The 57671-nt window shown below is 64.1% G+C and carries 44 protein-coding genes (2 of these 44 only partly in view); 19 read left to right on the top strand and 25 right to left on the bottom strand.

Annotated elements, in window-relative coordinates:
- Positions 1-485 carry the final stretch of a sugar porter family MFS transporter gene (locus BMY29_RS18990; RefSeq protein ID WP_049989907.1) on the top strand. It extends 976 nt beyond the left edge of the window, so the window shows 485 of its 1461 coding nt (coding positions 977-1461); its start codon lies off the left edge, out of view; its stop codon occupies positions 483-485.
- 608 nt (positions 486-1093) lie between these two features.
- Here the strand turns inward: BMY29_RS18990 and BMY29_RS18995 are convergent.
- Entirely contained in the window at positions 1094-1861 is a 768-nt protein-coding gene (locus BMY29_RS18995) for an IclR family transcriptional regulator (protein WP_049989988.1), read from the bottom strand.
- A gap of 168 nt (positions 1862-2029) precedes the next feature.
- Positions 2030-3100, bottom strand: coding sequence for an alcohol dehydrogenase catalytic domain-containing protein (locus tag BMY29_RS19000; RefSeq protein WP_049989908.1), 1071 nt, complete (start codon positions 3098-3100; stop codon positions 2030-2032).
- A 251-nt stretch (positions 3101-3351) separates the two neighbouring features.
- Between BMY29_RS19000 and BMY29_RS19005 the strand changes: the two genes are divergently transcribed.
- Positions 3352-4848, top strand: a complete 1497-nt coding sequence (locus BMY29_RS19005; protein ID WP_049989909.1) for a CoA-acylating methylmalonate-semialdehyde dehydrogenase — start codon at positions 3352-3354, stop codon at positions 4846-4848.
- Between the two features lie 129 nt (positions 4849-4977).
- On the opposite strand, the gene BMY29_RS19010 is transcribed toward BMY29_RS19005, so the two are convergent.
- Positions 4978-5784 (bottom strand): HpcH/HpaI aldolase family protein, encoded by an 807-nt coding sequence (locus tag BMY29_RS19010; protein WP_049989910.1) that lies wholly within the window; start codon positions 5782-5784, stop codon positions 4978-4980.
- A 375-nt stretch (positions 5785-6159) separates the two neighbouring features.
- On the opposite strand from BMY29_RS19010, the gene BMY29_RS19015 reads away from it, so the two are divergent.
- The 5 genes from BMY29_RS19015 to BMY29_RS19035 all read left to right on the top strand — a co-directional run bounded on the left by BMY29_RS19015 (position 6160) and on the right by BMY29_RS19035 (position 12865).
- On the top strand, positions 6160-7395 hold the full coding sequence (locus tag BMY29_RS19015) for a mandelate racemase/muconate lactonizing enzyme family protein (RefSeq protein WP_049989911.1): 1236 nt from the start codon (positions 6160-6162) through the stop codon (positions 7393-7395).
- A 132-nt stretch (positions 7396-7527) separates the two neighbouring features.
- Complete coding sequence (locus BMY29_RS19020; RefSeq protein WP_049989912.1) at positions 7528-8547, top strand: LLM class flavin-dependent oxidoreductase; 1020 nt, start codon at positions 7528-7530, stop codon at positions 8545-8547.
- A gap of 225 nt (positions 8548-8772) precedes the next feature.
- Positions 8773-10515, top strand: a complete 1743-nt coding sequence (locus BMY29_RS19025; RefSeq protein WP_049989913.1) for a thiamine pyrophosphate-binding protein — start codon at positions 8773-8775, stop codon at positions 10513-10515.
- 214 nt (positions 10516-10729) lie between these two features.
- Positions 10730-11884 (top strand): scyllo-inosose 3-dehydrogenase, encoded by a 1155-nt coding sequence (gene iolM, locus BMY29_RS19030; protein WP_049989914.1) that lies wholly within the window; start codon positions 10730-10732, stop codon positions 11882-11884.
- Between the two features lie 177 nt (positions 11885-12061).
- A complete protein-coding gene (locus tag BMY29_RS19035) occupies positions 12062-12865 on the top strand; it encodes a sugar phosphate isomerase/epimerase family protein (RefSeq protein ID WP_049989915.1) in 804 nt (267 codons plus the stop codon).
- Between the two features lie 136 nt (positions 12866-13001).
- Here BMY29_RS19035 and BMY29_RS19040 read toward each other — a convergent pair whose 3' ends face one another.
- Positions 13002-14111: a Gfo/Idh/MocA family protein gene (locus tag BMY29_RS19040; protein ID WP_049989916.1), complete on the bottom strand. Its 1110-nt coding sequence runs from the start codon at positions 14109-14111 to the stop codon at positions 13002-13004.
- Positions 14108-14287, bottom strand: coding sequence for a hypothetical protein (locus BMY29_RS20745; RefSeq protein ID WP_143067744.1), 180 nt, complete (start codon positions 14285-14287; stop codon positions 14108-14110). The genes BMY29_RS19040 and BMY29_RS20745 overlap by 4 nt, the downstream gene beginning before the upstream one ends.
- A 157-nt stretch (positions 14288-14444) precedes the next feature.
- Here BMY29_RS20745 and BMY29_RS19045 point away from each other — a divergent pair, with 157 nt between their 5' ends.
- Positions 14445-15530 carry a Gfo/Idh/MocA family protein gene (locus tag BMY29_RS19045; protein ID WP_049989917.1) on the top strand — a complete coding sequence of 362 codons (1086 nt, stop codon included), beginning with the start codon at positions 14445-14447 and terminating at the stop codon, positions 15528-15530.
- A gap of 172 nt (positions 15531-15702) precedes the next feature.
- On the opposite strand, the gene BMY29_RS19050 is transcribed toward BMY29_RS19045, so the two are convergent.
- Positions 15703-16512: an aldo/keto reductase gene (locus BMY29_RS19050; protein WP_049989918.1), complete on the bottom strand. Its 810-nt coding sequence runs from the start codon at positions 16510-16512 to the stop codon at positions 15703-15705.
- 1007 nt (positions 16513-17519) lie between these two features.
- Here BMY29_RS19050 and BMY29_RS19055 point away from each other — a divergent pair.
- The gene (locus BMY29_RS19055) at positions 17520-18599 is read left to right on the top strand and encodes a Gfo/Idh/MocA family protein (protein ID WP_049989919.1); all 1080 of its coding nucleotides are present in this window, start codon (positions 17520-17522) and stop codon (positions 18597-18599) included.
- 105 nt (positions 18600-18704) lie between these two features.
- Here the strand turns inward: BMY29_RS19055 and BMY29_RS19060 are convergent, their stop codons facing one another.
- Positions 18705-19502, bottom strand: coding sequence for an HpcH/HpaI aldolase family protein (locus tag BMY29_RS19060; RefSeq protein WP_049989920.1), 798 nt, complete (start codon positions 19500-19502; stop codon positions 18705-18707).
- A 415-nt stretch (positions 19503-19917) separates the two neighbouring features.
- Here BMY29_RS19060 and BMY29_RS19065 point away from each other — a divergent pair, with 415 nt between their 5' ends.
- The 4 genes from BMY29_RS19065 (at position 19918) to BMY29_RS19080 (ending at position 24420) form a co-directional block, all read left to right on the top strand.
- Positions 19918-21285, top strand: a complete 1368-nt coding sequence (locus BMY29_RS19065; RefSeq protein ID WP_049989921.1) for an extracellular solute-binding protein — start codon at positions 19918-19920, stop codon at positions 21283-21285.
- Positions 21286-21307: 22 nt separating this feature from the next.
- Complete coding sequence (locus BMY29_RS19070) at positions 21308-22252, top strand: carbohydrate ABC transporter permease (RefSeq protein WP_049989922.1); 945 nt, start codon at positions 21308-21310, stop codon at positions 22250-22252.
- Between the two features lie 2 nt (positions 22253-22254).
- Positions 22255-23175 carry a carbohydrate ABC transporter permease gene (locus BMY29_RS19075; RefSeq protein WP_049989923.1) on the top strand — a complete coding sequence of 307 codons (921 nt, stop codon included), beginning with the start codon at positions 22255-22257 and terminating at the stop codon, positions 23173-23175.
- Between the two features lie 81 nt (positions 23176-23256).
- Complete coding sequence (locus BMY29_RS19080; RefSeq protein ID WP_049989924.1) at positions 23257-24420, top strand: ABC transporter ATP-binding protein; 1164 nt, start codon at positions 23257-23259, stop codon at positions 24418-24420.
- Positions 24421-24501: 81 nt separating this feature from the next.
- On the opposite strand, the gene BMY29_RS19085 is transcribed toward BMY29_RS19080, so the two are convergent.
- The 7 genes from BMY29_RS19085 to BMY29_RS19115 form a co-directional block, all read right to left on the bottom strand.
- Positions 24502-25320: a sugar phosphate isomerase/epimerase family protein gene (locus BMY29_RS19085; RefSeq protein ID WP_049989925.1), complete on the bottom strand. Its 819-nt coding sequence runs from the start codon at positions 25318-25320 to the stop codon at positions 24502-24504.
- 907 nt (positions 25321-26227) lie between these two features.
- Entirely contained in the window at positions 26228-27076 is an 849-nt protein-coding gene (locus BMY29_RS19090) for a fumarylacetoacetate hydrolase family protein (protein WP_049989926.1), read from the bottom strand.
- Between the two features lie 45 nt (positions 27077-27121).
- Positions 27122-27880: an IclR family transcriptional regulator gene (locus tag BMY29_RS19095; protein ID WP_049989927.1), complete on the bottom strand. Its 759-nt coding sequence runs from the start codon at positions 27878-27880 to the stop codon at positions 27122-27124.
- Between the two features lie 196 nt (positions 27881-28076).
- Positions 28077-28385 (bottom strand): MarR family transcriptional regulator, encoded by a 309-nt coding sequence (locus tag BMY29_RS19100; RefSeq protein WP_074854862.1) that lies wholly within the window; start codon positions 28383-28385, stop codon positions 28077-28079.
- Between the two features lie 202 nt (positions 28386-28587).
- Entirely contained in the window at positions 28588-31695 is a 3108-nt protein-coding gene (locus BMY29_RS19105; RefSeq protein ID WP_049989928.1) for an alpha-L-rhamnosidase, read from the bottom strand.
- 289 nt (positions 31696-31984) lie between these two features.
- Positions 31985-33016, bottom strand: a complete 1032-nt coding sequence (locus BMY29_RS19110; RefSeq protein ID WP_049989929.1) for an LLM class flavin-dependent oxidoreductase — start codon at positions 33014-33016, stop codon at positions 31985-31987.
- Between the two features lie 2 nt (positions 33017-33018).
- Positions 33019-34224, bottom strand: coding sequence for an enolase C-terminal domain-like protein (locus BMY29_RS19115; protein WP_049989930.1), 1206 nt, complete (start codon positions 34222-34224; stop codon positions 33019-33021).
- Between the two features lie 332 nt (positions 34225-34556).
- Between BMY29_RS19115 and BMY29_RS19120 the strand changes: the two genes are divergently transcribed.
- Together BMY29_RS19120 and BMY29_RS19125 are read left to right on the top strand one after the other, a co-directional pair.
- Positions 34557-36416 (top strand): BNR repeat-containing protein, encoded by a 1860-nt coding sequence (locus BMY29_RS19120; RefSeq protein ID WP_049989931.1) that lies wholly within the window; start codon positions 34557-34559, stop codon positions 36414-36416.
- Positions 36409-36807, top strand: a complete 399-nt coding sequence (locus BMY29_RS19125; protein ID WP_143067745.1) for a hypothetical protein — start codon at positions 36409-36411, stop codon at positions 36805-36807. Before BMY29_RS19120 ends, BMY29_RS19125 begins: the two co-directional genes overlap by 8 nt.
- Positions 36808-36960: 153 nt before the next feature.
- Here the strand turns inward: BMY29_RS19125 and rhcE are convergent, their stop codons facing one another.
- The 6 genes from rhcE to BMY29_RS19155 form a co-directional block, all read right to left on the bottom strand.
- Complete coding sequence (gene rhcE, locus BMY29_RS19130) at positions 36961-37992, bottom strand: 2-keto-3-deoxy-L-rhamnonate dehydrogenase (RefSeq protein ID WP_049989933.1); 1032 nt, start codon at positions 37990-37992, stop codon at positions 36961-36963.
- A gap of 313 nt (positions 37993-38305) precedes the next feature.
- A complete protein-coding gene (locus BMY29_RS19135; protein WP_049989934.1) occupies positions 38306-39319 on the bottom strand; it encodes a hypothetical protein in 1014 nt (337 codons plus the stop codon).
- A gap of 243 nt (positions 39320-39562) precedes the next feature.
- Complete coding sequence (locus BMY29_RS19140) at positions 39563-40735, bottom strand: ABC transporter ATP-binding protein (RefSeq protein WP_049989935.1); 1173 nt, start codon at positions 40733-40735, stop codon at positions 39563-39565.
- A 61-nt stretch (positions 40736-40796) separates the two neighbouring features.
- Positions 40797-41768 carry a carbohydrate ABC transporter permease gene (locus tag BMY29_RS19145; RefSeq protein ID WP_049989936.1) on the bottom strand — a complete coding sequence of 324 codons (972 nt, stop codon included), beginning with the start codon at positions 41766-41768 and terminating at the stop codon, positions 40797-40799.
- Positions 41768-42694, bottom strand: coding sequence for a carbohydrate ABC transporter permease (locus tag BMY29_RS19150; protein ID WP_049989937.1), 927 nt, complete (start codon positions 42692-42694; stop codon positions 41768-41770). Before BMY29_RS19150 ends, BMY29_RS19145 begins: the two co-directional genes overlap by 1 nt.
- A 22-nt stretch (positions 42695-42716) precedes the next feature.
- Entirely contained in the window at positions 42717-44045 is a 1329-nt protein-coding gene (locus BMY29_RS19155; RefSeq protein WP_049989938.1) for an ABC transporter substrate-binding protein, read from the bottom strand.
- Between the two features lie 264 nt (positions 44046-44309).
- Between BMY29_RS19155 and BMY29_RS19160 the strand changes: the two genes are divergently transcribed.
- Positions 44310-44843: an LUD domain-containing protein gene (locus BMY29_RS19160; protein ID WP_049989939.1), complete on the top strand. Its 534-nt coding sequence runs from the start codon at positions 44310-44312 to the stop codon at positions 44841-44843.
- A gap of 2 nt (positions 44844-44845) precedes the next feature.
- A complete protein-coding gene (locus BMY29_RS19165; protein WP_049989940.1) occupies positions 44846-47026 on the top strand; it encodes an LUD domain-containing protein in 2181 nt (726 codons plus the stop codon).
- An 84-nt stretch (positions 47027-47110) separates the two neighbouring features.
- On the opposite strand, the gene BMY29_RS19170 is transcribed toward BMY29_RS19165, so the two are convergent.
- Positions 47111-48436, bottom strand: coding sequence for a GntP family permease (locus tag BMY29_RS19170; RefSeq protein ID WP_049989941.1), 1326 nt, complete (start codon positions 48434-48436; stop codon positions 47111-47113).
- Between the two features lie 132 nt (positions 48437-48568).
- On the bottom strand, positions 48569-49438 hold the full coding sequence (gene rhcC / locus BMY29_RS19175; RefSeq protein WP_049989942.1) for an L-rhamnono-1,4-lactonase: 870 nt from the start codon (positions 49436-49438) through the stop codon (positions 48569-48571).
- A gap of 78 nt (positions 49439-49516) precedes the next feature.
- Here rhcC and BMY29_RS19180 point away from each other — a divergent pair, with 78 nt between their 5' ends.
- Positions 49517-49819 carry an L-rhamnose mutarotase gene (locus BMY29_RS19180; RefSeq protein WP_049989943.1) on the top strand — a complete coding sequence of 101 codons (303 nt, stop codon included), beginning with the start codon at positions 49517-49519 and terminating at the stop codon, positions 49817-49819.
- Between the two features lie 1584 nt (positions 49820-51403).
- Here BMY29_RS19180 and BMY29_RS19185 read toward each other — a convergent pair.
- The 3 genes from BMY29_RS19185 to BMY29_RS19195 form a co-directional block, all read right to left on the bottom strand.
- Positions 51404-53311, bottom strand: a complete 1908-nt coding sequence (locus BMY29_RS19185) for a DUF8034 domain-containing protein (protein ID WP_049989944.1) — start codon at positions 53309-53311, stop codon at positions 51404-51406.
- Between the two features lie 264 nt (positions 53312-53575).
- Positions 53576-55681 (bottom strand): pectate lyase, encoded by a 2106-nt coding sequence (locus BMY29_RS19190; protein WP_049989945.1) that lies wholly within the window; start codon positions 55679-55681, stop codon positions 53576-53578.
- Between the two features lie 210 nt (positions 55682-55891).
- Positions 55892-56686 carry an IclR family transcriptional regulator gene (locus BMY29_RS19195; RefSeq protein ID WP_049989946.1) on the bottom strand — a complete coding sequence of 265 codons (795 nt, stop codon included), beginning with the start codon at positions 56684-56686 and terminating at the stop codon, positions 55892-55894.
- Between the two features lie 462 nt (positions 56687-57148).
- On the opposite strand from BMY29_RS19195, the gene BMY29_RS19200 reads away from it, so the two are divergent.
- Positions 57149-57671, top strand: the 5' portion of a protein-coding gene (locus BMY29_RS19200) for a pectate lyase (protein WP_049989947.1). The gene runs 1055 nt beyond the window's last position; 523 of the gene's 1578 nt are visible here — the first part of the coding sequence; the start codon lies at positions 57149-57151; its stop codon lies beyond the right edge, outside the window.

Here is a 57671-nt window from a genome sequence, read left to right on the forward strand (position 1 = left end):
TCGACCGCGTCGGCCGCCGCCCGCTGTTGCTCGTCGGCCTGGTCGGAATGTTCGTGACGCTGGCCGTCCTCGGCGGCGCTTACTACCTCCCCGGGATGTCGGGACTGATCGGCCCGATCGCGGTCGCGAGCCTGATGCTGTTCGTCGCCGGCCACGCTCTCAGCCTCGGGCCGGTGTTCTGGCTGCTCATCTCCGAGATCTACCCGCTCAACGTCCGCGGTGCGGCGATGGGCGTCGTCACGCTCGTCCTTTGGCTCTCGAACTTCCTCGTCGCGCAGCTCTTTCCCTCGCTGTTCGAAATCGGTCCCACGGTCGCCTTCTGGTCGTTCGCCGGGGTGACGGCCGCGGCGTTCGCGTTCGCGTACGTCTTCGTACCGGAAACGAAGGGACGGAGCTTAGAGGAGATCGAGGCCGATCTGCGCGAGACGGCGGTGACCGGCGACGAGCTGTCGATCGCCGACCGCGCCGATCGAGCGGACGACTAACCGCTCCTCGCGAACACAGCCGGGCCACACCGGCTCCCGAACTCGAACGAGGAGAACGACGGCTTCGCGGTCTCTCGACTGCTGTCTTAGAACGATTGTCGCCCGTCCCCGTCGATCGAGTATTCCGGTCCCCATTGCAGTGAGTAGCCACACACTGGTCGTCCGAAGCGCCGCAACGGACGACGGTTTCGCGTCGGCAGCCAGTCTCGCGCCCGCGGTTCAAAATCGCCGCCGCTCGCCGCGAACGACGAGGCGTTTGCGACCGTCAAACGTCGTCGCTCCGACTCCGATTCGCGCTCGGACGACCAGGCGGCGATCGAAAACGGCGCACCCAAATTACAACCATATGAATGTAAATCATCTTGTGAGGATTGAATACGATCACAATCCTGCAAAATATTGCGATGGAAACTCCTTTGAGGAGGACGTCAGCGGACGGCTGCGATTCGCCGGCAATCGGGCTGATCGAGCGATCGAATCAACGCGGACGGTCTCGCCGATTTCGCCGCCTCGTCCGTGGAACCGACTCTACTCGTCTCGAGCGGTCGCATTCCTATTGTCGGACCGGCGCCGCCGAACGCCGTTTGAAGCTCGCAAACGGACTGAGATCAGGAGAACTTCGCATTGATCTCGATGACGTTCGCGGAACGGGTGACCATGTCCGGAAGCTCCTCGCGGTACCGATCACCGGTCATCCGGCGCGAGGGGCCGGAGATGCTCACCGCGCCGAGGACCTCGTCCTCGCCGGCCATCACCGGCGCAGCGACACACCGCAGCCCCTCGATCTTCTCCTCGTCGTCGAACGCGTAGCCGCGCTCGCGGATCGTCTCGAGGTCGTCGAAGAGGTCGTCTCGGGTGGTGATTGTCTGCGCCGTATAGGCCGGTAACCCGTGCCGATCGACGATCTCCTCGATGCGATCGCGCGGGTAGTGGGCCAGGATCGCCTTTCCGAGCGAGATACAGTGGAGGTACTCCCGCTTCCCGACCGTCGAGGCCGTCTGGACGGCTCGATCGCCGCCCTGTTTGTAGAGGTACACCGCTCGGCCGTGTTCCTCCGTTGCGAACTGCACGAGCTCGTCACACGTCGCGGCCAGGTCGTCTAGTTCGTCGGTCACGACGTCGTAGATTCCCAGCCGATCTTTTACCCTCTCGCCGAGTTCGAGGTACCGGAGACCGAGCCGGTACTCCTCGTCGTCCTTAATGACGTGTTCGTCCTCGAGCAGCGTCGCCAGGTGGCAGTGGACCGTCCCCTTCGACCGGCCGAGTTCGTTCGCGATCTCGGTAACGCGAGCGCGCTCGTGTTCGTGCAGGTAATCGATGATCTCGAGCGTAATGCCCACCGCCTGAATCGTCCGCGGCTTCGTCGTTTCCGCCATGAGTGAGATGAGCATATGCAAGCACTAAATTGTTCGTGTGTTTCAAACGGTTTTTGTCCGGATGCAAGAACTATTCGAGGGCCACGGGTACCGGACGAGTTCGATAACACTGCCGTCACTGACGCCCGTTCTCGGGCGCCTGCCCGGCGGTTGTCGTCGCGAGATCGCCTATAGATCGAACGAGACGACCGACTTCAACGTCTCGGGCGAGTTGGCGAACGCCGCTTCGATCTCGTCGAGCCCGTAGATCCCGGTTACGAGGTCGTCCAATACTGATTTCGGCACGTCGCCGAGCCATTCGGCTGCCGCCTCGAAGTGGGATCGGCGAGAGTTGACGACGCCGAGCAACGCCTTGTTGGTGACGACGAGTTCGGAGTGGAACGCGCCGCAATCGACGGCGAACGAGTCGGACTCCTCGGGGATGCCCTGCACGGTCGCGACGCCGTTCGGGGCCAGCGCACGAACTGCGTCGACGGCGTGTTTCGGGTACCCGGTCGTCTCGAAGACGTAATCGGCCGGCGCATGCGTATCGGCGAAGTCGGCGACCGGCGTCTCGCGCGAGTCGACGTACGTGGCGCCGACCGCTTCGATGAAATCGATCGTCGGATCGGGGCGATCACGCCTCCCGAGGCAGTACGTCCGGGCGAACTCGTCGCCCGTCGCTAAGCGAGCGAGCGCGAGCAGTCCGAGGTTCCCGTTTCCCAGTACGAACGCGCGCTCGGGTCGCCAGGCGAACGCCGAGCGCGCCGCGAACGCCTGCTCGAGCGATTTTTCGAGCAGGCTCGCCGGTTCGACGAAGAACCCGTATTCGGCGCGAGAGTCGGGAACGGAGGCGAGGTGCTCCGGGTTAGCCGTGAAGTACTCCGCCATGTAGCCGTGGGCCCCCGTGATCCCGCACTCGTGGAACGTCCCCGGTGGCGCCACGTCGAGTTCGCCGTTCTCGGCGAACCGCGACCCCGCATCGACCGGCCGGCGAACCAACGGAGCGACGACCTCACCTTCCGCCAGGCCGGTTCCGTTCGCGTCCGCGACCACGCCGACCGCCTCGTGTCCCAGAACGAGATGGTCCGCACCGGCCGGAACGTCGCCGCCGATCTCGCCGGCCACGATCCGTCTGTCCGAACCGTCGATGCCTACCGCTAGCGTCCGAATCAGCGCTTCACCGTCGTCGGGAGACGGTCTCTCCGTCTCGATGACGCGCAGTTCCGGTCCGTCCGGAACGAGTGCTACGGCTTGCATGTACACTCGACGGTGTCTGACGACTACTATAAATCTGCTCCCGCTCCCGACCGACGACGCTGGTCGAACAGTTCGGTCGCCGCCCATCCAAGGGCCGGAGTCGGTCACGGGCTCTTCGGTACCATCGCGTCGGGAGTAGTGGGCGACGGTGACGTTTGCACGTTTCAAACAGGGCCTTCGAACCCGCACCGGCGACCGCCAACTGCAAGGAGCATAACGTATTTGTGCACGTACCACAACCACTAATCCGTATGTCCGAGCAGCAAGAGCAAGCCGTTTCACCAGCCGTTCGTAGCCGCGTCGACAACTACGTCGGCGGTCAGTGGACGACACCGGCCGCCGAGACGACCCAGTCCGTCGTCGACCCCGCGACCGGAGACGACCTGGCGACGGTCGAATTTTCGTCAGCCGAGACCGTCGACCAGGCCGTCCGGACCGCGAACGACGCGTTCGAAGACTGGCGCCAGACGCCCGTCGTCGAGCGGGTCCAGTACCTGTTCGACCTGAAGACCGAGCTCGAGGACCGGATCGACGAGATCGCGACCGCGCTCTCCCGCGAGCACGGGAAGACCGTCGCGGAGGCCCGCGGAGAGATCCGTCGCGGCATCGAGAACGTCGAGGTCGCCTGCGGGATGCCCAACATGATGCGCGAGGGCAGCGGCAACGTCGAGGACGTCGCCTCGGGAATGGACGAGTACGCCGTCCGGCAGCCGCTGGGCGTCTTCACCGCCATCACGCCGTTCAACTTCCCCGCGATGATCCCGCTGTGGTTCCTCCCGTACGCGGTCGCGACCGGAAACACGTTCATCCTCAAGCCCAGCGAGAAGGTGCCGCTGAGCTCGCAACTGATCTTCGAGGCCGTCGACGCAGTCGACTTCCCGGACGGCGTCGTCAACCTGGTCAACGGCGGCGCTGAAACCGTCAACGCGCTACTCGAACACGACGATATCGAGGGCGTCTCGTTCGTCGGAAGCTCTCCCGTCGCCAAGCACGTCTACGAGACCGCGGCCCAACACGGCAAGCGCGTCCAGGCCCAGGGCGGCGCGAAGAACTACGCCGTCGTCACCGACCAGGCCTCCCTCGAGGACGCGATTCCGAACATCATCGGCTCCGTCTACGGCAACGCCGGCCAGCGGTGTCTCGCCAACGACGTCGTCGTCGGCGTCGGCGACGTCTACGACGACCTCCGCGAGCAGTTGATCGACGCCGCCGAGGACCTGACCGTCGGCGTGGGGGTCGAGGAAGAGACCGACGTCGGGCCGCTGATCACCGACGAGTCGCGCGAGCGCGTCCTCGACCTGATCGAGAACGCCCTCGACGAGGGTGCCGAACTCGTCCTCGACGGCCGGGACTTCGAACATCCCGAGGGCCTGGCCGGCAGTTTCCTCGGGCCGACGCTGCTCGAGGGCGTGACCGCCGATATGGAAATCGCCCAGGAGGAAATCTTCGGGCCGGTGCTCTGTCTCGCCGAGGTCGATGCTCTCGACGAAGCGATCGAGATGGTCAACGCGACCAAGTACGGCAACGCCTCCTCGATCTACACCGAATCGGGCAGCGAGGCCCGCCGGTACAAGTACGCGGTCGACGCCGGGAACATCGGGATCAACGTCGGCGTCTGCGCGCCGATGGGCTTTTTCCACTTCGGCGGCCGGAAGGCCTCGTTCTTCGGCGACCTCCACGCCCAGGGCGAGGACGCGGTCAACTTCTACACCGAGAAAACGATCCAGATCGAACGCTGGTACAGCTAACGCGGCGGACGGCTCCCGGATCGGACGACCGCCGGAGACAAACGGGGAATCGCGTCGGTCGATCGCGCTGCTCTCGATTTTTAGAAGTCGAGTCGGTACCGCCGGTACCGGTAGCGTCGTCGGAGCCGCTTACTCGTCATTCGTCGCTGGCATCGATCCGGCGTGTCGCGCAACCGCGTCTTCGTACCGTTCCTTCGCGGCGCGACTCGAGTCCGCCAGGTAGGCGGTGTCCTTCCCGACGATGAGGAAGTCGAACCCGGCTTCGACGCGGTCCTCGATCAGGTCCTGGGACGCCGTGAACGTTCCGACGGGAGTTCCGTGTCGGTCCCCGGCTCGAACGACGCGATCGATCGCGTCCTGCAGTTCCGGCGCGTCCCACTGGCCGAAGACGCCGAGCACGCCCGAGAGGTCCGCCGGCCCGACGAACAGCGCGTCGATGCCGTCGACCGCGGCGATCTCGTCGACGCTCTCGAGGCCGGCGCGGCTCTCGATCTGGGCGATCGTCACGATCGACCCGTTCGCGTCGGCGACGTACTCGACGAAGTCCATTCCGTACTCCGCGGCGCGGCCGCTCGCGATGCCGCGGATTCCCTCGGGCGGATAGCGAACGGCATCGACGAGTTGCTCGGCCTCGTCGGCCGACTCGATCATCGGGACCATCACGCCGGCGACGCCGATGTCGAGGACGCGTTTGATCCGACTCGGATCGTTTCGCGGCACTCTGATTATCGCCTCGGTCGGTGCCTCCTTCGCGTCGATCGCACGGGAGATGTGCTCGACGGTTTCGAGGCTCATCGTCGTGTGTTCGGTGTCGACGAGCACGAAATCGAACTCGAGGGCGGAACTCACCTCGGCGACGGCCGGATGGCCGATCGAGAGCCAGTTCCCGACCGGATACTCCCCCGCCTCGAGCGTCCGTTTGAAGTGACGGCTCATCGGTCTTCGGTGCGGTGGTCGCGGTAGCGGTTCGGTTCGAGACGTCCCGCGTCGGGACGTCCGCTCCGGCTGCGTGTCGATCGAGGACCGATCGCGGAAGCGATCGGCCTATCGGGTCCAGTTGCTACGGTCGCTGACATGGACGTATCCCGTCATCCCGCTCCGAGAGCTATAAAAATTCGGGTTAGTCGAACTCCGTCCGTCGCGAGAACGTTCCCGGGCCGAATCGTCACCACCGGAAACTATAACACCTATCTTCACAATCGATTTGATGATGCAAGCCGTGATCACCTGTCGCGGAGCGTGGGAACAACGCTCGTACCGCGAACGCGACGGCGCAGTACCGACTCGCAGCCACACAGCCTGACTCAAACCATGTACGACGACTTCGCATCCACGCTCGCGGCGACGATGTGGGCGGACTTCGACGAACAACCGGACCGGGACGGCCCGACGGCCGAGATAACCGACGTCAACTCGATCGTCATCGACGGCAACTTCCCGTGGACGATCGTCACCCTCGAGACCGATCAGGGAGTGACCGGGATCGGCGAGGCCTACCCCTCGCCTGGCGTCCACGAAATTATCACCGACTACCTCCGACCCGTCCTCGTCGGCGAGAACCCGCTGGACGTCGAACGACTGTACTACCTCATGCGCGAGAGCCTCTCGGGACGGGGCTCGCAGTGGGGGGTCGGCACCATCGCGATCAGCGGCATCGAGATCGCGCTCTGGGACGCCGCCGGGAAGATCCTCGACCAGCCCGTCTACCAGCTGCTGGGCGGAAAGCTGCGCGATCAGGTTCGCGTCTACGCCGACTGCCACGCCGGGGAAGCGATGGTCTCCTCGGCCGCGGAGGGCCAGGAAACGGCGACCTACGAACCCGAGGCGTACGCGAAGGCCGCGCGCATGGCCGTCGATGACGGGTTCGACGTGATCAAGTTCGACCTCGACGTCCCCTCCGGGCGGGAGATCGACACCCTCTCGCGGCACTTCGACCCGCCGGAGATCGAACACAAGCGCTCGGTCGTCGAGGCGGTCACCGACGAGATCGGCGACGAGGCCGAGGTCGCGGTCGACCTTCACTGGAACTTCAGCCCCGAGACGGCCGAACGGCTCTGTCAGGCGATCGAACCGTACGATCTCGCCTGGATCGAGGATCCCCTCCCGCCCGAGAACACCGACGCGATGCGCGAACTCAAGCGTCGCGTCGACGTGACGCTGCTGACCGGCGAGAACCGCTACGGCCGCCACGGCTTCCGTGACCTCGTCGAGACCCAGGCGGTCGACTTCCTCGCGCCCGACGTCCCCAAGACCGGCGGGATCGCCGAGACGAAGAAGATCGCCGACCTGGCCGAGGGCTACTACCAGGCGCTCGTTCCACACAACATCGGGAGCCCGGTCGCGACGGTCGCGACCGCCCACGTCGGCGCGACCGTTCCGAACTTCGTCGCCCTCGAGTACCACGCTCGCGAAGTCCCGTGGTGGGACGATCTGGTGGCTCGGGACGAGCCGCTCATCCGGAACGGACGGCTCGAAGTGCCCGACGCGCCAGGCCTCGGCATCGAACTCGACTGGGACGCCGTCGAGGAACACCGGAAACGGTCTTGACGCGGCCCTCCTGCGGTCTCCGTCCCCGCTGACTCTCGTCTCCGCCTCGGTCGATTCACCCTCGAACGGTGATCTCGAGTCGGAACCGAGCACAAAACCTAATGTGCTTTCTTTCGTACTGTTGAGCGGACGATGGTTGCAATCGATTACATGGCCCATCAGGAGCAGTACGACCCCTCGCAGCTGTTGGAGTACGGCGACGTCGCCACCGACGCCGGCTACGAGACCGTCTGGACGTCGGATCACTTCCACCCGTGGTTCCACACGGGCGCCGACTCGGGGTTCGCCTGGTCGTGGCTCGGTGCGGCTACCGAACGGCTCGACGGGCCGATCGGAACGTGCGTCACGCCCGCGACCGGCCACTACCACCCCGGCGAGATCGCTCAGGCGTTTGCCACGCTCCAGCACCTGCACGACGACCGCGTGATCCTCGGGCTCTCGACGGGCGAGGCGATGAACGAGACGCCGCTTGGGTTCGACTGGCCGGAGTATCCGGAGCGCCGCGACCGGCTCGAGGAAACGCTCCGGATCGTCCGCGCCCTGTGGGAGGACGAGGAGTGGCTCGACGCGGACGTCGTCGACCGCATCGACGAGGACGGCTTCGTCACCTACGACGGCGAACGGTTCGAACTCGACGGGGCGAAACTGTACACCGAGCCCGAGAAGTCCCCCGAGATCCACATCGCGGCGAACGGGCCGAGCACCGCCAGGCTCGCGGCCCGGTACGCCGACGGGTTCGTCACCGTCAAGAAGGGCGAGGAGTTCACCGATCGGCTCTACCCGGCGATCCACCGCTACGCCGAGGAGGAGGGCAACGACCCCGACGCCATCGAAACGACGCTGCTAGTGATCGCGTCCTACCACCCCGACTACGAGGTGGCCGTCGAGGCGACCAGGCCCTGGTGGGCGACGACCCAGAACGTCTTCGACCGCGCGCTGGCGGATCCGCGGGAGATCGAACAGGAGGGAGAGAAGGCGACGCGCGAACAGATCGAGGAGAAGTTCCTGATCGCGGACGATCCGTCGACGATCGCCGCGCAACTCGAGAAGTACGCCGAAATGGGGTTCGATCGGATCGCCGTCGGGAACACCAGTCCGGAGCCCGAGCGCCTGTTCGAGGTCATGGGCGACGAGGTAATTCCGTCGCTGTGAGCGGCGTCGAGTGGGGATGGAGGACGGCCACGGAAACCTGATTGCGGCGACGCCGCCCCACGGGCGCGGTCGGTCGATGGCGATTTGGCACCGTCCGGCCGGAACTGGACGGAACCGGCCGGCACCGCGTTCGGTTCCGATCGTCGTCTCTCGGCTCTCGTGTCCCCCTGCTGAACCGACGCGCGAGGGCGAATATTTATGTCACACCGTGGCAATCACTCGAACATGCCCACGCTTACCGGTGGCGAGATCATCGCCGAGTATCTGGAGAAAGAGGACGTCGAGTACCTGGTCGGCATCCCCGGACACGGGAGCACCAACCTCCTCGACGCGTTCAACGAGTCCGACGTCGGGGTCATCCAGCCCCGCCACGAACAGGGTGCGGTCCACCTGGCGGACGGCTACGCGCGCGCCAGCGGCGAGCCGCTCGCGGTCTTCACCTCGATCGGACCCGGCGCGACGAACACGGTCACCGGGGCGGCGACGGCCTACGTCGACTCGATCCCGATGGTCATCTTCACGGGCGCGCCCCAGACCCACGAGTACGGGCAAGGGATTCTGCAGGAACTCGACCGACAGAAGCCAGGCGACTTCCCGAGCGTGATGGAGCCCGTGACGAAGCGGAGCTTCGTCGTGCGCGACGTCGAACGGCTCCCGCGAGTCCTGCGGCGCGCGTTCCAGACCGCGGTCACGGGTCGACCGGGGCCGGTCCACGTCGACGTCCCGATGGACGTCCAGGGGGCCGCCGCGGACGTCGAGATTCCCGACCCCGAGGAGACGCGCACGCACAGTCGGCCAGGCGGCGATCCCGAATCGGTCGCCGAGGCCGCGGACCTGCTCGCCGAGGCCGACCGCCCCGTGATCGTCCCCGGCGGCGGCTGTCTACTCGGCGAGGCCTGGGACGAAGTCCAGGCGCTGGCCGACCACCTGAAGGCGCCGGTCATCCCGACCTTCCAGGCCAAGGGGATCATCCCCGAGGACCACGAGCTCTTCGTCGGGTACGCGGGCTGGATCGGCTCGACGGCCGGCAACGAACTCGCGAGCAACGCGGACGTCGTGCTCGGGATCGGCTGTCGGTTCTCCGACCTCCACACCTCCTCGTTCGAGCAGGGCGTGAGCTTCGAGATCCCGCCGAGCAAGCTGATCCACGTCGACATCGACAACACGGAGATCGGCAAGAACTACCCCGTCGAGGTCGGCATCCTCGGCGACGCCAAGGTCGTCACCGATCAGCTCTACGAGGCCGTTTCCGACCGCGTCAGCGAAGTCCCGACCGAGGACAACGAGTACTACGACGAGATCCAGCGCCTGTGGGCCGAGTGGCAGGAGAAAGTCGAAGCGCGCCACACGAACGACGTCCCGATGAGCATCTCGCGCGCGCTGGCGAGCCTCCGCGAGGCGCTGCCCCGCGAGGGAATGGTCGTCTCGAGCGCCGGCCAGCCCCAGGAGACGACCAATCCCGAGTTCCCCGTCTACGAACCCCGAACGAACATCTCCTGTGGCGGCTTCTCGACGATGGGCTTCGGCGTGTCCGCGGCGATCGGCGCGAAACTCGCCGAACCCGATCGGCCGGTCGTCGACGTCGAGGGCGACGGGAGCTTCCTGATGTGCAACCAGGAAGTCGCCTGCGCCGTCGAGCACGATATCGACGTCACCTGGCTCGTGGTCAACAACAACGGCTGGAAGTCGATCCGCAACCTGCAGGTCGACAAGTACGGCTGGGACCGCGTCCTCAACACGGAGTTCGACCAGGAGAGCGACGTCGACTTCGTGAAGATGGCCGAGGCGTTCAGCATCGACTTCGCCGAACGCGTCGTCAAGCCCGAGAACCTCACCGCGACGCTCGAGGAGGCGATCGAGTACGACGGGCCCGCGTTCGTCGAGGCCGTCGTCGAACCGGACAACCCCGACTCGGGTGCGATCATCACCGGCGAGTGGGATCTGGCCGACCTCGAGACCGACGATTGATCGACGGACGGTAGTCGCCGATCGCCGAGCCAGAACTCGTCCGAACCCGTCCGAACCCTTCCCTTCCTGATCGTCGAACGTTCCCGCACTAACATCGTAATCTCGAGCGGCCTGACCGTCGCTGCGTCGACCGCCGCGCCAGGCGGCGCTTGTCGCGACCTGGACGCGAGATTCCTCCGATATTATTATGTCGGATGGTGGTCCATCTCGTGGTATGCAATCCCTCGTAGTCGATGCGGAGTGGGATCCCCGGTCCGAGTACGACGTTTCGGACGCCGAACGGGCGTCGAAGAAAGCCATGAACTCCTCGCAGGTGTGGCGCGATCCCGACCTCCGGGTCACCGAGCGCGAGCGGCCGACGCCGGCCGACGACGAAGTGCTCGTTCGCGTCCGCTACGCCGGCGTTTGCGGGAGCGACGTCTCGATGCTCGAGACGGACGAAGACGGCTACGTCCACTACTCGGCGTACCTGGGGCTGCCGAACGTGATCGGTCACGAGTTCGCGGGCGAGATCGTCGAGACGGGCGACGACGCGCAGCTGTTCGAGGCGGGGGATCTCGTCACCGCCGAGGTCACCGACTACTGCGGGCGCTGTGACATGTGCCGCCAGGGGTTCATGGGCCACTGCGAGAACTTCGAGCAGCTCGGGTTCACGATCCCCGGCGCGTTCGCGGAGTACGTCGCCGTTCCCGAGAAGCTGTGCTGGGACGTCTCGTCGCTGCGGGAAGCCTACGGGACGGACGACGAGGTGCTCCGGGCCGCCGCGACCATCGAGCCGAGCACCATCACCTACCACGGCTTGTTCGCGCGGGCCGACGGGATCCTGCCCGGCGACTACCACGTCTATCACGGCGCGGGCCCGATCGGACTGACCGGCATGAACGTCTCGCGAGCCGCCGGCGCCGGGAAGGTGATCGCGTTCGAACCGTCCGACGCTCGCCGCGAGGTCGCCCGCGACCTCGGCTTCGACCACGTCTACGACCCGATCGAACGCGATCCGGCCGAGACCATCGCGTCGATCACGGACGGCCAGGGCGCCGACGTCCACGTCGAGACCGCGGGCGCAGTCGGACAGACGTATCCGGCCATCGAGGACTCGCTGGCGGAGGGGGCGAACGTGGTCCACATCAGCAACGCCGGCTCCGATCCCGGCCTCGCGCTGCGGAAGTACCAGGGCAGCGGCGCGCAACTCTACGGCTCGGAGGGCCACACCGGCCACCAGGTCTACCCGCGCGTGATTCGCCTGATGGCCGCCGGCAAACTGGACAACCGCCCGATCGTCACGTCGACGTTCGACCTCGAGAACGCGGCCGACGCGGTCCGCCAGGCGGCCGAGCGCGTCGACGGGAAGGTCCTCGTCGAGATATAGGCCGCAGCCCCGCGGCACGTCCTCGGCGGTCCGAGAGCCGGGCGCCGGAACGGCGGCAGCGGTCCGGCGACCGCGGCTCGCTGTCCGCGAAGCCGGTCGGGGCGTCGCGGCCGACCTGCAACTGCCGTTCGACAACCATCCCCATTATTTATTATTCTCGCTCGCACAACGTCCCGTATGGGCGTAGGATACACGACCATTATGTACGATCCAGCGGAGGTACTGTCCGAGGGACTCGGCGATTTCTCGGCGTGTCGGTACGGCGGCGTCGAGATCGGCCTCGGAAAGGTCGAGTACATCGGCGTCGACTCGCTGCAGGAATCCCTCGAGGAGCACGGGCTCGATATCTACTGTGTCATGGCCGGCTGGCTCAACGACGAGGACGACGTGGACGCGGCGGTCGACGGCGCCGGCATCGCCGCCGAACTCGGCGCTCGCTTCCTGGGCATCCTGCCGCCGCCGCGGGGACAGGTCAGCGACGAGACGTTCGACGAGTGGCTCGACCGGATCTGCGAGGCCGCCGCCGAGGCCGGCGTTACTCCCGTCCTGCATCACCACGGGGCGGCACACGTCGAGGGTCCCGACGAGATCGAGGAGTGGCTCGAGCGCGCTCCGGACAACCTCGAGTTGTTGTTCGACACCGCGCACTACTACCCGTACGGCGACGTCGTCGACGGGATTCACCGGTTCGCCGACGACATCGCGTACGTCCACCTCAAGGACATCGATCCGACGGTGGACTTCCAGGACCACGTCGACACCCTGACGGCCGGCAAGGTCCAGTACGACAGTCTCTTCGTGTTCCTTACGTCGTTCGTCGACCTCGGGGAGGGCGTCATCGACTTCGAGGCGGTCGACCAGGCGCTCGACGAAATCGGCTACGACGGGGCCATTACGATCGAGATCGAGAACGAACGCGACGACCGGCTCGTCCACGCGAAGCGAAACGTCGATCACTGGATCGACGCGACGAACGCGTGACGGGGTGACGGCAACTCGAAACGCGGGCCGCCGATTCGGGTAGTCACGTCCGCGTATCCCGTCCGCACGTACCCTTTCCCTTCCGTCTTCCCGTCCGCAGCGATTCCGATTTCGACGCTCGAGCGGCGCTACTCGCTCAGCGGGTCGATTCGACGGCGACGTGCGTCCGCTGCTCGTCGCTTCGAGTGACGGCGTCGACGACGCGCTGGACGGCCAGGCCGTCCGCGAACGTCGGAACGTCGGCGCGCTCGCCGTCGATTGTGCGGAGGAACTCGTAGTTTTCGTGGACGACGGTGTGCTCCCAGCCGATGGCGTGGCCGGCCGGCCACCATCGGTCGCCGTACGGATCGTCCTCGTCGGTGACGAGAACGCGTTCGTACCCGCGCCGGTCGGCGTCGTAGACCTCGAGTTCGTTGAGTCGCTCGAGGTCGAACCGGATCGCCCCCTCGGAGCCGATGATCTCCACGGCGTTGGTCGCCTTGTGGCCCGACGCTACGCTCGACCCCTCGAAGACGCCGATCGCGCCCGAGTCGAACGACGCGGTCGCGAGATAGGCGTCGTCGGTCGTCACCGGTCGCCGCCCGTCGCCGTTCGGATCGGGTCGCTCCTCGACGAACGTGGCGAGCCGACCGCTGATGTCGACGATGTCGTCGACCAGCCAGCGCGCCAGGTCGATCGTGTGCGAGCCGACGTCGCCGACCTGCCCGTACCCCGCGCGGTCGGCGTCGTTGCGCCAGGTCCAGGGATGCTCGGGATCGGCCTGCCAGTCCACGAGGTACCGCCCGCGGAAGTGGCGGATCTCGCCGAGTTCGCCCGACTCGATCAGTTCCTTCGCCAGGCGGAGCGCCGGAACGTACCGGTAGTTGAACGCGCAGGCGGCGACGGCGTCGCTGTCGCGGGCGGCTTCGACCATCTTCTCCGCTTCCGCGAGGGAGCCCGCGAGCGGTTTCTCGCAGAGGACGTGGACGTCGTTCTCGAGGGCGGCGATTGTCGGCTCGGCGTGGAGGTCGTTCGGCCCGAGATTGTAGAGGACGTCCACTTTGTCGACAAGCGCCTCCCAATCGTTTGTCGTGTGCGTGAACCCGAACCGGTCGGCCGCCGCGGCGACGCGCTCCTCGTCGCGCCCGCAGAGGACGTGTCGCTCGGTGTCGGGCGCCTCCGAGAAGAACATCGGCAGCCGGGCCAGCGCGTTCGCGTGCGCCTGGCCCATGAACCCGTAGCCGATGAAGCCGACGCGCAGCGTCATCGGCGGTCACCTCCGGTGGCCGATGCGGTAACGGAAGCGGAGACCGGGGTCGTTGTAACGGCGCTCGGTTTCGGATCGGGACGGTCGCGGTCGGTCCGCCGGTCGTCTGACTGCGCGCTGGTATCGGTGCCGGTGCCGGTCCCGAGGCTGGGCCTGGCGGGTGGAACGAGACGCATACCTGACGGGTCGGCGGCCTCGTGCAAATAGCTACCGGGAGTCGATCGGGGTACGCCGAACGGCGTCGCGGCGGTCGGAAGCGGGGCGCCGCGCTCGGATGCGAGATGTGAAACCGTATCAATTTATTTGTGGGATGCCGCACAACGTACTGCCGAGATGAAGCTCGGAGTCATCGGTGTTGGCGCCATCGCACAGATCATGCACGTGCCGTACCTCGCGGAACTACCCGAGGCAGACATTCACGCGATCGCGGACCCGGGCGAGAACGTAGTCGAAACGTTCGGGGACCGGTACGACGTTCCTCACCGGTACACGGAGAGCGCAGCCCTGATCGAGGAGCGGGCCGACGAACTCGACGGCGTCGTCGTCACGACGCCGATGCACACCCACGCGGAGGTCGCGGTCGCCGCCCTCGACGCGGACCTGCACACGTTCGTCGAGAAGCCGGTCGCGGTGACGCCCGAGGACGCCCAGGCCGTCGTCGACGCGGCCGAGGAGACCGACGCGGTCTGTATGGTCGGGTACATGAAGCGCTTCGATCCCGGCTTCCGTCGGTTCCAGTCCGAAGTGGCCGATCTCTCCGAGATCGACCTCGTCACGAGCGTCGTCATCCCGCCGAACGTCGGCGCCGTGATCGACGAGAACTACGATATCGTCTACGCGGACCTCGACGAGGGATTCATCGCGGAGAGCAACGCGAAGCGTCGACAGCAGGTCGAAGCGGCCATCGGGACCGACGACGAGACGCTCGCACGGGCCTACGAGTACCACCTCGAGAGCATCTGCCACGACGTCAACGCGCTCCGGTCGGTGTTTGGCACGGTCGAGGCGATCGACCACGTCGACGTCTTCAAGGAGTGGAAGTACGTCACCGCACAGCTCCGCTACGAAGGCGATCGGCGGTGTCTGCTGGAATCCGGCGCGACCGACCGGAAGTGGTACGACGAGCGAATCCGGGTCGATGCGCCCGAGGGATCGGCGTCGATCGAGTTCTCGAACGCGTTCATCAGGAACACGCCGTCGGACGTCCGAACCAAGATCGGCACGGACGAGACCACGGAGACGCGGTACACCCCCTCGTCCGACGAGCCGTTCAAGCGCGAGCTCGGACACTTCCTCGAGTGCATCGACGGATCGGTAGAGCCGCGGACGCCGCCGGCGGAGTCGAAGGCGGACGTCGAACTCATCGCGGATCTCTTCAAAGCGTCCGATCGCGGAACCGAGCGCACCATCCGTCGATAGGCGCGAAATCCGTCGATAGGCGCGAATTTTGGCGGGAACCGATCGGCTGTCGCCCATCGGGTCCGACGGTCGTTCGCGCCGGAGACGACGATGCAAAGTGCACCGTCGCCGTCGACCGATGCAACGAAACGCGGCCCACAGTCGCCCGCGAACGTAGCGTCGGCCCGTTCGCTTACTCCCACTCCATCCAGGAGGGATCCTCACACCGGCGTCGACGATCGATACTATCGATGCGCTCGACGTCCGCCTCGTCGAGTTCGAGGTCGAGCGCGGCCAGGTTACTCCGAATGTGCTCGGGCGTCTTCGAGCGCGGGATCGGGACGACGCCGTCTTTCGACAGCAGCCAGGCCAGGCTGACCTGCGCTTCGCTGACGCCGTGTTTCTCGGCGACCGCCTGGATCTCGGGCTGGTCGAAGACGTCCCCCTGCGCGATCGGGGAGTAAGCGACGAAGTGGGCGTCGCGGTCCCGGACGGCCGCGCGGAGGTCCCGCTGTGGGAGGAGCGGGTGCATCTCGGCCTGGACGGCAGACGGCGACGTCTCGAGGAGATCGTCGGCGAGTTCCAGATCGGACGGCGTGTAGTTGCTCACGCCGACGCGGTCGACGACGCCCGCCGCGAGGAGGTCGTTGAACACGGGCAACACCGTCTCGATGTCGTCCCGACCGCGGGGCCAGTGGTGATAGAGGAGATCGATCGTCTCCACGCCGAGTCGCGAGAGACTCTCCTGAACGCCGGTCCGGACGTAGTCGGGCGTTTTTTCCGGTTCCTCGAAGTGAGCGATCTTGGTCGCGACGAATAGGTCGTCGCGATCGACGTCGGCGCGTTCGATGGCCTCGCCGACCTCCTCCTCGTTCCCGTACAGGCGGGCGGTATCGAGGTGGCGGTAGCCGGATTCGATCGCCGTGACGAGGGCGTCGATCCCGTCTTCGCTGGTGAGGCTGTACGTCCCGAAGCCGAGCCTAGCGGACTCTCGTTCGAGCATGGTCGGGGCTATGACGGACCCTCCCTTATACCTTCTCGTCTCGGTTAGCGTCGGCCGACGCGGTTGGAACGACGAGCGGTCGTCAGCGGGGCGCGGCTAGCACGGATCGCGGCGAGGCGTCGAACTCGTTTGCGAGATGAAAACGCTAGCTCGACGGACGGTACTCTGCATCGGATAGCGATCGGAATACGACCACTGCTGCCACGCTCATCGCCGCTCGTCACGCTCGTACGCCACTGCAGGGCCACCCGTTTGGAACCCGCAAACAAGCGTGAAATAACAGCGACGATTATGATAATCCGTGAAGTTGTCCTCCGATTCGAATCGCAATTCCCCCATTTGATTACACTCATATGATTGTAATCCATATAGGGGAGACATCTTATCAACACTCGCAACGGTACTCGAACCCGAATATCCGTTCGTAGCATTCAAACAGGCTATCTTCAGGTAAGAGTATCGTTCACGATACTTACGGCATCGAAGCCAGGAGGGTTCGGGATCGAGAGCGACTCCCGAAAACACATCGATAGAGGTGAGGGGTCGACGCGTAGAACCCGCGTTTTGAGTCCGTTCTCCGTCGATACTCGCCAGTTCTACTGCGAAACCGTGTCAGGCCGAGCAGAATTTCGCGCTCGCAGACGATATCCAAACCAGTCACGTTGTCGTTCCTGCGATTACGGCTGATGGATCGGTTTCCCGGGACGACGTGAACTCGAGGAACGGCAGCACCCGATAACCCGTTTGATGACTGCAAACAGATCCGTCTCCGACTAGCATCACTGGTGATGACGCCGGCGCGGCCGGTGACCCAGCAGGAGCGACCGTGACAGTTTGACGAGTCTACCCGTCGTAGGGCCCGCGGATAGCAACCGGTCCGGTCGAAGCGTTACAGTACCGGATCGGGAGCAAACGCCCCTCGGGCCCGGCATTATCCGTTTCAACGCACCGCGGGAGTGCCCAGGCGGGGGAAACGTTTTACGTCTCATGGACACATATCCAATCGTATGAAGTTCGGACTCATCGGGTGTGGGACCATCGCCCAGATTATGCACATCCCGAATATCGTCGAGCTACCTGACGCGGAACTCGAGGCACTGTGTGATCCCGCGGAAAACGTAACGGCTGCTCTCGGAGAACGATATAACGTCGCCCCCGACCGGCGCTACGTAGACCCCGATCGGCTGCTCGAAGAACAGGCGACGACTCTCGACGCGGTCGTCGTCACGACGCCGATGCAAACGCACGCGGATATCGTCGAGCAGGCGCTGACGGCCGGCGTGAACACGCTCGTCGAGAAACCGCTCGCAGTCACACCGGCTGAGGCCGATCAACTGGTCGAGGTCGCGGCGGAAAGCGACGCGACGGCGATGGTCGCGTACAACCGCCGATTCGAACCGGCCTACGAACGGTTGGGCCGCGAACTCTCGGAGGTCGAAACGATCGATGCCGTCACGGCCTACGCGGTCGACGCCGACTTTTCGCAGTCGCTGCCGGAGATTTACGACCTGGTCGAACCGGACCTCGATGCCGCGTTCATCGAGCAGAGTTCCGCCCGGCGGCGGGACCAGTGTAAGCAAGCCATCGACACCGACGACGACGGCCTGGCGGCGGGGTACGACTTCCAACTGGAACACGTCTGTCACGACGTCAACGCGCTTCGAGGGCTGTTCGGCGACGTCGCGTCCGTCGAGCACGTCGACTTCGTTCGCGACGGCCACTTCGGCACCGCGCACCTCGTCTTCGAGGGCGGCGAACGGTGCGTGCTTCAGACGGGCGATTCCGACCGACACTGGCACGAGCAGTTCCTTCGGATCGACGCCCCCGACCGTACGCTTCGACTCGAATTCGACAATCCGTTCGTCAAGTACAATTCGGCGACCGTCTCCGTTCGGCGAGGACGGGAGGAGACCGCCGATTGTCAGTACCGACCGACGCGCGAGGAGAGTTTCAAGCGCGAACTCGAGCAGTTCATCGCCTGCGTTCGCGACGAGGAACCGGTTCCGACCCCCTTCTCCGAGGCCCGCGACGACGTCGAACTCGTCGCGTCGCTGTTCACGCAGTACCAGGCTGACCGCGACGCCTGATCCGTTGCGTCTCCACACTCGTGGCTGTGACCGCTGTAATCGATCGGAGAGCAGCGTTCGATGTTCGATAACCAATTCGAAGCGAGTGGATCGCGGATTCGTGAGTTAGTCTTCGAACATCGAAGTTGCGGGAGATTGTGAGACGGCATCCTCGTAGCGGTTGCGGACCCGTTCGTTCGCGGACGAAAGGTGACTCGTATCCTTCCCGACGATGAGGTAGTCGAAGCCCTGTTCGACGCGCAGTTCGATGTCGTCGGGATCGACGACGAACGTTCCGACCGGAACGTCCGACTCGTCACCGGCGTCGACGACGCGGTCGATCGCAGCGGCCAGGCGATCGCTGTCCCACTCTCCGAAGATTCCGAGGTTGGCCGAGAGGTCCGCCGGCCCGACGAATACGGCGTCGATACCGTCGACCGCGGCGATGTCGCGGGCGTTTTCGAGCCCGGTTTGCGTTTCGATCTGGACGACCGTGGTGATCGTGCTATCGGCAGTTTCGACGTACCGCTGGAAGTCCTCGCCGTACTCGGCTGCGCGACCGGATGCGACACCCCGGATGCCGTCCGGGGGATACGTGACCGACCGAACGACCTGTCGGGCCTCCGCAGCCGTCTCGATCATCGGAACCATGACCCCCGCGACGCCGATATCCAAGACGCGCTTGATACGATCGGGGTCGTTCGAGGGAACGCGAACGATCGTCTCCGTCTCGCCGTCGGCGAGTTCGACGGCCCGCGACATGTTCTCGACCGTTTCGAGCGTCAGCGGCGTGTGTTCGGTGTCGATGAGGACGAAGTCGAATCCCTGCTTGGCCGTTACTTCGGCGACGGTGGGATGGCCGATCGAGAGCCACGCACCGGCGATGTTTGACTGGGTCTGAAATTTCTGTTTGAGCGTCGTCATGGGTTTCGGTGTTGCGTTCGAGACGCTCTCGCGACCGATCGACGGTCGTAGCCGTCGAAGCGGTCCGAAAGCGTGCCGTCAGTTAGCGCATGGTAGGCTTTGTGAATCAGACACAAATACTTACTCCCGAAAGCGAGTACGGACGTCGAACCGCGTCGACTCCGTGGAAACCGGTTCCATACTCGCAGCGCTATCGGAGCGCCTGGCGGGAGTGAGCGAGTCGGGTTCGATGGGGCCGAATAGTGCTCGGACCGAAGACGGAACCGTCGTTCCATCGGTCTTGAAATGCACTAGATAGGCCACGACCGCTGATAGAGATGGGCCGTCGACGACCGACACATTCGTTAATGAATTTAAATGGAAGAAACATAACACACCATATGTTTTATACTGAGGTACGTCTCATATATCACATATGCCAACTAGTGGCAGCGGAGATGATAATAGACACAGAGGCGCGAGTAGCGTGCGCTCGGCCCCCAATGCCCGATCGTCTCGTCGCCGATTCCTCACCGGCGTCGCGGGGACGGCGGCAGCGACCGGGATTGCGGGCTGTCTCGGCGGCGGTGGCAGCGACAACGACGTCAATATCATCGCCGTCGAGGGGGAAGGGCGACTCGTGCAGAATCTGATCGACGAGTACGTCGAAGCAGAAACGGAGCTGTCTATCGACGTTACGCTGTTCCCGTACGCGAACCTGTACGAGCGCGTCAACAGTGTCCTCACGACCGGCGGAACGGGATACGATGCGATCCTGATAGACGACACCTGGTTCCCGCAGTTCGCGACGTACTTCGATCCGCTCGAGCAGTGGCTCCCCGAGGGGCTCCCCGAAGACCAACTCATCGATACGACGGTCGACATCGCGACGTGGCCGACGCCGGATGCGCCGACCGTGCCGTCCGCGGAGGGGATGGACGAGACGGTTCGCGGCCAGGTCGTCGTCGGGAACACGCAGATGTTCGTCTACAACACGGCCTACTACGAGGAGGTCGGCGAGGACGAACCCCAGAACTGGGACGACGTCCTCCGTGCCGGCCAGCGGATCGACGACGAGATCGACGGCGCGAACGGGTACGTGATCCGCGGCCAGCGCGGCAATCCGATCGATACGAACTTCATGAGCCTCGGCAGGTCGCTCGCCGGGGACATGTTCGACGAGGACTGGCGGTACCAGTGGAACGACGGTCCCGGTGAAGAGGCGGTCCAATTCTTCGTCGAGGAGCTGAACTCGATCTCGCCGGACGGCGTCGCGTCGTTCGACAGCGACCAGGTGCTCAACCGGATCGGCGACGGCTCCGCCGCACAGGGGCTCGCCTGGCCGGCCGCGTCGTCGACGCTGCTCAACCCCGAGGACGCCGAGGAAGCGGACAACCTCGAATTCATCCCGATCCCGGAAGGCGACCGCCAGGCGCCGACGCAGGGCAACTGGATGCTGGGCATCAACGCGAACATCGCCGACGAGCGGAAGGAAGACGCCGGGGAAGTCATCCAAACGATCATCTCGAAGGAGGCGCAGGACCGCTACGTGGAACTCGGGGGCGTCCCCTTCCGCCACGACACGTTCGAGGATAACATGGACGCCGAGCCGTGGTACGAGGCGTTGTACGAGAGCCTGCAAAACGCCGTTCCGCGTCCGCGGACCCCCCTCTGGAACGAGATCGACATCACCCAGGGAGAGTACCTCAATAGTGCGCTCACTGGCGAGATCGACCCGTCGGACGCGCTCGACGAAATCGAGAACGACGTGGAATCGATACTCGGCGGCGCGGACTACTACTAAATGACACCGAGACCATCGAACAATGGCTACTGAGACAGGAACGGACGTCCGTCCGACGGCCGACCTCGAGGAACAGTTAGGAGCGGAGCAATCGCTCCGGGAGCGAACGCTGCTGTGGATCGACGAGCGGCTGAAGTGGCTCATGACGCTCCCGGCCGTGTTCCTCCTCTTCGCGCTGACGTTTTACCCGCTCGTCCGTGCGGTCCAGATGTCCACGCAGCGATACCAGCCAGGCGGACGGACGGTCTTCGTCGGCGTGGAGAACTACATCAACCTGTTGAACAACGGGGCGTTTCTCCAATCCCTGTGGGTGACCGGCAAGTTCATCGGCCTGGCGGTGACGATCGAGTTCCTGCTGGGGTTCGCGATCGCGATCGCGCTGAACAAGAAGATCAAGCTCCGCGGGCTCTGGCAGACGATGATACTGGTGCCGATGATCCTCTCGCCGACGGTCATCGGGCTGATCTGGCGGCTCATGTACACGCCCGACGGACTGTTGGACTACATGGCGATGCCGTTGGTCGGCGGGAACGTCGGCTGGATCAGCGATCCCGGCGTCGCGCTGTACGCCGTCGTGCTGACCGACGTCTGGCAGTGGACGCCGTTGGTCGTGCTGGTCATCTTCGCGGGATTGCAGTCAGTGCCGTCTCACATCCAGGAAGCGGCGGTTATGGACGGCGCGTCACGATGGCGACGGTTCGTCGATATCGTGTTCCCGTACCTGAAGTCGCTGATCGTCCTCGTGCTGATCATCCGCGTCGTCGACGCCCTGCGCGTGTTCGCCAAGGTGTACATCCTGACGCGCGGTGGGCCGTCGAACGCGACGAACGTGATCAGCATGGAGATGTACCGGACCGCGTTCCGGTTCAACAACTTCGGCGAGGCCTCGGCCATGGCGATCTCGCTGCTGGCCGTCGTGCTCGTCCTGGCGATGAGCTTCGTCAAAATCGCTAACATCGAGTTCTAACAATGGCAACGGAATCACAACCACAATCGAAACCGGAGGTTCCGATCGCGGAGCCGTCCCGAATCGAACGATGGCACGAACAACTGGTCGAGAAGGGGATCGGCAAGGCGGTCGTCTACGGCCTGCTCGGCGTCTTCCTCCTCTGGACGCTGTTCCCGATCTACTGGCTCGTCTCCGGCGCGCTCAAGTCCCGACAGTCGCTGCTGTCGCTCCCGCCGACCTGGATCCCGACCGAATTCCGGGTCGGAAATTTCGTCGAATTGTTCGTCCAGCGGCCGGAGTTCGCCCAGTACATCGTCAACAGCGTCGTCGTCACGGTCGTCACGACTGTCGTCGCGACGACAATTGGCGCCGCGGCGGCGTACGGGTTCGTCTCCTTCGAGTTCCCGTACAATCTGGACTTTCACCTCCCGTTCTACATCCTCTCGACCCGGTTCATGCCGCCGATCGTCACCATCATTCCGCTGTTCGTCATCTTCCGGAACATCCAGCTGGTAAACACGCTGTACGGCCTGATCTGCGTGTACGTGATGTTCAACATCCCCTTCGCCGTGTGGATGATGAAGGGGTTCTTCGAGGAGGTGCCGGATAGCCTGGTGGAGTCGGCGATGCTCGACGGCCACACGCACCTCGGGGCGTTCTTCAAGATCGTCCTGCCACTGGTGAAGCCAGGCCTCCTCGCGTCGGCGATCTTCACGACGATCATCACCTGGAACGAGCTCCTCTTCGCCATCATCCTGACGCAGGATGTCGCCGCGATGACGCTTCCGGTCGGCCTCTCGTCGTTCGTCACGAAGTACTCGGTGCAGTGGATCAACGTCAGCGTCGCGGGAACGATCGCGCTCGTTCCGGTCCTCGTGTTCGCGTTCGTGGCGCGCCAGGAACTGGTTCGCGGCTTCAGTATGGGGGCGGTCGGCAAATGAACGCGATCGACGACGAACGGGGCAGACGGATCGGACGGATCGAAAACGAACGCGCACAGCGACTCACGGAGGAATACGCCAATGGTTAACGTCGAATACGACGCAGTCGAGAAACGGTACGGAGACACGATCGCGGTCAAGGACATCGACCTCACCGTCGAGGACGGCGAGTTCGCCATCCTCCTCGGCCCGAGCGGATGCGGGAAGACGACCACGCTCCGGTGTCTCGCCGGGCTTACCGAGCCGACCGGCGGGACCATCACGCTCGGCGACTACGATATCACGGATGTCCACCCGAAAAATCGGAACGTCGCGATGGTGTTCCAGAACTTCGCGCTCTACCCGCACATGTCCGTGCGGGAGAACATCGCTTATCCGCTCAAGGTGGAGGGTGCCAGTCCCGACGAGCGGGAGGAACGCGTCGAGGAGGTCGCCGAGATGCTCGAGATCCCGGAGCTCCTCGATCGGGATATCGACAACCTCAGCGGGGGCCAGCAACAGCGCGTCGCGCTCGGCCGGGCTATCATTCGACGCCCGTCCGTGTTCCTGATGGACGAGCCGCTGGCGAACCTCGACGCGAAGTTGAAGCTGAGCATGCGGAGCCGGATCAAGGTGTTGCAACGCGAACTCGGCATTACGACCCTCTACGTGACGCACGATCAGGAGGAGGCGATGTCGCTCGGCGACAAACTCATCGTGATGGACCGGGGCGAGATCCAGCAGATCGGAACGCCCGACGAGGTGTACCACGAACCGGAAAATCGCTTCGTCGCCGGATTCATCGGCTCCCCGTCGATGAACTTCGTCGACGTCGCGATCGACGATGCGGGAACGGTTCGGGCGACGAAACCCGTCGACGGGTTCGAATACCGACTGGAGCCAACCGTCGCCGATCGGTATCAGAACGACGACGAGTTCGTCCTCGGTATTCGTCCGCAGTACTTTACCGCACACACCGATCCGCGGGACAATGCGATCCGCGGCCAGGTCAAGGTGACCGAGCCCCAGGGCGACGATCAGATTATCGACGTTCTCGTCGGCGACGAAGACGACGACCGGATCGAACTCACCGTGAAAGCGCCCAGTACGCTCGCGGCCGATCGCGGCGACGATATCTGGCTCACGATGGACGACACGCTCGTCCACGGCTTCGATAGTCGGACCGGGACCCGAATCGACGACGGCGAGGTCGCGAGAACGAAGGCGAGCGAAACGCACGCCGAGTCACCGTCGACGTCAGACTAGTTGGGCCCCGTTTACACCCGTTCTACCGCCGTCGTGATCTCGCGGCGGTCCACCGCCCGAGTACCCGTTACGCGACCCGGATCAGTCGCGTTTGCCGAGTTCGCGCCAGCGATCCGCGTTCCGCTTCGCGTGAACGAGCGGTTGCTCGGTCCGGTTTTCGATTTCGATGGTACAGTGCCCGTCGTAGCCGATCTCGTCGAGCGCCTCGCGGACGGCGGCGAAGTCGAGCGTTCCCCTCCCGAGATCGGTAAACGTCCGGAAGTAGTTGATGACGTTATCCAAGTGCGGCCGGGGCGCCGAGAGGGCGTCGCGATTCCGGGTGAACGACGACGTCGGCGCGACGTCTTTGAGATGGACGTACGCGATGTCGTCGGCGAACCGCTCGATACCGTCCGTCACGTTGCCCTCCGGATAGTGATCACCGTAGGGGTAGTAGTGCGCAGTGTCGAACACGAGCCGAAGGCGGTCGTGCACGTCGAGGAACCGCCGGATCTCGTCGGGTCGTTCGATATGCGTCGCGCCGTGGTGATGGAGCACGGGCGTGAGGCCGGCGTCCGCCGCAGACTCGCTGATGGTTTCGAGCCAGGCGTCGACGAGTTCGTCGTCGTTCCGGTGTCGCTGCGGCGGCAGGATACCGAGGAATTCGGCGCCCAGATCGGCGACCGTCGCCGCGTCGTCGGCGACCCGCTGTGCGATCGCCTCCGATTCGATCCAACTGCTCATCACGCAGTACAGGTCCAGATCGTAGGTATCGAGCCAGTCGGCGACGATTTCCGGGCCCGCGGCGCGAACCTTCTCGAGACCGACCTCGACGCCGTCGTACCGACAGCTGCTAACGTCGCTGAAGCCGGTTTCGAGCGATTCAGCATCGTACATGATTGTCGTGTAACCCGTACCCATAGCTGTCTATCGAACGGAGAGTGAAAAATAACTACCGACTGGGGGAGCCGGGCTCCGGAAATCCGTTCGCACGGCCTAGCGCCTTCCTCTGCCGGAAAGCGATCTGCGGCGTTTCGATCTCGGACGATTCCGTCGGTTCACGTACTCCGCTCACGTGACTGTTTGACAGTCACAAACGGCAGAATGGAACGAGGTCGAATGATCGATGGTCCGTACGTCCAAAAATCCGGATGAGAGGCACTCGAGGGAGCAAATCCGGCAACTTCACTGTGGCCCTTGCTCGTTTGAATCCGCCGTACAATACCGAGCAGGATATCCGCGTCGCAGTGCAGTCTAAATACGTACGTCGCAGTTACGACGCATTAGAGAAGCGTTCTCCCGAGAGATTACACCCATATGTCTGTAACCGTAAAGGCTTCCCGAACTTCGAAAATTGTTTGTAGGTCACAAACGCTCCGCTTCGTCCGGCGGACCGGACGGACACCAGTCGGTGCCAGGCACCGCTGCACGGGGAGCGACCATCCGTGCTCTCGAAATCAGTCGGGAGTCTATCAGCGCAATTTTTCGAGGGAGTCTCCCTAATCGGGCTACTCGGTGGCGGTCCCTGTCGTGTACGGATCGGGGCGGTATCACCGGTCCTCCACCACGGTCAGCCGGGATCCGTCTTCGGCATAACCGGATGTGCTACTCGATCGATCGTACCACGGCGGATATAGGGACGCTCTGCCTGAAATTCATCGGAGCGGCCGCTGCTCGTCCGCTTTACGACACAGTAGCTGGTGTATTCAGGGCGAAAACAAATGAAAATTCGAACCGCCACCGGAACCGGACGCGCCGATCCATCCGGTATGCTCGGAACGACTCCAGGTTACATCGCAGCCGGAGTTCGATTCCGACGGTGCGGCCGTTACTCCCGTTCAGCGACGACGGAGTTGGTCAGCGTCCCGATCCCGTCGATCTCGACTTCGACCGTATCACCGGGCTCGAGCAGTTCCGGCGGCTCGCGGAAGATTCCGACGCCGCCAGGCGTCCCGGTCGAGATGACGTCGCCCGGACGCAGGGTCGTAATGGCGCTGATGTACTCGACGAGTTCGTCGACGTCAAAGATGAATTCCGCAGTGTTCGAGGACTGCATCGTCTCCCCGTTGACGCGGCAGGCGACGTCGACGTTCGACGGGTCCAGCCGATCGTCGGGAACGAGCGTCGGTCCCATCGGAGCGAACGTATCGTAGCTCTTGCCGCGGAAGAACTGTTCGTCAGCGAACTGAGCGTCGCGACCGCTGACGTCGTTTATCGCCGTATAGCCGGCGACGTAGTCTCGCGCATCGGCCGCCGAGACGTCCTTGGCCGTCCGCCCGATGACGACGCCCAGCTCGACCTCGTAGTCGACCTCCTCGAGGGCCGACGGATGGACGATCGGATCGCCCGGATTCGTGACCGCCGTTCCGGCCTTGCCGAACAGGAGCGGTCGCTCGGGTACCTCCTCGTCCTGTTCCTCGGCGTGGTCGTGATAGTTCAATCCCACGCAGACGATCTTCCCCGGGCGGGGGACGGGTGCGAGGAGGCTCGCCTCGGAGACGGGGAACGCCCGATCCGCGGCGGCGTCGACGGCGTCTTCGACGACCCGCAGAAAGCCGGCGTCGGTTAATTGCTGATACGATACGTCCTCGCGTAGTCCGACTAACGGGACGATCTCGTCGTCGCGGTGGACCCCCCACTGCGGACCACCGTCGGTCGCGTATCGAACGAACTGCATCGTTACTTCGTGACAGGTCCACCCACCTAACTATTGTGTTTGTGATTACGAGTACGTGAGATTTACCTCGATAACGTTCGCGCACCTGCGGATCCGCTCCGGAATATCGTCGGTGAATCGGTCCTCCTGCATGCGACTCTTCGGGCCGGAGACGCTCACGGCCGCTATCGCGCGATCGTGCTCGTCCGTGATCGGTGCGGCGATACATCGCATTCCCTTGACGCGCTCTTCATCGTCGTACGCGTAGCCGCGCTCGCGCACCTGATCGAGGACGTCGAAGAGTTCAGCCCTCTCCGTAATCGTGCTCTCGGTCACGTTCGGAAGGCCGTGCCGGTCGAGAATTTCGTCGACTTCCGCACGGGGTCGAAACGCCATGATCGTTTTCCCGAGAGCCGTCGTCTGAAGCGGAACGCGCATTCCGGCGTGCGTGTCGAGCTGGACGGCGTCGATTCCGCGCGCCTTGTACAAGAAGACGCCGAGCCCGTGCTCTTCGATCATGAGGTTCGCGTGTTCGCCCGTTTCCTCGGCCAACTCGTCGATCTCCGGGCAGGCGATCTCGAAGACCTTCCGCCGCGATCGAGCCTGGTCGCCGAGTTGGAGAAATCGAGTGCTAATGTAGTACTCGTCCCCTTCCTTGACGAGGTATTCTTCCTGCGCGAGCGTTCGGAGGTGATCGTGGACGGTACTCGTCGGCTTGCCGACTCTGTTCGCTACGTCGGAAACGCCCGCCCCGTCGAGTTCACGGAGTACCTCGACGATCTCCAACGAAATTTTTGTCGCCTTGACCGGAACTGCACCAGACATGTGATATCCATCCGCATTCGATGAGAAAAATGTTCCGGTATTGTCGGATATCGAGTCGCTCTCGGTAGCGCACCGACTCGCCGCGCGTTCGCGATGGAGACGCGCCAGCAGACGGCAGCGCAACGACCACATAGGTCGAACTGAATCGTGTCAGGATGGCCTCGACCGTCGCGACAACGACGACACTGCCGGTACGCTACTCCGTATCTGGACGTTCGATCGGTCGCGGAGAGTAATACTGGGTTCGTGCGTCGCGGATGCAAGGCCGTTGCTCGACTAAGTCCGCCTGGTCGAGCTTCGCGAGCGCGTACCGGACGGTTCGTTTCGGGAGAAGGGTTCGGTCGGTGATTGCATCTTGTGTGAGCGCCCCCTCATCGCACAGGACCTTGTAGACGAACTTCGCACTCGGCGAAAGATCGGACAATCGGTGAAACCGCTGCTCCGGTAGTGGCCGTGGTTCTTCCGTCGAACTCGCTGCGCTCTCAGCCTCGCTTTTTTTACTCATGGTTCCTCCACACTACCACATACGATTCTTCTACACTTCTATTTTCTCGTAATAGCGTCCGTCTCTGCGAGCCGACGTTCACAGCTTCCGGGACGATCCGTCACTGTGTCCGGTGACGGCGGATCCCTCCGGATCCTCGCCCGGTGATGAGCGGCCGGTCTCAGTTTGTCGCCACTCGATAGCGGAAGAATCGGGGCCGAAGTTAGCGGTCCCGGCCGAGTTGTTCGAGTTCGAACGAGAACTCGCCGGACGTGACCTCGACGACGATTCGGTCGCCCTCGCGAGCGACGTTCTCGACGCCGGGATGCTCGGGGCGCGTGCGGTTACCGTTGTTCCAGATCGACTTTTCGCTCTCGCGGACTCGGACTCGATCGCCACCCATAGTCGGAAGTTCCACGGTCGCCGTCGAGTTCCCGGGAATCGTCACGTCGAGGTGAATTCCCCGCTCATCACGACCGGTATCCGATGGTCCGACCAATTCCCAGCGAGATTCGACGGGGCCTCTCACGGTATCGGTCCGTGCACTCACCCGCTCCAGATCGCCGGCGGGCTGCGGGGCGATCCGGACGTGTTCGTACCCGGGCTCGGCTGCCCGAATGCCTGCGAGGTACTTGTAGAACCACTCGTCGGTCACGCCCAGGAAGTGGTGGTTCCACGATCGCGAGTCGAGTTCCCAGAACTCGAGCAGCGACGTCCGATCGTTCTCGATCCAGTGGCCCCAGCTCGGGTAGTCGGTCTGAGTCGCCACCGTGTACGCGACGTCGTGGTGGCCGTACTCCGTGAGGACGGGGAGGAGGTACTTCGTCCCGAGAGTCGCGGTGTTCAGGCGGCCGTCGTGGGTTTCCACGATGTCCTCGACCAGATTCGCCACGACGACGTCCTCGTACTCATCGGGCACCATGTCGAACGCGAGCGGAAGGACGTTCGAGGTCTGGAGGTAGACGCCCACGTCGCCGGTTCGGTAGTAGCCCCGTTCCGTATCGAGGAACTCCTCGTTGAAGTCGGCGCGGACCTCCTCGGCCAACGCCGACCACTCGTCGGCCTCGTCGTCCAGGCCGATGAGCGACGCCGTCTCGGCCAGTACCCGCGTGAACCGGTAGTAGTAGGCCGTCGACGTGATCGGGACCTCGTTGCCCGACCCGCCGTATCCGTCGTCTTCGTCGATCAGCGGTGCACCGCCCCAGTCGCCGAGCCCGACCGGAAGGACGTGACTGTCCTCGTATCGGCGGACAGGTTCCTCGTGGTCGGCGATCGTCTCCGGGAGGTCGTCGAGGATGTCACCGTCGGACCACTGTTGCATCCAGTCGATGTACCGCGTCCAGTCGTCGTAGTGACGCTCCAGGAGCCGCGTATCGCCGTAGTACTGATAGACCCACCACGGGATGAGGATGAACGCGGCGTCCCATCCCGGCGTCGGCCCTTGGACGGCGTCGAAGTTCGGCTCGAAGTCGACGAAACTGTACATCGTGTTGTTAGGGACGACCGTCGGCAACTCCCCGTCCTCCCGCTGGGCGTCGGCGAAGTCGCGGAGCCACTTCTCCCAGAATCGGGCCATGTCGAAGTTGTAGATTCCCGTCTCCGCCGTCAGCTGGGCGTCTCCCGTCCACCCGTTCTTCTCGTACTTCGGGGTGTCAGTCGGAACGGCCTGCATGTTGTTCAGGTACGCCCGGCGCGTGTTTTCGTGGATCCGATCGAGCAGGTCGTTCGAGGACTCGAAGCCGCTCTCGACGCCCTCGGCGATATCCGAGTGGACGTACTTCGCTTCGAGCGCGTCGTCGTCCGGGTCGCCCGGATACCCCTCGACCTGGACGTAGCGAAAGCCCTTGTAGCTGTAGCTCGGCTCCCAGGTCTCCGTCCCGTCTCCGTCGAGGATGTACCGATCTCGCTGCATCGGGGCGGCGACGAGGAAGTTGGAGTTGTCGACCGTCCCGTCGTCGTTCAGCTTCTCGCCGTAGGTCAGCGTCACGTCGGTCCCTGCGGAGCCGTCGACGGCCAGTTCCGCCCAGCCGGTCATCACCTGCCCGAAATCGAACACGTAGACGTCGTCCTCAGGCTCGGTGATCGCGACGGGATCCAGCGTAGCCGTGATCCGCATCGGCTGGACGTGCTGCGGGCGGAGTTCGTCGGCCGGGTTGTCGGCGAGGGACGGTGCCTCCCAGTCGCCGTCGTCGTAGTCGGGTTCCGTCCATCCCGGCCGCTCTCGCCTGGCGTCGTACACCTCGCCGCTGAACAGCGAATCGAACCGCGTCGGACCGTCGGTCATCCGCCAGCCGTCGTCGGTGACGATCGACGTGCTCGTTCCGTCGGCGAACTCGACGTTCAACTGGACGAGGAGCTGCGGGTCGCTCCACCAGGGAGCGTCGCTCCAGCCCCAGTCGCCGTTGTCCGCGACCATCTCTCCGAACCGGAGGCGGCCGAGAGCGGTCCCGATGGCGTTCGTTCCCGACTGCAAGTACTCGGTGACGTCGTAGGTCGAATAGAGGATCGTCTCGTCGTACTGCGTCTGGGCGGGGTCGAGGACGCGGTCGCCGACGCGCTCGCCGTTGAGGAACAGTTCGTAACAACCGACGCCGCTGATATGGACCCGCGCCGCCTCGACGTCCTTCTCGAGGTCGAACTCGTTCCGGAGGAGTGGTTCCGGACGCTCGTCGTAGTCGCCTTCGGCCAGGTAATCGTCGTCTATCGCGTCTTCTTCGCTCCATTCGCCGTAGTCCGGTCCGATCCACTCACCTTCCCAGTGTTCGTCGGTATGGGGAATCGCCGTGGTGAACTGGGTCGGGTCGCTCCAGCGACGTTCGTTCCCGTCGCCGTCCCAGACGCGGACTTTCCAGTGATAGGTCGTGTCCGGCTCGAGCGGAGCTCCCTCGTAGGGGACGTGCACCGATCGAGACGACGGTACTACGCCGCTGTCCCAGACGTCCCCCTCGTCACTGTCGAGTGCGTCGCGGCTCTCGGCCACTAGCACGCGGTAGGCCGACTGTTCGGCACCGCGCGGGCCGGCTACCGTCCAGCTGAACCGCGGCGTTTCGGGGACACCGTCGCTGGATTCCCCCATCGTGGGCGAGACGTTATTCGGGTCCTCCGCGTACTCGACACGGAGCTTCTGCGGAGCGACTGGTTCGGACTCCGTTCCCCGGCCGTCGCCGTTCCCCGTCCCGAGCTGGGCCAGGCTCCGCCCGGAGAGGAAGGGGAGTCCCGCGATCGCACCGCCGTACTGCAGGTACTCGCGACGGTCGACGAGTGACGTCGGTATGGCTCGATCGGTCGTGGTCCGTTCGTCGGTCGGTCTGGAATGGTCGTTTCCGTTCATGTATCGATCTGACTGGTGTTAATCGGTCCGCTGACGGTACTGGCTGCGACCGCTGCTCGCCCCCGGCAACGTTCTCGTCACTGCATCCCATTCCGATCAGAGGTAAATAACGAGCCAACACTCACAATATGTGTGAGTATCACTATCTCAAAACGAGTCGGCTATGCGAAATCGAACAGTCCACGGTAGCCCCGTCTCGGGTGAGTACAGCGGTTCATCGACTCTTCCAAGAGGCCGACAAAACGCCGAAAGACGCCCCCAGAACCAGTGATGGTGTGATGGGTGGCACTTACCGGAACTCGGACATCACTTCGTCCGCGAACAGTTCCATCCCGCTCGTCTCCGGGAAGTCGGTGAACCAGAACTGGAACTTCGTGACGCCGGCCTCGATCCGCCGTTCGATTGCCTCGGCGCACTCCTCGGGCGTCCCCATGATGAAGTACTCGCGGGCGTCCGCCTCGGTCTCGATCGGCGCCTGGTCCGTGTATTCTTCCTCGAACTGGATGGGCGTCATCAGATCGAGCAACCGATCGAACTTCTCCTCATCGCGCGTGCAGATGACGTGGCCGTCCCAGGAGTACTCGATCGCGTCGGGATCGCGGCCGACGGTCTCGCAGTGGTCTTCGATGACCTCGATCTTGTGGTTCAGGGTCTCGACGTCGCCGTTGAAGACGTCCGTATTCCAGACATCTGCGTGTTTCGCGACGAGCTTGAGCGTTACCTCCTCACCCTGTCCGCCGACGAGGATGGGCGGGTGAGGATTCTGAACCGGCGGCGGCGAACAGTAGGCGTCCTCGATCCGGTAGTGGTCGCCGTCGAAACTCGCTCCGTCGCTTCCGGCGTCCCACAGTCGCTTCATCAGACGGATCGACTCGTCGAGGCGCAGCAGTCGCTCGAAGCCGTCGCGGTACTCCCAGCCGTAGGCGTCGTACTCGGGTTCGTGCCAGCCGGCGCCGAGTCCGAGTTCGAGTCGGCCGTCGGAGATCACGTCCAGCGTGGCGGCCATCTTCGCGACGAGCGCGGGATTGCGGTAATCGTTACAGAGGACGAGCGACCCGAGGTTGATATCCTCGGTGAAGCCGGCGATGGCAGACAGGAGCGTCCAGCACTCGTACTCGGCGTGATCGCGGCCGAGCAGCAGGTGGTCGGGCGCCCAGGCGGCATCGAACCCCAGCTCTTCGGCTTTCTCGATGCCGGCACGCGTCGTCTCCCAGTCGAGGGACTCGTACTGCGGCGTATCCCGGTGGACCGGCTCGTCGTCTCCTGCGTCCGGCGCACCGGCGAAGACGGGAATATTGTACTCGAAGGTGACGTCCGTCATCGTTACTCTACGGCGAAGTGATCGAGCGCCTCGCGGTTGAGTTCGGCGCTCAGGCCGACGCCGTCCGGCAGCTGGATGACGCCGTTCTCGGCGTTCGGCGGGTTCTGGTAGATCGCGTCGGCGTAGGTCGACTCCTTGTCCTCCTGTTGCTCTTTGTACCACTCCGGAATGGGGAAGTACTCCGCCATGGGGGAGTTAGTCGACGCGGCGATGAAGTGGAGGTGCGGGTTCGTTCCGCTGTGGGGGATGACCGGAACGTCGTGAGCGCTGGCGATGGCGTCGATGCGCTGGAGTTCGGTCAGTCCGCCGCAGCGGTGCACATCCGGTTGGAGGATGTCGACCGCGTCGCGCTCCAGCAGCTCCTTGTGCCCCCAGCGGGTGAACTCGTGTTCGCCGCCGGAAATCGGGATATCCGTCGAGGCGCGGACCTCCGCGTAGCCGTCGATGTCGTCGGGGATGACCGGCTCCTCGACCCACTCCATGTCGTACTTCTCGAGGCGATCGAGCATCTTCTTCGCGTACCGGACATCCCAGCCCATGTAGGCGTCGCCAGCGATTTTGATATCGTGGCCGACAGCGTCGCGGACCGTCTTGACGATCTCCTCGTTCTTTTTCATGCCCTCCCGCCCGGCCTCTGGACCGTACTGGAAGCGAAGCTTCATCGCGTCGAACCCCTGTTCGACGTAGTCGATGGCCTCCCGTTCGAGCGTCTCGAGGTCGACGGGGTGGAGATTACTCGCGTAGCAGGGGATTTCGTCGGTGACGGGCCCGCCGAGCAGTTCGTACACCGGTTTGTTCGCCGCTTTGCCCGCGATATCCCACAGCGCCAGGTCGACGGCGCTGATCGCCTCGATGGCGGCGCCCTTCCGGCCGAAGGGGATCGTCGCTCGATACATCACGTCCCAGAGCTTCTCCCGCTCGCGAGGATCCTCGCCGACGACGAGTTTCGACAGCGTCTCGTCGACGATGGTCGCGATAGCACCGGTCGCCCAGTTGCCGTGGCCAACGCCGGTGATTCCCGCGTCAGTCTCTACCTCAACCACGACGTCGCCGACCGGTCCCATCCACTTCCGACGGGCCTGCGGGTTGTCCCCCTCGGCGTTGTTGTACTCGTCGTACTTGCTCATCACGGTGACGAGCGGGAACTCGACGAATTCGCCCCAGGACTCGGTGCTTACGTTGGTCGCGGATATGTCTGTGATCTCCATAGTATCGGACCGTGTACACTCTGACTCCGCTCGGCAACGGTAAAATCTTTTTCACTGTTCGGATCGTCGACATCGAACTCGCTCGGCGGCGCTCGGCCGCGTCACTCCAGGTGCACTGTGAGCAGTTCGGTACTCGCAACGGTATTTCATCACCAACTGAATGACAGCCGAAGAATTATCACACCGTTTGCTGAGAGTACGGGTCGGGGACGAGTGGGAGTCGGTAGCACGAGCGCGCTTCGTGAGCGGGGGCCCGTCGCCGAGACGGCCACTGACGGAGAGACGCGGCTCCCGATCGGTCGTCCCCGAGACAGCAGCGTACTACTCCAGCGATGCCAACACACACGAACCGAGACGAGCGGAAGACGGAGACGACGGTATCGAACTCGATTCAGCGGCGAACGTTCCTGGCCGCGAGCGGACTCGTCGGCGCGTCGAGCCTGGTCTGTGGCAACGTCACGGCGAGACAGAACGACGGTCGCGGTCGGGAACGCCCCGAAGCGCTCGAGCGGTCCGTTCTCACCGAGAACGGGCTGGGCAACGCACAGACGGATACCCCGCCGTTCCAGCCGCGGTTGACGACGTACAACGACCGCCAGTACTACGCCTACTGGACGCACGAGGGAACCCTCGTCGTCGCCGCACGCGACCTTCCGGACGGCGAGTGGGAGCGGAACGCACTCGACGTTCGGATCGGTGTCCGGGACGGCCACTGGACGCCAGGCGTCGGCGTCGGGCCGGACGGACACGTGTTTCTGAACTACAACACGCGCGACTCCGAGATACGGTGGCGCCGGAGCGCGAATCCGGAGGACGTCGGTTCGTTCGAGGAAGAGCGCGTCGGGATGACTGGCCAAAACGAGTCGAGCGTCACCTACCTCGAGTTCACGCGGTTGCTCGACGGGACGCTTCTCGCGGGATACCGCGAAGGAATGTCCGGGGCCGGCAACTGGATGCTGAACCGGTGGAATCCCGACGAGGAGGACTGGGAGCCGCTCCAGCACCCGCTCATCGACGGCGAGGGAGAACACAACTCGTACATGTGGAACCTGGTCCAGTCGGAAGACGGGACGCTCCACTACTTCTTCAACTGGCGCGAGACCTGGGACGTCCAGACCAACGTCGACCTCTCGTACGCGCGCAGCACCGACGGCGGCGAGACCTGGGAGCGGAGCGACGGCACGGCGTACCCGTTGCCGATCACGTACGGGGAGACGGAGATCGTCGATCCGATCGAACCGGGCAGCAACTTCATCAATCAGGGGTGGGCGAGCTACGATCCGCGCACCGGCGCGCCACACGTCGCGTACTATCGCGACGACGAGAACGGCAACACCCAGGTGTTCCACGCGTACCTCGCCGACGGCGAGTGGGTGACCGAACCGGCGACGAACCGCACCACCGACATCGATCTCGGCGGTCCCGGCGTGGTCGCGTCGCCGATCGGACGGATGGGAATCGTCGTCGACGACGACGGCGACGTTCACATCCTCACGCGAGACTTCGAGAACGGGAGCTGGCCGCTCCTCGTCGAGAAGAGAGACGAGGAGTGGCAGACGTCGGTGCTCTACAAGCGGAACATGACCTGGAGCGACATCCATATCGATCCCGCCCGATGGCGAGAAGATCGCGTTCTCAGTTACATCGATCACCAGCAAAACGTCGGCGACGTCCCGTGGAGTGCCCATTCGCTGGTGGGTATCACTGATGTCGACCTCGACCGATTGAAGCGATCGAATCGGACGATCGACCTGTCCAGCGAACCGGGCGAACTGGACGTGTACGCGTCTACCGAAGCCGTCGATCCGCCACTATCGGTTACGAGTACGTCATTCGAGGATACCGACGCGGCACTCGCCGTCACGGAGACGTCCGTTCCGGCTACTCCGGCATACGCCCGGGCGACCGTCTCGCTGGATTCGAACACCGACGTCACCGTCGAAGCGAGGGTGAAGGCACACGGCGAGCACGGAATCACGTACGGCGATCCCGTCGAGATAACGGCCGACGGAACCACGGATTGGCTGAAAATCCCACAGGCGTTCCGCGCTGGGTTCGTCACCGTCCAGCTGCGGACCGGTTCGGACGACAGACCGGCGACGATAGCTGACACGACGCTCGAAATCGGGTATCACGACCCGACGGACGTCGATGATGCCGGTTCCCCGCACGGAGGGGGTCGCGATGAGTGAGAAACCGATCACTCACATGACGCGGACGGACACGACCGGCCTCCAAGAGGAAGCACCGGTCGTACGCGAGAGCAACGAGTTCGCCGACACGCCGACGACCCTCGATATCCGGCGTGCGACGCCGTCGACGCCTCTCTACGCGAGAGTAACTGCTCGTCTCAGTCCGGTCGATGACCACGACGTCGGCGCCGTCCGCATCGCGCTGTCGGACCCGTCAGGTCGACGAACTGAATTCACGGACGCCGCGACGATCGAATCGGGCACGGGAATTCGAACGACCGGCTGGCAGCGCGTCCCCGCGGACTTCAACGGGGGGACGGCGACGGTGCAAGCGTCCAACGCCCGTATCACCGCGGTAACGTTCGAACTGGCCGTTCGGAACGATAGCTGACCGTCCCGATCACCCTCCGCCGATCGCGGAGAGCTACCCGATTTTTCGGCTCTCGCGCTTCGAACGGTACTTCGGCTGTTGGCCCGAAAAGCGGTCCTATCTTCGGAATTACGGACGGACGGCTACCGGACCTGCGACGGCGGCGCGGACCGCTCACTCGGCGAACTGGAAGACCGGCTTACAGGTTTCCGAGTCCAGGAACGCCTCGAAGGCGGTCGCCGGATCGTCCGCACTGTAGGACGTATCGAGTATCCGATCGACGGCGATCTCACCGCGCTCCATGAGCCGGAGCGCCTGCTCGAAATTCGTCCACGTCGAGCCGTAGGAGGTATTGACCTCGACCTCACCGCGGACGACCGACGTGAGCGTGACCTCACTGGCGTCGTTCGGAATGCCGACGACGACGACCTGGCCGCCCTTGCGAACGTAATCGACGGCAGTCCCGATGCCGGTATGATGGCCGGTCGAATCGAACACGACGTCGAATCCGCTCCCGTCGGTGAACGCGTCGGCGCGATCCCCGAGATCCTCGGATTGCGTGTTGATCGTTTCGATACCGAGTTCCTCGAGCAGCGGCAACCGATACTGTGCGTCCTGATCGAGCCCGGAGACGGCGACGTTTGCGCCCAGCGAGTCGGCGACGGCCGCGACAAGCACGCCGATCGGACCGGGCCCTTCCACGAGAACGTCGTCGCCTGGCGTCGTCACGGATTGCTCGAGGACGGCGCGGGTGGCGATGCTGGTCGGTTCGGTGATCGCCGCGTGACGAAGCGGGACGGCGTCGGGAACGGCGTGGAGGTGCTGCGGTTCCACGGTGACGTACTCCGCGTAGGCGCCGTCGCGGTGCATCCCGGTGATCGAGAAGTTCTGACAGACGTTCGGCTGGCCGTTCTTACACTGCAGACAGTTGCCGCAGTCGTGGATCGGTTCCTCGACGATTTTGTCGCCCGCGGCGAACGTTTCGACGTCGGCACCGGCTGCGACTACCTCGCCGGCGTACTCATGACCCATGATCCGCGGGATCGGGATCCACTCGTAGCCGCCGTCGTATTTGTATGCGTGCGCATCACTTCCACACAGACCTGCTGTGTGGACCTTTACGAGCACCTCATCTGGGTCTGGCGTCGGCCGCTCGCGTTCCTGGGTTTCCACGGAGCGAGGGCCCGTCTGAACAATGGCTTTCATGATTACGAGAGACTGTTGTCTGTTCGTCCCGTGCTGACAATGTGTGGACGCGGATTAATATTTTTGGGTACCCAAACGAGGGCGCAGAGAAATGGATGCCGAGGGAACTGCAGCGTCGATTTCGGCGGGGTAGGTCCACCCTGGATATCTCGGTCGAGTGGCGGTTCTACTCGAGATTGACGCTGAGGGGTTCACACGGGATCGGATGAGAGTGCAGCCGCATCGCCGAAGAGAAGGGCGGCGGTCACCGTCTAGGCCGTCAACGTTGCTGCGGGATACCTGACGTTCCCGTTCGGTTCGTGACCAGGATCCTTCAGAGTTGGTCGGTGACGACGTTACCGTCGTTGTCGACTCGGATGCGGTACTTCGTTCCATCGGGCGAGTGGGTGACGAACCCCTTACCGGGTTTGACCTGATGGACATCCCCGCTCCACTGGTAGGAGCCGAGGAATCGCATGAGCGACTCTGATCCAGCTAGTTCGGCGGTTACGAAGCCGCTGCGCGTGGTTCCGTAATCGATCAGGCCATCCTCACCCGAGAGCGTCGACGGAACGCTCGGGACGTTCGTGTCTCTGACGGTCGCAATCCAGCCGTTCGTGGCCACGTAAGCGTGGCCGCCGACGGTGCCGCTCGTCGGCGGTTCGGACCCCGCCCGTTGCTCGTTGACGAATCCGAAGTGTTTCACGGTTATTCCGTCCCCCTCGAGAACGCCGTTTCCGAAGTCAACCTGGTGGATCTCGAGGTTCGACCCGTAGCTCATAATGCCGTTTACGCCGCCGGCGAACGCGCAGTTGTGGACTCGGGCTTGATTCGTGTAGAACGCAGCGAACCCGTTGTCGTCGTCCGAGTACGGATTCGCTCGCTGGAACTCGACGCCGTCGACAGAAATAATGCCACCGTTGACACCTGCGACGACGATCGATCCGACGGGACAGTTCGACGGATTCGACTGGTCTCCGGTGATCCTGATCTTGTGTTCGTATCCACGGCCGGACACCGTACCGGCCCCGAGTACGGTCTGGGGAACGACGACATCTTCGTCGGAGAGATCGGTACCGCGAGGGATAGTTATCTCAACGCTCTCGTACGGGACGAACGGAATAGCGTAGACCGCCTCTTGGAGGGAGGGGAAGTCGGTCCCGACCTCTATCGTGAGCGTCTCTGTCGACCACTGGGATCGGTCGTGGTAGGCCGCGTTCTCGAGGTCCCCTGTGTCGAGTGCACGAAGGTTCGTCAGCGCGTTACCGTCGGCATCGACGTCTGTGTCCCAATCGTACCAAGGCTGGGTACCATCCTTGTCAGACTGCGTGGCGCTTGCAGATCCCACAGCGAGGGGCGCCAGGCCCGCCCCGAGGAGACTCAGCGCTCCACGCCGCCCGACCGACCCATCGGATGTCTCATCATCTGTTCCCGTCTGATCAACTGACTTATCAGCTGTCATGCCGCACGTAAATATCACAAATTAGTATTTATAATTTCGGTATCTAATCCGAATGGAGCGATCACTGGTACGAGATCCGCAGTCGGCGGTCGGGAAACGAGAAAAACATCTTCGAGCGGTCAGATTGCGTCAGGCTTCGACGCCATCGACCGAGGCCTGCTCATCGGCGCGCTCGGCGATGAGCCGTCCCTTGAGCAGTTCTTCGGTCTGGGCGTCGAACAGGTAGATGTGCTCGGGAGCGATCGTGAGCGGGAGTTTCGCTCCGGCGGTGAGATCGTGGAAGCCGCCGATCTTCGCGGTGACGTCGCCGAAGCTCGAATCGCCGTGGACGACCGCCTCGGTACCGACCGGTTCGATGACCCGGATCTCGGCGTCGAACGTCGGACCGGTCACCGTCCGATTGCGGCCGCGGGCCTGAGAGAGGTCCTGCGGACGGAACCCGACGAGTACCTCGTCCGTCGCGATTTCGGTGTCGACGAGTCGCTCCGGGATGTCGAACGACGCGGCGTCCGTCTCGACGCGGTACGCGTCTCCGCGCTCTTCGACCGTCGCATCGAAGAGATTCATGTTCGGACTGCCGACGAACTGCGCGACGAAGCGGTTCGCCGGCTCGTTGAACACCTCGTCCGGCGTCCCGAGTTGCTGTAGCTGCCCGTGGTTGAGGATGGCGATCTGATCGGCGATGGTCATCGCCTCCTCCTGATTGTGCGTGACGTAGGCGGACGTAATGTCGACTTCCGACTGGAGTTCGTCGATCTCGGTTCGCATCGTCTTGCGCAGTTGGGCGTCGAGGTTCGCCAGCGGTTCGTCGAACAGGAACATACGCGGTTCCCGGATGATCGCCCGCCCCAGCGCGACGCGCTGTTGTTGGCCGCCCGAGAGCTGGCCGGGCTTGTTGTTCAGTAACTCTTCGATCTCCAGCATTTCGGCGACCTCGGTCACTCGGTCTTCGATCTCCGCGCCGCTCATGTCGTTGTCTTCCCGCTTGAGACCGAACCCGAGGTTCTCCCGGACGGTCATGTGCGGGTACAGCGCGAAGTCCTGGAACACCATCGCGACGTCCCGGTTGCGCGCCTTGACGTCGTTGACGACGGTTCCATCGAATTTGACCTCGCCCGCGGTCGGATCTTCGAGTCCGCCGATCATACGAAGCGTGGTCGTCTTCCCGCACCCGCTGGGACCCAACAAGACGAGAAAGTCACCATCGGGAACGGAGATATCCAGTTCGTCGACGGCCACGACACCGTCCTTCTCGGGATCACCGAAGACTTTCGTGACACCGTCTAACTCGAGGCGTGTCATTGCAAATTGCTACCGTCCAACGCATATTAAAGGTAGCGTCCGATCGAACGTTCGTAGAAAGCTATCCTTTGATAGCGCCGCCGGTCAGTCCCTGCACGAAGTACCGCTGGATGTAGGCCAGGCCGAGCAACACCGGAACGGAGACGATGATCGACGCCGCGGCGACGACGTTCCACTGGGTGTTGAATCCCTGAACGAAGGTGAGCAAGCCCGGCGGGACGGTGTAGTTCTGGTTATCCAGCAGCGTCAGCGCGAACACCAGCTCGTTCCACGCCAGCAGGAAGGCGAAGATGAACGACGCGATGAGTGAATTGCGCGCCATCGGAACGATGACGTACCAGAACGTCTCGGCGGAAGAACACTGATCGATGCGCGAAGCCTCGATGATCGAGTCCGGGAACTCGTCAAAGAACCCCTTCATGAGCCAGACGACGAACGGCGCCGTCATCGCCCCGTAGATGAGTATCAGCGAGAGGTGCGTGTTGTAGAGATCGAGGGAGTTGATGAGCTCCCACTCGGGGACCATAATCGCGGTCCCCGGGAACATCAGCGACGCGAGGAGGACGCTCATCAGCGCGTTCTTCCCACGGAAGTCCCGCCGCGAGAGGACGTACGACGCGATCGTCCCCAGGATGACCGCGATTACGCCAGCCCCGATGGAGACTTTCAGGCTGTCGAAGATGATTCCTAAGACGTCGATGTTGATCGCCGACGAGACGGTGACGCCGAAGATGCTCTCGACGATGCCGGCGTACCCGCCCGTTTGCAGTGACGATTCGATGACCAGGCGGAACCCCTCGAGCGAGGGGTTCTCGGGGAACACCGTCGGCGGGATCCGCTGGATCTCTTGGGTGGTCTTGAACGCCGTGACGACCATCCAGTACAGCGGGAAGAGGATGTAGAGGAGGGAGACGATCGAGACGAGGCCGACGACGGTTTTGCGGAGGTACGCCCCCGCGGTGGTGTCGAAGAGCCACGATTGATTCTTCCGGAACTCTGCGGTCGGATCGGTGGTGTCGGTATCCGTTGCCATTAGAACTCACTCTGAAGCTTGTCGTAGACCTTGATGTAGTAGTACGAGAACACCAGCAGGACGACGAACAGGAGCACCGACAGCGCCGATGCGAGTCCGACGTTGAAGTCGACGAACGCCGTCCGGTAGATCATCACCGGGAGCGTACTGCTGGAGACGCCCGGTCCGCCCTCCGTCATCACCCACACCATCGAGAAGTTCCGGATGTTGTAGATCAACATTAGCAGGAACCCGATGGCGAGGTTGTACCGCATCATCGGAAGGGTGATGTAGCGAAATCGTTCCCAGGGCGTCGCCCCGTCCATCCGCGCGGCCTCGTACAGGTGTTCGTCGATCCCCTGCAACGACGTGAGCGTCAACAGGGCAAACAGCGGCGCGAGCCGCCAGATCATGCCGATGATCGGCGGCCACAGCGACAGGTCCCCCGATCCGAGCATCACCATGTACTCGTCGATGACGCCCAGTTGCACGAGGAGTTCGTTGATGATACCCTGGTCGCCGCCGAACATGAACTGCCAGATCGACGCGCCGACGACGCGGGGCAGCACCCACGGGATCAGGACGATCGCGCTGGCGACGCTGGTGTACGGGAACTTCTCGTACAGGAGCCACCCGAGGACGAACCCGAAGACGATCGCCGCGATGCTGCCGACCGAGACCCAGACGAACGTGTTCCAGAGGACCTGATGGAGGTCCGGGTTGGTCCAGATCTCCTGGTAATTGGCCAGGCCGACGAACTCCGCTTCGTCCGGAGAGAGGAGGCTCTTGTCGAAGAAACTGGAGTAGATCGCTTGCGCGATCGGATACAGGATGAACACTCCGACGAGCACCATCACCGGGACGATCGGGAGGTACACCCTGACCGACTCCGGCACGCGGTTGATCACGGTCCCGTACGCCGATCGAGTCTGGTCTGCGTAACTCATGAAGTTTCGTAGTCGTCCCCGCTCAGGCGAGTTCGTCGTCGATGACGTCCTGAATCTGATCGTTCGCGTCGCTGCAGGCTTCTTCGGCGGTCGCCTCGCCGAGCATCACCGGCTGCAGTACGGTTCGGTTGATGATGCTCTGGACCGACGCGAGTCCGGAGAACGACGGGAACCGCGCGGTGTTGTTGAACAGGTCGTCGTCCTCGTAGAGCGTGATCAGGTCGCCGAACTCCGTCCGCATGAGCTCCGGCGGGTCGTCGAACGCGCTCTGGAGCGTCGGCACCCGTCCGCGGATGCCGACGTCGTTGTCGGGATCGCCGGTCCACGGCGCGAGTTGGTCCTCGCCGTTCCACCACTCGATGAACTCGAAGGCGGACTCGCGCTCGTCGTCGTCCTCGGTCCCATTCGCCAACATGAACGCCTGGGCGTTCTGCAGGAGCAGGTCGCGCGGTTCGAAGTTTCCGGACGGGCTCTCGGGCAGCGGCGCGCGCGTAACGATGTGGCCCTCGCCGTCGTACCACTCGTCCGGAGCATCGATCGTCTCCATCACCGCGTTGGCGTGCGAATACGTGATGAAGATGCCCGAGTTCCCCTCGATCAGCCGCCGACCGGCCTCGATGTGGTCGTTCTCGGCGATCGCGCTGGGGAAGAGCCCGCTGCTCGCGAGTTCCTCGTAGAGTTCGACGGCCTCGACGAAGCCCGGCTGATCGACGGTCGCTTCGAGCGAGTCGGGGTCGTAGTATCGCCCCCCGTTCGCGTAGACGAAGCCGATGAAGTAGCCGGCCGTCAACCCCTGATCGTTCCCCGAGGTGGTCACGGCCGAATCCACCTCGTCTAGCTCCTGCATCTCCTCGGCCAACTGGACGAGCTCCGGCCACGTGCGTGGCGGTTCGTCGAAGCTGGTCCGCTCCATGTAGTCCGTCCGGATATCGACGAACGGCCCCATGTCGGCGTAGCCGCCGGGAAGCGCGTACTGTCGCTCGCCGTCGTAGTCGCCCACGTCGGCGTACCGGAGCGTCTCGAGGTTCGCCTCCACGAAGATGTCGTTGATCTCGTCTAACCGATCCCCGAACGCGTCGCCGTCTAACGGCTCGATGGCACCGGCTCCGACGTAGTCCGGAACCTGCTGGGCCTGGCCGGCCATCACGGCGGGAAGGTTATTGTTCGCCGCCGCCGAGGCGATGATCTGGTATTTCTGCCCCCACTCCTGGTGCTGATAGTTGACGTCGCCGTCGTAGTTGCTGTAGTGGCTACTGATGTACTCCCGCTCGGCCGGCGTGCCGCCGAACAGCCAGAAGTCCAGCCCCTCCGAACCGCCACCCCCCACGCAGCCGGCGACGCCGGCCGCCATCGCGGTACCGAGGCCAGTCACGTACTGCCGCCTGCTGAGCCTTGGTGCCGTACTGTCATCTGTCATGGTTCGCTGTTACAAGGATGTACTGTCTCGTACGATAAATGTACCGGTATTCTGGATGATGGTTTCGAGTTTCTTTCACGTCGAGCCGTCGGCAGCCCAGAGTCGAGAGACGTGCCGCTGCGACCGCAAACGCCACGCGCGTGCGAAATCTGCGGTAACCAAAACTAAATACGGCACCGCGCCAGAGTATGCGTACTGATGGCAACCACGCTCTCATCGTTCGAGTCGTCGCTCGACGAGGTCGGCGTCTCGGTGACGTACGCGGATCGAGCGTCGTTTCGCGACCGGATCGACGAGACGGTTACGGCACCGGCGGTCGGCGTCGCGCTCGAGGAATCGTTCGACGACCCGGCGCTCTCGCTAACCGACACGACCGTCGAGGTCGACCCCACGCCCGCAGCGTTGCGCGACGCGACGACCGGCGTGACGGGGGCACAATTGGGCGTCGCCGACTACGGCTCGCTGTTGCTGACGCCGACGGACCAGGCGAGCGAACTGGTGAGCCTGTTCGTCGATCGGCACGTCGCCGTCCTCCGGGAATCCGACGTCGTCTCGGACATGGACGCCGCCGTCGACGCGGTTTACGACGAGATCGATCGCACCGGTGGCAGCGCGATTCTGGCAACTGGTCCGAGCGCGACGGCGGACATGGGGGCGCTCGTCGAGGGCGTGCACGCACCGCGAGACGTCCACGTGCTCGTTCTGGAGGAGAAAGAGGAAGAGGGGGCCTGACGATGGCGTCTGCAGACGAACTCCGCGAGCTGATGCGGACTGAGGGAGCGGCCGTCGCGACGAACGCGCAGGCGTTCAACGAGGGACGCTACGAATCGGTCTCCGAACTCGACGATTACGAAGCGCTGAAGCGCGAGGCGCGAGCGATCAAGGAAGACGCGATCGAACGCCTGCCCGAGTTACTCGATCAGGTGACCGAGACCGTCGAGGCAAACGGCGGGACGGTGTACATCGCCGACGACGCCGCCGACGCGAACGAGTACATCCGATCGGTCGTCGACGACCGGGACGCCGAGCGGGTCGTCAAGAGCAAGTCGATGACCAGCGAGGAACTCGAGGTCAACGAGGCGCTGGCGGCGGACGGCGTCGACGTCGTCGAGACGGATCTGGGCGAGTGGGTGCTCCAAGTGGCCGACGAGGCGCCCTCGCACATCGTCGCACCGGCTATTCACAAGTCCCGCGAGGCCATCGCGGAGTTGTTCAACGAGCGCTTCGACCCCGACGAGCCCCTGGAAACAGCCGAAGAACTGACCCGCTTCGCCCGCGAGCAGCTCGGCGAACGGATCGTCGACGCCGAGGTCGGGCTGACCGGTGCGAACTTCATCGCGGCCGAGACCGGGACGATGGCACTGGTTACGAGCGAGGGCAACGCCCGCAAGACCGTGGCCGCAACGGACACGCACGTTGCGGTCGCGGGCGTCGAGAAGCTCGTTCCGACCGTCGCGGACCTCCATCCGTTCATCGAACTCATCGGGCGGTCCGGAACCGGCCAAGATATCACGTCCTACGTCTCGCTCCTGACGCCACCCGTGGAGACGCCGGTCGTCGACTTTTCGGACGAGACGACGCCGCTCTCCGCGTTCGATAGCGATCGCGAGTTCCACCTGGTGCTCGTCGACAACGGTCGCCTGGCGATGCGCGACGACGAGCAACTCCGCGAGACGCTGTACTGCATCCGGTGTTCGGCTTGCTCGAACTCGTGTGCGAACTTCCAGAGCGTCGGCGGCCACGCCTTCGGCGGCGAGACGTACTCGGGCGGTATCGCGACCGGGTGGGAGGCCGGCATCGAGGGGCAGGACGTCGCCGCGGAGTTCAACGACCTCTGTACCGGCTGCACCCGGTGTGTGAACGCCTGTCCGGTGAAGATCGACATCCCGTGGATCAACACCGTCGTCAGGGATCGCAGCAATCGCGATGGAGAGGCTCCCGCCGAGTGGCTCGTCGACGGGCTGACGCCCGACGAAGAGGACGACGGGGCGCCGTTACAGAAGCGCTTCTTCGGGAACTTCGAGACGGTGGCGAAGCTCGGCAGCGCCGCGGCCCCGGTCTCGAACTGGCTCGTCGACACCGACGTCTCCCGTCAGTTCATGGCGCGGCTACTGGGTATCGACCCCCGCCGCGACCTGCCGACGTTCGAGCGGGAGACGCTCGTCGAGTGGGTCGCCGACCGCGACTCGACGGTCACCGATCCCGATCGGCGGGCCGTCCTCTATCCGGATCTCTACACGAACCACGTTCAGGTCGAGCGCGGAAAGGCCGCCGTCGAGGTCCTCGAGGCGCTCGGCGTCGACGTCGTCGTCCCGAAGGTGCCGTCCAGTGGGCGGGCGCCGCTCTCCCAGGGGATGGTCGCGACGGCGACGGACCACGCCGAGCGGGTCACCGAGACGCTCGCCCCGTACATCGAAGCGGGGCGGGATATCATCGTTATCGAGCCGAGCGACTACGCGATGTTTCAGCGGGAGTACGAGAAGCTCCTGGACGAGCCGACGTTCGCTGCGCTCGCCGAGGACAGCTACGAAGTGGTGGAGTACGTCTACGGACTCCTCGAGAACGGTGCCGACGCGTCGGCGCTTCCCGACGTCGACGGCGACGAAGTCGCCTATCACAGCCACTGTCAACAGCGCACGCTCGGATTGGAGGCCCACACCGTCGCCGTCCTCGAAGCGCGCGGCTACGACGTGGTCACGTCGGACGTGGAGTGTTGCGGAATGGCCGGCAGCTTCGGCTACAAGTCCGACTACTACGAACTGAGTATGGACGTCGGCGACCGACTGCGAGACCAGCTCCGGGCCGACGGCGTCCGCGGCCGGCCGGTCGTCGCCAGCGGGACGTCCTGTCTCGAACAGATCGACGCGCTGCTGGAGCGCCAGCCCCGTCACCCGATCGAACTACTGGCTGAGTGAGGGCACCGCTTCCTCTCCTCCCCCTCCCGGAGGTCTCGCGGGTAGCTCCCCTCCGTTCGGCGCGAGAATCCCCGTTAACGGAACCTACGCGACGACGGCGATGCCGATCGCTCCGACGAGGCCGAACGCGGAGAGAATCGCCTCGCTCAGGGTGTAGGTCTTCAGCCCGCCGGTCACTTCGAGGCCCGATAGTTCGGTCACGACCCAGAAGCCGCTGTCGTTGATGTGACCGATGCTCATTCCGCCCGACAGCGACGCCAGCGCGATCGCAGATCCCGCCACGGTCGTCTCGACACCGCCCATAATCGTCATCGCCGTTATCCCCGCTACTGTCCCCGAACCCTGTGAAACGCGCATAACGAGTCCGATCGCGAAGGCCAACAGGACGATAACGACACCGTCACCGCTGACGCCGATGAGCTCCACGAGCGCATCCGCCGCTTGGGTCTCCTGAATGACGTACCCGAAGGCACCCCCGGCACCGGTAATCGTCAGCACGAGGCCGGCCGGTCGAGTCGCATCGGAGAACGCATCCGAGAGGTCATCTGGTCCGACGGTTCGCACGTACACGCCGATCGCGATCACCAGGCCGGCGAGCAGTGCGATGATGCGACTCCCGAGGAAGTCGAGGTAGACGTTCGGCTCGCCGGTAACGGCCTCCGCCGTGGTTTGCAGAAGAATGAGGAAGATCGGCGTCGCGATCGGGAGCAACGACGCGACGAACGAGGGACGGTCGGTCCGCGCGTCGTCGGCTTCTTCGAAGGGAATTTCCGCGATATCGTCCTCGCGATCCCAGAGGCGTTCGACGACGCGGACGTAGACGGCTATCGCGAGCGCGACCGCCGGGAACCCGACCACCAGTCCGGCGACCATCATCTCGCCGAGCCCGAATTCGAGCAGTTCCGGAGCCGCGAGCGGATTCGGCGTCGGCGGAACGAACGTGTGTGCCCCGGCCGCTCCGATGACGAGCGAGCCGATGACGACCGGATAGGAGAGGTCCGTCTCTTGCCAGAGCGCGATCACCATCGGGATCAGCACCAAGAACGCGACGTCGAAGAACACCGGAACCGCGACGATCGCACCGGACAACCCGAGCGCGTACGGGACGTACCGCGACGGGACTGCGGCGGTAAGCGTGGTCGCGATCTGCGTCGCACCGCCACACCGCGCCAGTAACATGCCGATCATGATTCCGAAGATGATCGGAATGCCGATCCCCTGCATGAGGTCTCCGAATCCCGCTCCGATACTCGCGACCGTCTCGTTTAGTCCCAGTCCGGATGCGATACCCATGTACAACGCACCCACGATCAACGAGACGGCGGGGTTGATATCGAGGACGATGATCAACAAGAGAACTATCGCGACGGCGATACCGATATTCGCGGCTAGGATGGATGCTCCGACCATGACAGAACGGAACATCAATGAAATTGGCAATAAATGTTTGGAGACCGTCGCTCGAATCACGGAGTACGATCGCCCGGCGAGGGCGATTGAAGAGTCGTGCGAACGGGCGATACCCGACCGCAACGGACGTCGCTAATCCAGGCCGACGTGGCGCCGGAACGACTTCTCCGTTAGCCAGGCGCGGTCCGCGTCCGAGAGCGAGTCGACCTCACGGAGCCAGTTTCGGGCCTCGGCGTAGCTCGCGACGTCGCTCACGTTCGGATAGTCCGATCCCCAGACGACGCGCTCGCGGCCGAACGTCTCGAGGAACCACCGCACGTGATCGTGCATGTCCTCGTACGGAAACGTCGTCTCCGACATGTGGGGGATCTCCGAGACTTTCACCGCGACGGTGTCGTACGCCGCGAGCTCGGCGAACTGCGCGAACGTCCCCTCGTCGGTCGGCGTGTCCGGCCCTGCGTGCGCGAAGTGGTCGAACAGGTACGTGAGTTCGGGATACCGTTCGACGAGTTCGAGCGCCTGGTCCAACTGTCGGTGGTCACAGAGGATCTGGACGGTCGCGTCCGTCTCGACGGCCGCCTCCCAGAACGCCGTCTCCTCGATGGCGTCCCGGAGCCAGGTGACGCTGGGATCGAACGTCTCCCACATTCGGTCGGAGGGGCAAGCCGCACCGAGGCGGAAGCCGAGGACGCCGTCCGTCGCCAGACAGCGTCGGAGCTGATCGGCCGCGTCCTCGGCGAACGGATCGAGCATCACGATACCGTACAGTCGGTCGGACGCCGCGGCGACCCGTCGCGTGTACCAGTTGTCCGTCCAGTCGCAGATCGGATAGCCGACGACGACGGCCTCGTCGATTCCGTGTCGGTCCATATCGGACAGCAGTCGATCGGCCGTGTAGACCGTGTGGACGTCGAACTCGTCGACGAGATCCAGTATCGGTCCGTTCACCCAGGGATGGTCCGCGCTCGCTGCGCCCCACGCGTGAGTGTGGGTATCAATCATACGGGATAGTTGTGTGGTCATCGTAGTAAACATTCCCGACGGAAGAACTAAATCGAGACCCGCCGAATCGGGATCCGTATGGAACGAATAGCGTTCCACCTCCGTATCGAGGACGGAAAGCGATCGGCGTATCGAGACGAACACGAGGCCGTTCCGGACGCGCTCGAGTCGGCGTATCTCGACTCCGACGCTGGGCTGGAGACCTACAGCGTCTTCGAGAAGGACGGCCACGTCTTCGGATACATGGAGGTCGAGGACCCCGACGCGATCCGCGAGGTCATGGCGGAGAGCGACGCACAGGCGGACTGGGACGAAGTCATGGAGTCGATCCTCGTCGACGAGGACGAGCCGTGGATGGACGAAGTGTACCGGATGAGTTGAGCGCACCGCGGGATTCGCGCGGCGGAAGCGGGGATCCGGACCCGCTGGGAGTACGCTGTCTCCGCCGTTCGTTCGCCTAATCCTAGCTGATCGGTGAGTTCGGACATCGCACCCTTCCGGGTATACCGGACAAATTTGTCGAACAGCCGCGAGGACGAGTACTCCGCCCTCGATCCGCGATACCTCGGGTTTCGGTCCGGTCATCGTTTGCTATCGATGACCTAACAGGCGAGGGAGTCGACGAGGTGTTTTATTCGTATATGTGATAGTAATAGAATGATGAATATTTGCGCCCGGGTCGGGGGAACAAAACCGAACGTTCGGTATTGCCGGATCGACGTTTCCAGCACCGCTACCGCTTCGTTTCGGCTAAGACAACACCGTATCGGGACGCGCCGTGGAACAGCGAGCGGACCGATCGAACGACGACGGCGCTGCGGTTGAGTCGCTCGTCGTTTCGACGATTCGGTCTCCGTGAGCGGTCGCACACATCACAGACGGCGGATGCCAGCGATCGCTATACGACACAGTTCGTTCGGAATCGTTCGGTCGGGCGGCCGATTCGGCCCACGCTTCGACCGCGCACCCGGTACTGCTCGTCTCGTTCCGATAATAGCGGATACAATTTGCACTAACCGAGCGGTGACGAGGCAAAGTCGACCGCGTCGGCGCTCAGATCGTCGATGAACCGTCCGGTTCCGATTCGAATTGGTTTTCCGACGGCGTAGCTTTACTTTCATATGGTTGTAATAGAAAGTGATTTTCGGACGATTCGGTCCGCTAGGCGGGGACAGCCGCGACGGATCGAGGTCGGTGGGCCGACGGAGACGCAACGAGTTCTGCGAGATGCAGGTCTCTTTCGGCGGTCCATTCGGTCTACCCGACGATTCGAAGGCACCTGCAGGTCGTTACGCGGCAAATTTGAGCATAGCTGCCCGACCGAACCGGTCGATAGTTCACGGCGACCGTGCGGTCGTAATGTGCGTTCGATACGGCCGCTCATACTGCACACCAACGAAACGGAGAAGATAACAGTAGATGGTGATGACACGAGAATGATCACGCAGATTTTATTTGGGTCGCACTGACCGAAAATTGCTAAAATACGGGTTCGAGGAGCGCGTATCGACGTATTGGGCCTCTTAGATCACTTCTACCGGAAATTCACATAGATATCGTACAGGAATATTCGCAAACGGAGATGGAACGACGAATCAGCTGTTAGAGACCGCCTTTCGAACGTCTCTCCAGAACACGTCGCAACGAGAACGATGCTGCCAACTGACCTTCGCTCTATGACGAACCCAGATACCATATTTCAAATATATACTAGAGTGTGGTAAATGAGACGGGTCAAATTTGTTCAGTGGTATAGTCTCCAGCTCCCATCCGAGCGTCGCTCCGAGCACGGTCGAAGTCAGCAGTCGCCGCTCCGGTCGCTCCGACCCCGAAGGGAGCTTTCGATCAGGACAAAGACGAAGAACCGGCCGCTCGCGTCTTACGCCCGACTGATCGCTCTCTACTAGCTGCAGCGCAGCACTCTCGACCCCTTCTCGGGCCGACTCGGTCGGACCGGACGATTTCTCACGTCTCGCCAGGCGACTCCGCCCAGGGGAACGCGTAGCTCGGATCGTTCGCGAACCGATCGAGCGACGCCGCGAGCGATACCCGGGAACCGCTCGGCAGCGAGACGCGAATCGCGTTCGTCTCGGGACGCCCGCGGTCGTCGCCGGCCTCGACGACCGCGAATTCGTGTTCGCCGTAGGCGCCGGCCTGAATGATCAGGTCGCGGTCAGCGCCGCCGCCGTTGACTAGCGTGAGGGAGACGCCCTCGCGAGTTACGTCCTCGACGAGCGCGGCGACGCCCGGCGGGAGCCCCGGGCGCTCGCGCTCGGGGTCGAAGTGGCGAAGCTGAGCCATCACGAGGCCGCCGTAGTAGACCGGCTGGGGCGCACCCATCGTCAGTTGGAGCAGTCCGCGGTGGAAGACTGGATTCCGATCGCGGAGGTAGTCCTCGTCGACGGCGTCCGGAACGCCGCCTTCCTCGCGCATGAGGTCGCGCTGGGCCTGCACGTGAGCGTGATTTGCTTCCAGAATCCGCTCGGGGTACTCGGGGAAGTCGCCGTCGAGGAAGGCCAGCCAGGCGTACTCGTGGCCGGCGCCGTGTTTGTTCGACGGGCGGTAGTCGACCTGCGTCCAGTCCTGTGCGCCCCAGTCGCGGAGCCGATCGACGCGCTCGCGGTCGGCTTCGGAGAGGGACATGTACCAGAGGTGGAAGACATACGGATCGTCCCGGTGTGGTTTGAACTCGTACCAGCCGTCGCGCCACAGGATCTCCCCGTCGTCCTCGGTGAGCACGCCCGAGGCGTCGTAGTGGTAGTCGCCGGGGTCGCCGTACTTGTGCGGGACGTACAGCGTGCTGTGGACGGCGTCCTCGCCGACTTCGATTCCGTTCTCGATCAGGACGTCCAGTTGCGACCGCGGGAACGCCAGGTGCTCTCGGTCGCCGGTCAGCAAGACGGCGTTCTCGGCGGCGACCGTCGGGCCGATTCCGACGTAGTGCCAGCCGCCCCACGACCAGCCGTAGTAGCCGCCGTACCACGTGCCGTCGGTGTACTCGCCGATCTCGCCCGAGCGGCCGACGTTGTCGGGGACGATCCCGCCGTTTGCGGCCGTTCGCTCGCGCCAGGCGTCGAGATAGTCGGTGACCCACTCCCGGTACCGGTCGTCGCCGGTGTGGAGGTAGGCGTTGGTCATCAGGCTCGTCACGGTGAGGTTCAGCGGGATGTCGCCCTTCGCACACCGCTCGTCGAGCACCTCGAACAGTCGCTCCTCGTTCTCGGGGTCGAGCAACTCGGCGGCGGAATCGAACTCGAGATCGCGCCAGGGGAGCCCGTGGCTCGCCCAGCGGTAGTCGGCGCCGTACGGGTGGTGTTCGTACGCGGCGAAGTCGCAGAACTCCGGCCCCATGCTCCCGGTCATCGGGCCCCGGACGAGTCGTCGCTCGCCGTCGTAGTTGTCCGCGTCGGCCTCGTCGACGTACAACTGCGCGAACCGTTCGGCGCGCTCGACGACGCGCTCGTCGGTCGGGGCGGCCAGGCCCATGTTGTACGTGAAGAGGTTGCCCTCGCCCATGTGGAACCAGTCGCGACACTGTTCGAACTCGTCGACGACCATGGGATGGCCGAACGGAGTTTCGGTGGCGGTGCCTCGACGCAGCGCCCCCTCGTAGGCGTCCCGCGCGTGGTCAAGAAACCGGTCGTCGCCGCCCATCGCGTACACCAGCGGCCAGTTGTAGAACCCCTCGATCAGGTCGTCGAACCCGTCGACGCCGACGTGGTCGTCGGGTGGCCAGTACGGTTCGTCGTTCGCGTCGAAATACTCGTCGACGAAGTCGCTGACGGCCTCGGCCATCGTTTCGAAGAGGTCGCGTTGCAGTACGGCCCACGCCGGCGGTCGCCGAAGCGAGTCGCTCGCCTCGATTTCGAACATACGTCATGCCGCGTCGTGCGAGCGGATTAATATTTGGGTCGGCCGCTAGCCGTCGATGTTCCCCTTCGACTCCCAGATTTCGGCGACGGGATCGACGAACAGGGCCGTCCGTTTCGGAACCCCATCAGCGGTCGTCTCGTCGAGCGGGCAGTTCACGAGGGTCGCGACGAACTCCCGCGTGTGAGACGTCTCGCCACCGGCCCGGCGATTCCGATTCGGTTCCGATTCCGGTTCCGGTCGCGGATCGTCCGTCCGATCGGGCCCTTATTCGACCGATCGCGCCTTCGCGCGGAGCCAGGCGCGCGTGCCGTTCTGCGGAACGTTCACCGGCCGCGTGTTCCGTTCGAGATCGGGATAGCCGCCGACCTCCTCCTGACTGTCGATGTACGATCCCTCGCCGGCGCGGACGGACGCGAGGATCCGTTCGTCGTGGGCGGTCCGGTCGGCCGGCCGCGCGCCGGCGTTGGCGAGGTTGTGGTCGACGACGTCCGCCGAACCGATTGCGTCGAGCGTCGCGGGCCACAGCGGCCGCGAGTCGAGTCGCGTGATCCCGTCGCCGACCATCGGATTGTCCGCGTCCGCGAGGACGTTGTCCTCGACAGATGCGTCCCCGTCGCCGAAGACGGTGGGCTGGTCGCTGACCGACCGTCGGAAGGCGTTGCTCTCGATGCTCGCCTTCGTGTCGGGATCCATCCAGATCCCGTCGCTGTAGTGGGAGACGACGTTGTTCGCCACGACGGTCCGGGTCCCCTCCTTGAGCCGCGGGTTGCGGTCGTAGTTGTGCGCCCAGATGTTGCCCGCGAGCGCGACGGTCTCGGCTCCGTCGCCGATCAGCGAGCCGTACCCGTGATCGCCCTTGTGATGGGTCGCGTCCTGGAGCGGTTCGGCGATCAGACAGTTCGACACCGTCGTGTTCGCGGTGTCGTAGCCGACCGAGAGGTTCTCGTCGACCGCCCAGGTCGTCGTACAGTGGTCGATGACGTTGTTCTCGGTGCCGTCTTCCGTCCTGATCCCGTCGGGCTCCCAGTCGCTCTCCGCCGTCAGGTTCGCGTCGCCAGGCCGGACGCGAACGTGCTGAACGACGCAGTCACTCGCGTCGATCCAGAGGTCTCCGCGGACGAGCGTGATCCCCGGCGACGGCGCCGTCTGTCCGGCGAGGTAGAGTTCGTCGGTAGGCACCGTTAGGCGCTGCTCCTGGAGGTCGATGACGCCGCTGGTCTCGAAGACGACCAGGCGCGGGCCGTCGACGCCGACCGCGGCCGAGAGTTGGCGCCGCGTCGGCTCGGTCACTTTGATGATCGGCGTGTCGTCGTCTACCCACGGGGCCGGATCGGCGAACCCGTCGGCGAGGTCGACCCGCGACGCGCTCGACGGCCCGTCGTCGGTCGTCCGGCCGTTCGAGCGCCCGGGCGTTCCGACGGTCTCGGACGATCCGACCGCGACGTCGCCGTCGCTCGTCTCGATGACCGCGCGGTACTCGTAGTACCGCCTGCTCGTGAGGTCGTCGAGACGGACGCGGAACTCGCCTGGCGCCTCGAGCGTCCGCGCGGCGGTCCTCGTCCACGATTCGGTCGGTACCTCCCGGTATTCGACGTAGCAGTCGGCCGAGTCGGCTCCGCCCAGGTCGGTCACGTCGCCGCGGACGGTCGCCCCCGTAGCCGTCACGTCGGCCGCGTCGCCCGTCGTGACGAACGGAACGCCCTCCTCGACGTCGACGCCGCCGGCGATCTCGACGTCGCCGATATCGCGGTTGGCGGCCGGCTCGATCCCCGTCAGGTCGCGCAGTTCGGCGGTACAGAGTTCGCCGACGTTGTGGCTCGTGACCGGCAGTCCGACGTACGCTCGGTCGCTCAACTCGACGTGGGTCGCGTCGATATCGGCGATCAGCGTCCAGTCGTCGCCGTCGCTCGAGCCGTACGCTTCGAAGACGTCGCCGTCGCGGCGCAGGCGCAGCCACTCCGCAGCGAGGCTGCCGCCGGCGACCTCGCTCTCGTCCTCGCCGCCCGACGTCGTGCTGACCGTCTCGGCGCCGTCCGCAGGTCGCCACTGCAGGGACGCCTCGCCGTTCGGCGTCCGCCGGAGCATCACGTTCTTCGCCGCGGGGTCGAGCGACTCGCGGACCATGATACCTGTCTTCGCGTTGGGATCGGTGTCCTCCAACGCGGTATTTCGTACCCGTACGTCGAAGTCGCCGCTGACTTCGTCGTGGTAGAAGTGGAACGCGTCTTCCGTGCTCCAGATGTCCGCGCCGCCGCCGCGGACCGTGATGATCGTCGCCGCTGCGGCCGCGCCGCTGAACAACGTCGCAGCGGTCAACCCGAGACTCCCCGCACTAACCGTTCGAAGGAACGATCGCCTATCGTGTGCCATTGGTTCGCACCATTGGTGACATCGATACTCTTCCTGATAAGTATTTCTTCGATGAATGTGCACTTTCGTAACGATCTGTTCGGCGCGAAACGACCGATTCACCGGAAATGCCATCGCCAACCGAACCCCGCGCTGACTGGACGATACCGCCCGCTTACGCCGGGACCGAACGGCAGCGATCGGTTTCAGTTCCCAACGCTCGCGTCCGCGCTACGAGAACTTGGTGTTGAGTTCGATGACGTTCGCGGCCCGGTGGACGCTGTCGGCGAGTTCGCCGTGCAGGTAATCGTCGGTGATCCGACTGACCGGCCCGGTGACGCTGACCGCGCCGAGCACCGTGTTGGCGCTTTTGACCGGTGCGGCGACGCACCGGAGCCCCTCGATATTCTCCTCGTCGTCGATCGCGTAGCCCCGGTCGGCGATCGCGGCGAGTTCCTCGGAGAGGGCCTCGGCGTCCGTGATCGTCGTCGGCGTCTTCGGAGTAAACGACATGTCGCCGATGATCGCTTCGCGGCGGTCGGGCGAGAGAAACGCCAGGATAGCCTTTCCGAGGGACGTCGAGTACATGGGCTGGCTGCCGCCGGGGCGGGACACCGTCTCGACCGCCTGGTTACCCATCGCCTTGTAGAGGTACGCGACGTGGCCGCGTTCTTCGAGGCCGAACTGGGCGATCTCACCCGTTTCGGCCGCCAGCTTGTCGACTTCGTCGACGATCACCTCGTAGTTGCCGACCTGGTCGCGGACGTCGTTCGCCATGTCCAGAACCTGGAGGCTCAGCCGGTAGCCGTCGCCGTGGCGAACGATGACCCCCTGGCTCTCCAAGGTCTGCAGGTGGCTGTGGATCGTGCTCTTCGAGTGGCCGAGTTCCTCGGCCAGTTCGGTTACGCTGCTCTGTTCGTTCTTTCGCACGGCGTCGAGGACGGTAAAGGCGATCTCGACCGACTGGATCCGACGACCGCTACGTTCGTTGCCGCGACCGGCGCGTTCGTTGGGGGCGTTTGCCATAGTACATGATACCATAGTAATCCCACATAAGTTTGTTCCCCACAAGGGAACTCTCACGGCCCTCGCCGGGACGCACTCGAGTCGCTCCATTCACGTCGCATACGCTCGGTCGCCGTTCGGTTCACGCGACCGGTACGTCCCGCGAGACGACGTAATCGATTCCCGATCATCCCGCAGGTGCCACACTCGAATCGCTTCGAGGTTCCCCTCTAGCGAACACCGCCAAGGAACGAACACGGCCGTTTTGGCCCTCGTTAGCGCCAGGTTCTGGGATTTCAGTATCAGCGTCGAGCCGACTCCGGCGATAACGCGCCGACGGGCGACCGCTCCGGCGCACTGTGATTACGATCATACGGCTGTAATCGTTCGGTGAAGGGGAACCAGTCGAATCCGACTCCGCTCGCCTGGCGAGGGACCGCGACCCGAACGTCCAAGTGCCCGGCAGTGGACCGGTGGCGTACGATGGCCAGGGACCAGGCCGCGGCGCTGATCGATGCCGTCCGCCGACACGTCGACGCGGTTCTCGCTACCGGCCGGGATCGGTACGGCGACGCCGAGACGCCGCTGTTCGCCGATGCGATCGACCCGGTCGCCGGCGAGGCAGTGGCCTACGACGCTCGCGACGTCGCGCCGGATCGACGGCGACGGCTGTCGAACACCGCCGTCCAGCAGGAATTTCTCCGGACGCTCGTCGCGCTCGGTCGGCTCACCGGCGACGAGCGGTACCGGGGTGCGGCCGTCGGGGTCGTCGAGTGGGTGTTCGACCACCTCACGGGCGCCCGCGGGCTCCCCTACTGGGGCGGCCACGTGGCCTACGACCTCGACGCCGACGTGACGGCGACAAACAAGGACGGCCCGCACGAACTGAAGTTCGAGTACCCGTTCTACGACCTGTTCTGGGACGTCGACCCCGCGGCGACGCGGCGGCTCGTCGAGGCGTTCTGGCGCGCCCACGTCTGCGACTGGTCGATCCTCGATTTCAACC

The sequence above is a fragment of the Natrinema salifodinae genome (genome assembly GCF_900110455.1).
GTDB lineage: Archaea > Halobacteriota > Halobacteria > Halobacteriales > Natrialbaceae > Natrinema > Natrinema salifodinae.

What these genes read in the sequence shown, in the direction of transcription:
- BMY29_RS18995 (WP_049989988.1), bottom strand. Translation starts at nt 1,861, where the DNA reads ATGGCGGAAACGACGAAGCCGCGGACGATTCAGGCGGTGGGCATTACG.
- BMY29_RS19000 (WP_049989908.1), bottom strand. Translation starts at nt 3,100, where the DNA reads ATGCAAGCCGTAGCACTCGTTCCGGACGGACCGGAACTGCGCGTCATC.
- BMY29_RS19005 (WP_049989909.1), top strand. Translation starts at nt 3,352, where the DNA reads ATGTCCGAGCAGCAAGAGCAAGCCGTTTCACCAGCCGTTCGTAGCCGC.
- BMY29_RS19010 (WP_049989910.1), bottom strand. Translation starts at nt 5,784, where the DNA reads ATGAGCCGTCACTTCAAACGGACGCTCGAGGCGGGGGAGTATCCGGTC.
- BMY29_RS19015 (WP_049989911.1), top strand. Translation starts at nt 6,160, where the DNA reads ATGTACGACGACTTCGCATCCACGCTCGCGGCGACGATGTGGGCGGAC.
- BMY29_RS19020 (WP_049989912.1), top strand. Translation starts at nt 7,528, where the DNA reads ATGGTTGCAATCGATTACATGGCCCATCAGGAGCAGTACGACCCCTCG.
- BMY29_RS19025 (WP_049989913.1), top strand. Translation starts at nt 8,773, where the DNA reads ATGCCCACGCTTACCGGTGGCGAGATCATCGCCGAGTATCTGGAGAAA.
- iolM (WP_049989914.1), top strand. Translation starts at nt 10,730, where the DNA reads ATGCAATCCCTCGTAGTCGATGCGGAGTGGGATCCCCGGTCCGAGTAC.
- BMY29_RS19035 (WP_049989915.1), top strand. Translation starts at nt 12,062, where the DNA reads ATGGGCGTAGGATACACGACCATTATGTACGATCCAGCGGAGGTACTG.
- BMY29_RS19040 (WP_049989916.1), bottom strand. Translation starts at nt 14,111, where the DNA reads ATGACGCTGCGCGTCGGCTTCATCGGCTACGGGTTCATGGGCCAGGCG.
- BMY29_RS20745 (WP_143067744.1), bottom strand. Translation starts at nt 14,287, where the DNA reads ATGCGTCTCGTTCCACCCGCCAGGCCCAGCCTCGGGACCGGCACCGGC.
- BMY29_RS19045 (WP_049989917.1), top strand. Translation starts at nt 14,445, where the DNA reads ATGAAGCTCGGAGTCATCGGTGTTGGCGCCATCGCACAGATCATGCAC.
- BMY29_RS19050 (WP_049989918.1), bottom strand. Translation starts at nt 16,512, where the DNA reads ATGCTCGAACGAGAGTCCGCTAGGCTCGGCTTCGGGACGTACAGCCTC.
- BMY29_RS19055 (WP_049989919.1), top strand. Translation starts at nt 17,520, where the DNA reads ATGAAGTTCGGACTCATCGGGTGTGGGACCATCGCCCAGATTATGCAC.
- BMY29_RS19060 (WP_049989920.1), bottom strand. Translation starts at nt 19,502, where the DNA reads ATGACGACGCTCAAACAGAAATTTCAGACCCAGTCAAACATCGCCGGT.
- BMY29_RS19065 (WP_049989921.1), top strand. Translation starts at nt 19,918, where the DNA reads ATGCCAACTAGTGGCAGCGGAGATGATAATAGACACAGAGGCGCGAGT.
- BMY29_RS19070 (WP_049989922.1), top strand. Translation starts at nt 21,308, where the DNA reads ATGGCTACTGAGACAGGAACGGACGTCCGTCCGACGGCCGACCTCGAG.
- BMY29_RS19075 (WP_049989923.1), top strand. Translation starts at nt 22,255, where the DNA reads ATGGCAACGGAATCACAACCACAATCGAAACCGGAGGTTCCGATCGCG.
- BMY29_RS19080 (WP_049989924.1), top strand. Translation starts at nt 23,257, where the DNA reads ATGGTTAACGTCGAATACGACGCAGTCGAGAAACGGTACGGAGACACG.
- BMY29_RS19085 (WP_049989925.1), bottom strand. Translation starts at nt 25,320, where the DNA reads ATGGGTACGGGTTACACGACAATCATGTACGATGCTGAATCGCTCGAA.
- BMY29_RS19090 (WP_049989926.1), bottom strand. Translation starts at nt 27,076, where the DNA reads ATGCAGTTCGTTCGATACGCGACCGACGGTGGTCCGCAGTGGGGGGTC.
- BMY29_RS19095 (WP_049989927.1), bottom strand. Translation starts at nt 27,880, where the DNA reads ATGTCTGGTGCAGTTCCGGTCAAGGCGACAAAAATTTCGTTGGAGATC.
- BMY29_RS19100 (WP_074854862.1), bottom strand. Translation starts at nt 28,385, where the DNA reads ATGAGTAAAAAAAGCGAGGCTGAGAGCGCAGCGAGTTCGACGGAAGAA.
- BMY29_RS19105 (WP_049989928.1), bottom strand. Translation starts at nt 31,695, where the DNA reads ATGAACGGAAACGACCATTCCAGACCGACCGACGAACGGACCACGACC.
- BMY29_RS19110 (WP_049989929.1), bottom strand. Translation starts at nt 33,016, where the DNA reads ATGACGGACGTCACCTTCGAGTACAATATTCCCGTCTTCGCCGGTGCG.
- BMY29_RS19115 (WP_049989930.1), bottom strand. Translation starts at nt 34,224, where the DNA reads ATGGAGATCACAGACATATCCGCGACCAACGTAAGCACCGAGTCCTGG.
- BMY29_RS19120 (WP_049989931.1), top strand. Translation starts at nt 34,557, where the DNA reads ATGCCAACACACACGAACCGAGACGAGCGGAAGACGGAGACGACGGTA.
- BMY29_RS19125 (WP_143067745.1), top strand. Translation starts at nt 36,409, where the DNA reads ATGAGTGAGAAACCGATCACTCACATGACGCGGACGGACACGACCGGC.
- rhcE (WP_049989933.1), bottom strand. Translation starts at nt 37,992, where the DNA reads ATGAAAGCCATTGTTCAGACGGGCCCTCGCTCCGTGGAAACCCAGGAA.
- BMY29_RS19140 (WP_049989935.1), bottom strand. Translation starts at nt 40,735, where the DNA reads ATGACACGCCTCGAGTTAGACGGTGTCACGAAAGTCTTCGGTGATCCC.
- BMY29_RS19145 (WP_049989936.1), bottom strand. Translation starts at nt 41,768, where the DNA reads ATGGCAACGGATACCGACACCACCGATCCGACCGCAGAGTTCCGGAAG.
- BMY29_RS19150 (WP_049989937.1), bottom strand. Translation starts at nt 42,694, where the DNA reads ATGAGTTACGCAGACCAGACTCGATCGGCGTACGGGACCGTGATCAAC.
- BMY29_RS19155 (WP_049989938.1), bottom strand. Translation starts at nt 44,045, where the DNA reads ATGGCGGCCGGCGTCGCCGGCTGCGTGGGGGGTGGCGGTTCGGAGGGG.
- BMY29_RS19160 (WP_049989939.1), top strand. Translation starts at nt 44,310, where the DNA reads ATGGCAACCACGCTCTCATCGTTCGAGTCGTCGCTCGACGAGGTCGGC.
- BMY29_RS19165 (WP_049989940.1), top strand. Translation starts at nt 44,846, where the DNA reads ATGGCGTCTGCAGACGAACTCCGCGAGCTGATGCGGACTGAGGGAGCG.
- BMY29_RS19170 (WP_049989941.1), bottom strand. Translation starts at nt 48,436, where the DNA reads ATGGTCGGAGCATCCATCCTAGCCGCGAATATCGGTATCGCCGTCGCG.
- rhcC (WP_049989942.1), bottom strand. Translation starts at nt 49,438, where the DNA reads ATGATTGATACCCACACTCACGCGTGGGGCGCAGCGAGCGCGGACCAT.
- BMY29_RS19180 (WP_049989943.1), top strand. Translation starts at nt 49,517, where the DNA reads ATGGAACGAATAGCGTTCCACCTCCGTATCGAGGACGGAAAGCGATCG.
- BMY29_RS19185 (WP_049989944.1), bottom strand. Translation starts at nt 53,311, where the DNA reads ATGTTCGAAATCGAGGCGAGCGACTCGCTTCGGCGACCGCCGGCGTGG.
- BMY29_RS19190 (WP_049989945.1), bottom strand. Translation starts at nt 55,681, where the DNA reads ATGGCACACGATAGGCGATCGTTCCTTCGAACGGTTAGTGCGGGGAGT.
- BMY29_RS19195 (WP_049989946.1), bottom strand. Translation starts at nt 56,686, where the DNA reads ATGGCAAACGCCCCCAACGAACGCGCCGGTCGCGGCAACGAACGTAGC.